Below are 57,052 nucleotides of genomic sequence, written 5' to 3' on the forward strand. Positions count from 1 at the left end.
GTTGACGATCGGCTCGCGGATGAAGTTCACCTGGCCGTCGGAGTAACGGTTGATGAAGCCGCAGAACGGGCTGCTCTCGTCGCTGTAGCAGATGTTGGCCACGGTCTGCGCATCGGCACGGTTGATCGTGTCGTTCAGGTACAGACGCCAGTAGTCCAGGCTGGCCGAGAAGCCCGGCAGCCATTCCGGGTCATAGACCACGCCCCAGTCGAACGACTTGCCCTGTTCCGGCTTCAGGTCGAAGCCCGCAGCGACCGAACCCGACCACACGCCGGTGGTCTGCGACATGCCGCTCGGGGTGATGCCGGTGGCGCCCGGAATGGCGGTCGCACCCGCGCCCGCGCCGCACGCCGCTTCGTGGTTGCGCGCGGTGCCGGTGCGGCCGTAGCCGAGGCAGGGGTCGGTGAAGTTCGGTGCATCGCCGCTGGCGCCGGCGTACAGGTTCTCGATCGTCGGAGCGCGGAACACCTCGGCGACCGTGCCGCGCAGCAGCAGGTTCTGGATCGGACGCCATTCCAGCTGGACCTTGCTGTTGGTGGTGTTGCCGAAGGTGTTGTAGTCCGAATAGCGCGAGCCCAGGGTCAGCGCCAGCAGGTGCGCGAACGGGACCTCGGACAGCAGCGGTACGTACAGTTCGGCGTACAGCTCCTTCACGTTGTACTTGCCGCTCAGCGGGGTGCCGCAGGCTTCCTGCGAGATGAAGCAGTTGCCGTTCGCATTGGCGATGGCGATGTAGTCGACCGCGTTCTTCTGGTACTCCTCGCGCCAGGACACGCCCACCGCCAGCTGCGAAGCGCCGGCCGGCAGCGTGAACAGCTCGCCGTTGGCGTTGGCTTCGAAGCTGCGCATCTGGTAGGTGTTGGAGTAGGTCGGACGCGCCTCGTACTTGCCGAGGGTCGCGATCGTCTGCGGGTCGTTGATGTTGAAGATGTTCAACGGGGTGCAGCCGGCGATCACCGCACCGGCGCTGCCGCACTTGACCACGCCGTCGGTGTCGCGGAACGACGGACCCAGCGCGTCGCGCAGGCCGGCGTAGTACACGTAGCCGTAGCTGGTGTTCTCGCGGGTGTAGTGGCCGTAGTTCATGGCCGCGTCCCACTTCCAGGTGCTGTCACCGACGAAGCCTTCCAGGCCCGCCACGACCTGGTCGGTCACGGTGCTGTAGTAGGAGCGGCGTTGGCCCAGCGAGGTGAAGCGGGTCAGCAATTGGTTGTATGGCGGAGCGCCGTCGGTCGCGCCGAAGTTGGTGCCGAACGGGTTGTAGAAGTTGTTGGCGGAAATCACCACCTTGTCGCCACGGGCGTCGAACGGCAGCGGCGCGATCGCGAAGTTGGAGCTGGTCTTGTTGTGGTAGACCTGTGCGAAGGCGTTGATGCTGTCGGTGATCTGATAATTGGCCAGGAAGAACGCGTTGGTGCGCTCCTGCGGCGTCATGATCAGGTTGGTGGCCTGGTAGTTGAAGGAGTCGGTCGCGCCGGAGTAGCAGCGGTAATCGCCCTGCGAGGCGCCGGACGCGCCGGGCTTCAGGGTGACAGTGGAGCAGCCGCCGTACTGGGCCTGCAGCGCGGTCGGCACGGTGATGCGGCCGCGCGGATTGCGGCTGGAGCCGAGCACGGTGACCCCGCCGCTGTACAGGTAGGTCGCGTCCTTGGAGTACTTGCGGTTGGCGGAGGAGATGCCGTCGAACTTGTTGTAGTTCAGGCCGACCATGATGTTGCCGCGATCGCCGACCTGACCGAAGGTCAGCGAGCCGCCGCTGCGCGCGCCGTCGCTCAGGTGGGTCGCCTGACCATAGTCGACGCTGACCGCCAGGCCTTCGAAGTCCTTGCGCAGGATGAAGTTGACCACGCCGGCCACGGCGTCGGAGCCGTACACGGCCGAGGCGCCGCTGGTCAGCACTTCGATGCGCTCCACGGCGCTGGCCGGGATCGAGTTGACGTCGTTGTTGACGACGCGACGGCCGTTGACCAGCAGCAGGGTGCGCTCGTCGCCGAGGCCGCGCAGGTCGACCGAGGACTTGCCGTCGCCGCCGCCGTTGTTGACCGCCGGGGTGGACGGCGCGCCGGACATCGCCGGCAGTTCCTGCACCAGGTCGCCGAGGGTCAGCTTGCCGGTCTGCTCGATCGCGGCGCGATCGATCACGACCACCGGGCTGGCGGTTTCGGTTTCAACGCGGGCAACGCGCGAGCCGGTGACCTGGATGGTGTCCAGGGTCTTGGACGCATCGTTGGAGGAGCTGTCCTGGGCCGCGGCCGCGCCGGTGCTGAGCAGCGCGGTGGTGCCGGCAGCGAGTGCGAACGCGATCGCATCGCGCAAGCGGTGGGTCTTGCAATTCATTGGCTCTCTCTCCGAAAGGTGTATGTCAGCTGAAGTTCGCCTGCGGAGGCGCCGAAATGCGATGCCAAAAACCGCGGGGTGAGCCGATGTTAACTTTGTCTTCAGAGAAATTAAAGAGTCGTTAATGACGTTGCAATTTGCGTGATGTATATCACCATTTACTGGGCAACAAAAAAGCCTCCGCGAGGAGGCTTTTTCTTTCTGAAACAACACGTTGCTGCAGGTCGCTAGAGGTCCTGCTCGTACCGCACGTAGGGGATGGTCCCCTCTTCGGTGCTGATGTTGTTCGGCGAGAACGGGTTCTTGCCGCGGGTGATGACGTTCTCGGCACCCACGGTCAGCTGGCCGCTCCACGGCGTGCGCCAGGTCAGGCCCACGCCCAGGCCGGTCCACTTGCCGGGCTGACCGGGGGCGTCGACGACGCGGCCGATGACGTTGGCGCTGAACGAGCCGTAGCCGCCGCCGATGCTCAGGCTCTTGCTGTCCCAACGGTCGAGCATGGCCGGGGTGGCGTCGGCGATCGGCACCAGGCGCGCCTTGGCGTAGGTGCCGCCGATCGAGACGAAACCCTCGCGGCCGATGTTCTGCTGCGCGAAGACGGTCAGGTCGTTCTGCTCCATCCGCATCGACGGCGTCTTGTTGGCGCCGGCCAGCCAGGCGGGGAGGTTCTCGCGGCCGGTGCCGGCCGACAGCGACAGGCGCCCGCCGGGGCGGTTGAAGGTGGTGGTGGCGGCGACGTGGTGGCCGGTGGTGCCGTCGTCGTCGCCCAGGCTGGCCAACATGCAGTGGCTGGCCAGCCCGCTGATGCTGCTGCCGCTGGCGCTGTTGCACAGCAGGCCCAGCGAGTCGCCGGAGGACAGGCCGAACGCGGCATCCAGCGAGTTGCGGCCGAAATGCCAGCGCGCGCCGACCGCCTGTTCGCCGGTGGGCTCCAGGTACAGCAGCGCCTCGACCTTGCCGCTGCCCTTGTTCCAGACCGGTAGCACGGTGCGGTCCTGGCCACTGGCCGGCTTGCTCTGCGCGTGCGCGCCCGTGCTCGCCGCAAGGGCGATCAACAGGGCGAGCGGTAGGCGCAGGAAGGGTCGCATCAGCAATCTGAGACTTGGGGCGGGCACGAAAGTTCCCGCCGGGCAGGGTGGTCGATGCTAGTGGGTTTATGTTTCTTTAACAAGTCGGACTCCCCGGTCGCGACGCGCATTTCAGCTAGTGCAAGCGCTCCGAGGATGTCGGTTCAGCCTGCGTTATGGCAAACAATACTCCGAATTCCGTCAAGGGGAAGTCATAGTGACGGCCGCAGAACTCGCAACGGATCTCAACTTGGCCGGTGGCCTCGGCGGCGGCCCGCGCTTCTTCCTCGCCCAGCGAGCGCAGCATCGCCGCCACCCGCTCGCGCGAGCACGAACAGCCGAAGCGCAGCGGGCGGTCGCCGAGCAGCTCCGGGGTCTCCTCGTGGAACAGCCGGTGCAGCAGGGTCTCGGCCGGCGTGGCCAGCAATTCGGCCTCGCCCACGGTCTCGAACAGCGCGCCGGCACGGTTCCAGCCGTCCTCGTCGCCGGCGTCGCCCGGCAGCTTCTGCAGCAGCAGGCCGGCGGCGTGCGTACCGTCGGCGGCCAGGATCAGCCGCGTTGGCAACTGCTCGGACTGGCGGAAGTAGTCCTCGAAGGCCTCGTCCAGTTCGGCCGAGGACATCGCCACCAGGCTCTGGTAGCGCTGCGGTTCGCGCGGATCCAGACCGGGGTTCTCGATGGTGATCGCCAGCAGGGCGTCGTCGCCGAGCGCGCGCAGGTCGCGCGGCGCGTCCTGGCCTTCGCCCAACTGGACGATGCCGCGCAGCGTGCCGGCGGCGGTGCATTCGGCGAACAGGGTGCGCAGCGCGCCCTGGCTGCGCAACTGCACCGACAGGCGCCCGTCGACCTTGGTGTGGCCAGTGAACAGGGCCGCGGCGACGCAGGCCTCGCCCAGCAGTTCGGTGGCCGCAGCGGGGTAGCTGGCCGGCGCCAGGATCTCGCGCCAGGTGTCGTGCAGGCGCACGTGCACGCCGCGCACCCCGGCGCCGGGGAGCAGGAAGCGGGTCAGACGATCGTCGGAAGAATGCATTGCGGCCTCGTTGCGCATGGGAAGATGGCGACCGCACGAACGTGGATCGTCATGGTGGACCAGATCGAAGAAAGCATAGGAATGGGGGCGGGACGCCGCGATGCAAGTGGCGCCGCATCGCCGCGTCCAAGGACCAGGCGCTGGCGCCGCTGGCTGCTGCTGGCGCCGTTGCTGTTCGTGCTGACCAGCGTGTCGCAGGTGCTGCTGCTGCGCTTCGTCGATCCGCCGTTCTCGGCGATGATGCTGGAGCGCCAACTCGGTGCCTGGGCCGGCGGCGACTGGTCGTATCGCATCGCTTACGACTGGCGCGATTCTGCGCAGATCGCGCCGAGCCTGCCGATATCGCTAGTCGCCGCGGAAGACCAGCGCTTCCCCAGCCATCACGGCTTCGACCTGGATGCGATCGAGAAGGCGCGCGACCACAACGCCCGTGGCGGGCGCCTGCGCGGCGCCAGCACGATCAGCCAGCAGGTCGCCAAGAACCTGTTCCTGTGGCAGGGCCGCAGCTGGCTGCGCAAGGGACTGGAGGCCTGGTACACGGTGTTGATCGAGGCGCTGTGGTCGAAGCAGCGCATTCTCGAGGTGTACGCCAACGTCGCCGAGTTCGGCGACGGCGTGTACGGCGCCCAGGCGGCCGCGCGCAGCTTCTGGAACAAGGACGCGGCGCAGCTGACGCCGGCGCAGAGCGCGCTGCTGGCGGCGGTGCTGCCGGCGCCGCAGCGCTACAACGCCACGCGTCCCGGCCCTTACGTGCAGGGCCGCGCCAACTGGATCCAGCGCCAGACCCGGCAACTGGGCGGCCCGGCCTACCTGCAGGCGCCGTAGGCTTGAAGCCCCTCTCCCCCCGGGAGAGGGGTTGGGGTGAGGGTACGGCCGGCCCGTGAGCGTGGTGGGGTTCGGCGGCAGACGTACCCTCATCCGCCCCTTCGGGGCACCTTCTCCCAGTGGGAGAAGGAACTCAAAGCCCCTCTCCCGCCGGGAGAGGGGTTGGGGTGAGGGTACGGCGGCACGTGAGCGTGGTGGGTTCGGCGGCAGGCGCACCCTCATCCGCCCCTTCGGGGCACCTTCTCCCAGTGGGAGAAGGAACTCAAAGCCCCTCTCCCCCCGGGAGAGGGGTTGGGGTGAGGGTACGGCCGGCACGTGAGCGTGGTGGGGTTCGGCGGCAGACGTACCCTCATCCGCCCCTACGGGGCACCTTCTCCCAGTGGGAGAAGGGAGGAGCTCCGCTTTTGCCAGGCGATACGCCCGCCGCTGGTGAACGTGCAGGCCGCTCCGTACCATCCGCCGATGGAATCCGAACGTCTCACCGTCGTCGTCACTGCGTTCAACGAGGCGCAGACCCTGCCGCTGCTGCACCCGCGCATCCTTGCCGCGCTCGACGCCGTGCCTGGGCTGGAGGGCCGGGTGCTGTACGTGGACGACGGCAGCCGCGATGCCACCTGGGAGACGATCCAGGCGCTGGCCGCGTCGGATTCACGGGTCGGTGCGCTGCGCCTGTCGCGCAATTTCGGCAAGGAACTGGCGCTGACCGCTGGGCTGGACTGCGTCGATCGCGGCGCGGCGATGCTGCTGGACGCCGATGGACAGGATCCGCCGGAACTGATCGGACAGTTCGTCACGCACTGGCGCGCCGGCTACGACGACATCTACGGCACGCGCCTGGTGCGCGAAGGCGAGGGCTGGCTCAAGCGCGGCACCGCGGCGCTGTTCTACCGGGTGATCGGGCGCCTGTCAAAGACGCCGATCCCGGCCGACACCGGCGATTTCCGCCTGCTTTCGCCGCGCGCGCTGGCCGCGCTGCGGCAGTTGCGCGAGCGCCATCGCTTCATGAAGGGCTTGTTCGGCTGGATCGGTTTCCGGCGCCTGGCGGTGCCGTACAACCGCGCGCCGCGGCTGGCCGGGCGCAGCAAGTTCAGCCTGTGGCGGCTGTGGAACTTCGCCCTGGACGGCATCACCGGCTTCTCCACCGCGCCCTTGCGGGTGGCCACCTATCTCGGGCTGGCGACCGCGGTCGGCGCCTTCTTGTTCGCGATCTGGGTGGTGGTCAAGGCGGCGCTGTGGGGCGACCCGGTGGCGGGCTGGCCGACGATGATGGCGGTCATCCTGTTCCTGGGCGGCGTGCAACTGATCGCGCTGGGCCTGATCGGCGAATACCTGGGCCGGCTGTACGAGGAATCCAAGCAGCGACCGCTGTACCTGGTGGAGACCTGGCGTGCACCCGGCGAAGGAGTATGCTCGGCCGTGCGATCCAGCGAACCGGGAGGCAGCGATGCGCACGGTACGGCAGGTCTTGAATGAAAAGGGCAATGAGATCCACGCGGTCGCGCCGGACACGGCGGTGATCGAGGCGCTGCGGCTGATGGCCGCCAAGGGCATCGGCGCGGTGCTGGTGATGCAGGACGGACAGCTGTCCGGGATCCTGTCCGAGCGCGACTACGCACGCAAGGTGGTCCTGCAGGACCGCTCCTCGGCGACCACGCCGGTGCGGGACATCATGAGCAGCAAGGTGCACACCGTCGACGCGGCGCAGAGCGTGCAGCAGTGCATGGAACTGATGACCGGGCAGCGCATCCGCCACCTGCCGGTGGTGGACGCCGGCCGTGTGATCGGCGTGATCTCGATCGGCGACCTGGTCAAGGCGGTGATCGAAGAGCAGCGCGAGGAACTGGATCAATTGCAGGAGTACATCAGGAGCTGAGATTGGGGAGTCGGGATTGGGGATTCGTAAGAGCGGGGGGCACGGGTGCGCCGGTTGCGTCGCGCGAATCCCCTATCCGGATTTGGCGGTGATCCGGCCGCCTGCTTTTGCGAATCCCCAATCCCCAATCCCCAATCCCGCGGCTACTTGCCGCCGCACTGAATATCCTTGCCCGGCCCGGTCTCGATGGTCGCCAGCAGGGCGGCCGGCGGGGCGATGCTGCCGAGGGCGACGGCGATGGCGCCGCGCAGGCCCAGGGCCTTGAAGTCGGGGCGGAAGCTCGGGTCCTTGAAGGTGCCGCCGACGCGCAGCGGCGAGCGCAGGGCGAGGATGCTGTGGTCCTTGGGTTGCGCCTTCAGCAGCAGGTCCAGGCGTTCCTGGCTCAGGTTGATGGTGCCGCTGCCGACCAGCAGGGTGTCGGTGCTGTCGAAGGCCAGGCCGCGCGAGGTCATCACTCCGTGCTGCACGCCGAAGTCGCCGAACGCACAGCGCACCGGGATCTCGCGGTCCTTGGTCACCAGGTACTTCAGCGATTCGGCGATATCCAGGCCGGCCAGTTCCATCACCAGATTGCTGATGCGGCCCTTGCCCATGCCGATGGCGACGCTGCCGTCGGCGCTGCCGAGCATCTGCGCAATCGAGTTGCCGCTGCCGGCCAGCGCGATCTCGCCGCCGATCGCGCCCGCCGCTTCCTTGGCCAGTTTGCCGTCGGGGAACAGCTTGCCCAACTGCACGCCGCGGATCGACACCTGCGCGCGGGTGAACAGCGTGGGCTTGCGCGCGTCCATGCGGATGTCCGAGCGCAGGTCGCCGCCGGCCACGCCGAAGTTCAGCGGTTGCAGCAGCAGCACGCCGTCGTCGAGTTTCAGGTGCGCGTCCATGTCGTCCAGCGGCAGCGACGGCGCGTTGATGCGTTGCGCCTTCCAGCGCACGTCGGCGTCCATCGCGCGCAGCTTGCCGAGGTCGTAGGGTGTGGACGGCAGCACCTTGTCGGTGGCGGCCAGCTTGGCCGCCTGCGCCTTCTGCTCGGCGTTGGCGGTCTCGCCGGCGCCGGTACGCGGCGGCGCGCCGACGAAGCCGGCCAGGTCGTCGAAATCCAGTCGCTGCGAACGCAGGTCCGCGCGCAGGAACGGGCGTTGTCCGGCGGTATCGATCTGCACGGTGCCGGCGAGGTCGCTGTCGCCGGCGCGGCCGCGGAAGTCCTGGTAGCGCCAGCGCTCGCCGTCGCGTTGCAGGCGTCCATCCAGTTGGTAGGGCGGGGTGGAGGGAATGGCGATGCCCAGCAGCGGATACAGGTGCGCCATGTCGGTGCCGGCCAGTTGCAGTTGCAGGTCGAACACGCGCAACTGGAACGGGTTGGTCAGGGTGCCGCGCATGTGCGCGCGGGTGCTGCCGGCGCTGCCGCGCAGGTCGACGCGGAATGGGTGGTCGCTCTCGCTCAGTTCCAGCGGCGAGGCGGTATTGCCCTTGAGGGTGAAGGGATTGCCGCGCCAGCGGCCATCGCCGCTGACCGCGATCGGGGGTGCGGCATCGCCACGGCGGCGTTGCCCGACCTGGCTGTCGACGGCGATATCGATCTCGGTGCGCCCAACCGGATCCTGGAAACGCAGATGTCCCTGCTGCACAAGCAAGGCGCCCAGGACCACCGGCCTGCCGCCGTCGTCGGACTGGCCGAACGCCCAGTTGCCGGGTTGTCCGGCCGGGCCGGTCTCCAGCAGCAGGTCGGGCTTGGTCAGGCGGATCTCGGGGATGCGCACGCGGCCGCGCAGCAGCGGCCACAGCGCGATATCCAGTTCGGCGCGGTCGGCGCTGGCCATCTGCGGCTGCTTCGACCAGTCGGCGTTGGCGAAGCGCAGGCGATCGCCGCGCACGGTGACGATGCGGCCCAGGTCCACGTCCAGGTCGCCGTCGATATGGAAGGCGCGGCCGGTGCGCGCCTGCACCGCGCGTTCCACCGGCGCCTTGAACCAGTTCCAGTCGAAGATCAGGATGATGACGAGCAGGAGCAGCACCAGCGCGCCGAGTACGAACGGCCAACGCCGCAGGCGGCCGTCGTTGCGCCGCCAGGGCCAGGAACGGCGGCGTGCGCGGGATGCGGAAGCGGGGTCGGGAGCCATGCGGCCATCCTAGGCAGCCGCCGTGCACGGGGTGCGAAAGCGGATGGAGTGGCGGACCTGCGGGGGACATTGCCCGGTTTCATGCTGCGATGCATGACGATGGGGTTGCGATCATTGAGCAGGCGAAGCGACTGATTGGGTTCAGATCCGGAGTTGGCGGAATGCGGCGTCAAGACGCTTGAAGGGGCTAGCTGGACCAAGGCGGCTCGCCTCGTTGCCTGTTGCATTGAGGTTGATGGCAGGCGGCTCACTTCAACCAGTGGTCAGCGATGTGTCGAAGATGGGTTTACTTATGCGAGGGTCGGCGATGCGTTTCGGCAGGTTTCCATCCATGGTCGCCGCCTTTTGTCTCGTGTCTCCGGTGTGTGGTGCGTTTCAACGGGATGTGGATCCAGCGCAGGTGGTGCGCATCGATGTCGGGAACATCGAGCCGATTAAAGTGGGCGTCCTGACTCCCAGCGGAAAATTCCTTTTTCTGAGGGGTAGCGGTATGCAGTGCGAGGGCGTTTCGGTAACGGGCGGGCAGGTGGTTGTCACGCCTGCGATAGCTGCCGGGATGTACTGGGATTCGCAGGGCAAGGAACATGTGGTCGCCGCCTTTTCAGAGGTAGGAACCTTCACGATCTATGTCTCCGACAATCTCGAAACGGAACAGGATGGTGCGTTCGCGACGAAGCACCGCTATGTCAACCAGCATCCATCGCACATGGTCGTCTCTGCTGGAGCGTGTCAGAAGCGCAAGAGCTGATCGGCGTTGCTGCAGAGCGCACGCCCATGCGCTCGACATTCCAAGCGAGTGCGTGAATAGGCGTTGCGATCGCAGAGCGGTCCGTCACGCCGCCCTGGGAGGGGGGGTGTTCGGGACGCCGGCGAACGGCCGATGGTCTGCCTACAGCACCTGGCCGGTCACCGCCACGAAGTGGCAGACGCTGCCGGCGAGGACGAACAGATGCCAGATGGCGTGGAAGTAGCGGACGGTGTCGCGCTGGTAGAAATACGTGCCCAGGGTGTAGAACAGGCCGCCGGCCAGCAGCCAGCCCAGGGTCCAGGCGTCGATGGAGCGCAGCAGCGGTTCGATCGCCACCACGATCAGCCAGCCCATGGCGATGTACAGAATGGTCGACAACAGGCGGAAGCGGCCGGTGAAGAACAGCTTGAAGATCACGCCGGCCACGGCGATGGTCCAGATCGCCGCGAACAGGCCCCAGCCCCACGGGCCGCGCAGGCCTATGAGGGTGAACGGGGTGTAGGTGCCGGCGATCAGCAGGTAGATCGCGCAGTGGTCGAAGATCTGCAGGCGCGCCTTGGCGCCGGGATGCGGGATGGCGTGGTACAGCGTCGAGGCCACGTACAGCAGCAGCAAGGTGACGCTGAACACGATCGCGGTGGCGAGCCGCCAGCCGTCGCCGTAGATCGCGGCGAGGGTGATCAGCACCGAGCCGCCGGCCAGCGCGGCGATGGCGCCGAGGCCGTGGGTCAGGGCGCTGGCCAGTTCGTCGCGCCAGTCCGTGGAAGGCTGCGCGTCGGCGTTCGAGTAGGCGGGCGACCGTTCTGCATCCATGGGTCCGCACGGTAGCGCAATTGCGAGCGGTTCGCATCCGCTGCGGCGCAGCACTGCGACGCCGGTTGGGCGTGCGCTCAGCCGGCGCACGCCCGTGGTCACATGGCGGTCATTCCACCGCCACGCTGTGCGCGTGTTCGCGCGTGGCGGCGAAGCGCACGTCCGGCGCGCGTTCCTGCGCCAGTTGCAGGTTGACCCGGGTCGGCGCCAGGTAGACCAGTTCGCCGGCGGCGTCGATGCCCAGGTTCATCGCGTTCTTCTCGCGGAACTCTTCCAGCTTCTTGGGGTTGTCGCAGTGCACCCAGCGCGCGGTGACCACGCCCACCGGTTCGAAGCTGGCGTCCACGCCGTACTCGTCCTTCAGCCGGTAGGCGACCACGTCGAACTGCAGCGTGCCGACCGCACCGAGGATCAGGTCGTTGCTCATCAGCGGGCGGAAGAACTGGGTGGCGCCTTCCTCGGACAGCTGCGCCAGGCCCTTCTGCAACTGCTTGAGCTTGAGCGGGTCGCGCAGGCGTGCGCGGCGGAACAGTTCCGGGGCGAAATTGGGGATGCCGGTGAACGACAGCGATTCGCCCTCGGTGAAGGTGTCGCCGATGGAGATGGTGCCGTGGTTGTGGATGCCGATGACGTCGCCGGGGTAGGCCTCGGCGGCGATCTCGCGATCGCTGGCCATGAAGGTCAGGGCGTTGGCCAGCTTGACTTCCTTGCCGGTGCGCACGTGCAGGGTCTTCATGCCGGCGGCGAAGCGGCCGGAGCAGATGCGCATGAAGGCGACGCGGTCGCGGTGCTGCGGATCCATGTTGGCCTGGATCTTGAACACGAAGCCGGTGAGCTTGTCCTCGCCGGCCTGCACCTGGCGGCCGGTGGTGGCGCGCGGCTGCGGCGGCGGCGCGTGCTCGGCGAAGAAGTCCAGCAGCGGCTGCACGCCGAAGTTGTTGACGCCGGAGCCGAAGAACACCGGAGTCTGCTTGCCGGCGCGGTAGGCGTCCAGGTCGAAGGCGTGGCTGGCGCCCTGCACCAGCTCCAGTTCCTCGCGCAGTTCGGCCAGCATCTGTTCGCCGATCTTCTCGGCCAGACCAGGCGCGTCCAGCGACGGGAAGATGGTCGAGTCCTGGCGGGTGAAGTTGCGGCCGGGCTCGTACAGGTGCACTTCGCCGGTCACCAGGTGCACCACGCCCTTGAGGCGCTGGCCCATGCCGATCGGCCAGGTCACCGGCGCGCATTCGATGCCCAGCACCGTCTCCACCTCGTCGAGCAAGTCGATCGGATCCTTGCCCTCGCGGTCGAGCTTGTTGATGAAGGTCATGATCGGCGTGTCGCGCAGCCGGCACACCTCCATCAGCTTGATGGTGCGCTCTTCCACGCCCTTGGCCACGTCGATCACCATCAGCGCCGAGTCCACCGCGGTGAGCACGCGGTAGGTGTCCTCGCCGAAGTCGGCATGGCCGGGGGTGTCGAGCAGGTTGATGATCTTGCCTTCGTACGGGAACTGCATCACCGACGAGGTCACCGAGATGCCGCGTTCCTTTTCCAGCGCCATCCAGTCCGAGGTGGCGTGGCGCGCGGCCTTGCGGCCCTTCACCGAGCCGGCCATCTGGATCGCCCCGCCGAACAGCAGCAGCTTTTCGGTCAGCGTGGTCTTGCCGGCGTCGGGATGGGAAATGATGGCGAAGGTGCGGCGGCGCGCAGCTTCGGTGGCGACTTCGGACATGGGCGGCACGCCCGCAAAGGGCGTCATCGGCAACGGAGGAAGCCGCCGATTATAGCGGGCTTCCCGCAAGGCCCGTTCAGTTCAGCAGCCAGGGATGCGGGCGCCTGCTGGACTGGCGCGCCACCAGGTTGTAGACGATGACCATGCCGAGCAGCAGCAGGCTCCAGGCCGGTGCCAGCCAGTGCGGCGGCACTGCGCCGGGTGCGCCGGCCTGGCCGATGCTGATGGCGGCCAGGACCGTCAGAAGGAATTGTGCCATGCTCAGCACCAAGCCGCCGCGAGGCCAGCGCATGCACACCAGAAGCAGTGTGCTGGCGGTCAGGGTTGCGGTCAGGGTGATCGACACGACGAGCGGGTAGTAGGCCGACGGTGCGTGCTTCACCACCCCGAGCAGGCAGGACAGGCCCAGCCAGGGCAGCGCTGCGGCAAGCGCGCGTTTCAGGATCACCTGGTTGAACAGCTTGCCGGCCTGTCCGGGCGCGCCCAGGCCCGGCAATAGCGCGCTTTCCATCAGTCCCTGGTTGCCGTGTTTGCGCCATAGCCATAGCCGCTGCAGGAACTTCACGCTGGACATGTTGGCCATGACGTTAGCCAGGATCAGGGGCATCGCTGGCGATTGCGAATGCAGCAGCAGCGGCGTCCACAGCAGCAGGACCAGGGCCGGCATGGCCACCGTGGCCAATGCCGTGCCGACGGCGTTGCCGGGGGCGAAGCCGGGGCCGAGGGCATAGCGCATGGCGCGTTCCGGTTGATGGCGCAGATCGGTGGGAAAGGCGGGGCGGGCGATGCCCTGGACCCAGCCCAGGCGCCCGCCTTGCGATTCGACGGCCTGCTTGGTGCTGCCGTCGCCGGGCTGGCGTTGCTGCAGGCCGATCCACATCGGGCGCGACCATGCCGACAGCGCATCGGCCGGGCGACCACGCAAGTACCGGTACGACCACAGGCTGAGCAGAGCGCAGGCGAGCGCAGCGAGCAGCATGCTGGCGCGTGGATGCAGGGTCAGCGGCACGAAGCTGTCCTCGGGCAAAAAGCCGCCCAGCGTCCCCGGCAAGATGCCGATCAAGGGGGCACCCCAGGCCGGCAGGGTGGCGACCACCATGCCGAAGCTTGCGCCGAGTAGCAGGACAGAGAGCGAGAGGCCGGGATCTACACCGCGCACGGCGAACAGCAGCGTCGGCAGCAGCACCGTCAAGGCCAGTGCGGCACCGGACAGAGTGACGAAGCGCGCTGCCATGGACGGCAGACGGAGTTGGCGCCCTTGTTCGAGCAGACTCAGCAGACGAGCGCCGAGCAGCATCCAGACGAACATCGCCATGATCGCCGTGAACATCGGCGGCAGCAGGTTGGCGGCTTTTTCAGGCAGCCAGGTGCAGGCGAAGGCGACGGCGAGGGCTGGCGGATACAGCCATCCGGTCACGCCCGATGCGCGGCAGAGCAGGCGCAGATCTGCAGGAAGACGGTTCATCCGACCACCTCGATGAACAGGTCTTCCAGGCCCAGCCGGTCGATGCGGATGCCGGGAATGGTCAGTAGCGCGGACGGCAGTTCGGTGGCATGCAGCACCACCACGACACCGCCGTCGGCGGAGTGGCGGCGCGCCAGTTCGCCGCGCAACGGCGCGTCCAGCGGCGCGGCCGCCGCCGCCGGGATGCCGATGCGCAGGACCCGGTCCTTGAGCTCGTCCAGCGGCTGGTCCAGCAACAGCCGGCCCTGGTGCAGGAAGGCCACGCGCGAGGCCACGCGTTCCAGGTCGCTGACGATGTGGCTGGAGAACAGCACGGTGGTGCCGGCGTCGCAGGTTTCGGTGACGATCTCGCGCATCAGGTCGCGGCGCGCGACCGGATCCAGCGCCGAGGCCGGTTCGTCCAGCACCAGCAGCGCCGGCCGTGCGGCCAGCGCCCGGACCAGGGCCAGACGTTGGGCCTGGCCGGGCGAGAGCTTGCCGATGCTCTGGGTGCGGTCCAGTTCCCAGCGGCGCAGCAGCGCGTCCGCGCGCTGCGCGTCCCAGTGCGGATAGAGTTGCGCGGCAAAGGCGAGCAGTTCCGCCACGCGCATCCAGCCGAAGGCCTGCGGCTGCTGCGGCACGAAGCCCAACTGGGCCTTGCGTGCGTCGTCCAGATGCAGCGCCGGGCCGCCGAACACCCGCGCCTGGCCGCGCTGCGGCTGCAGCAGGCCGAGCAGGCAGGCCAGCAGGGTGCTCTTGCCGGCGCCATTGCGGCCGATCAGCCCGACCACCTCGCCGCGCGCCACCTGCAGGTCCACGCCCTGAAGCACCGTGCTGGTACCGAAGGCCAGGTGCAGGTCGTGCGCCGCCAGCGGCAGGTCCATGTCCAGGTCGGTCTGGATTGCCGTCTGCATTACCACGCTACTCATCGCCAGGTTCTCCAAACAACTGTTCAAGACGTTCGATCACGGGAGGCGACGGCAGGCCCAGTTCCCGGCAATGCCGGACCAGTTCCTGCAGGCGCGGTTCGATCAACTCCAGGCGCTGCCCTTGCCGTTGCGGCGCGGCGGCGGTCGCGGCGATGGCCATGCCGCGGCCGCGCAGGCGTTCCAGCACGCCCTCGGCCTCGAGCTGGCTGTAGGCGCGCGACACCGTCATCGGGTTGACCGCGTGGGTGGCGGCGACCTCGCGTACCGAGGGCAGGCCGTCGCCTGGGCGCAATTGCCCGGCGGCGACCAGGCGGCGGATCTGCTCGGCGATCTGCCGGTAGATCGGCTCCGGGGCGCTGGGTTGGACGTGGAGGTGGGTTGCATCCATGTGTATTAATACATCAATACACTTGGCGAATGTCAATGCGTTTGCCGACGAACGGCAGGCGCGCTCAGGGTGGAGTGGGATGGGCGAAGCGCAGTTCGCCCAGCGGGCCAGCCATGCGAAACGGCACCGATTCCAGGTGCAGGCCGTGGTTGAGCTGGACGGCGAAATGCAGGTGCGGGCCGCTGCTCAGGCCTGTATTCCCGGACAGGCCGAGCCGCTCGCCGCGCCGCACCGCCTGGCCGACCCGCACCTGCACGCCGCCGGCGGCCAGGTGCGCGTAGATCGCCATGCTGCCGTCGGCGTGCAGCACCCGCACCAGGTTGGCGGCCTGGCCCAGGCGTGGATCGGTGCCGGATTCGCGGAAGTCGTCGCGCACCTCCATCACCACGCCCTCGCGTGCGGCCAGCACCGGCGTGCCTTCGGGCAGGGCGAAGTCCAGCGCATAGGCATTGGCGGGATCGCGGTGGCTGAAGGCGCCGCCGAAGCCCTGGTCGATGCGCACCGGGCGATCGGCGAAGGGCAGGGCATACAGTACCGCGTCGGCATGGGCGCGCGGCGAACCGGGCACCGCTTCGATGCGCAGCCGGGCGCCGTCGCCGCCCGGCTCGGCGAGGTCACCGGGCGGATACAGGCGCGCGACCACGCGGCGCTCGCCGGCGGCCAATTCCACGGTCAGCGGCAGCGCGGGCACGGCAGTGAAGCCGGCGCGGTCGCCCAGCAGGCGGATCTGCACCGGGCCGCCGAGCGGATTGCCCAACGCGACCTCGCGCAGCCCGCTGTCGCGTGCGGTCACCTGCAGCCACGCCGGCGGTGGCTGTGGTTCGGGCCGCGGGGCATTCCATCGCAGCAGCGGCTGCGCGGGCGCGCCGGTCGCTGCCAGCGACAGGACCACGGCAAGCCAGCGGCGGGGGCGGCGTCGGCGCAAGGACGGAAGGCGCGATGGGGGAAGCGGAGTATCGCCGAGGCCGGGGATCGAAAAATCATATCGCTTCATCCGAATAAAGAGATTGACATTGCCGAAAATCGCTGGCATCGTGGCTCCACCATCGAGACCGGCGGAGGGACAGGCCCTTTGATGCCGGGGCAGCCAGCGGACGCGCAAGCGCCCGTGTAGGTGCCAAATCCTGCGGGGACCCACGCGTCCGCCGAAAGATGGTTCGATCCATGCCTTCTGCATGGCGAACGCGAGCTCCGCGAAGCTCGATGGCCGTTCCTCCCTGGATACCGCCATGCGCCTCGTGAACTCGCCTGATCGCCCCACCTCCGCCATTCCGTCCCACGACCGCGTTGCCGCGCCGGCCGACGGCGTGCACGCGATGCGTGGCGAGATCGCCGTCGCCTTGCCGCTGCGCCATGCCGGCGTGCAACTGCTGCGCCTGCGCTACGAACTGAGCGGCCCGGCTGCCGCCCCGGTGGTGTTCGTCGCCGGCGGCATCTCCGCGCACCGCCATCTCGCCGCCAACGCCAGCTTCCCCGAGAAGGGCTGGGCCGAAGGCCTGGTCGGGTCCGGGCGGGCGCTGGACCCTACGCAGCGGCGGCTGCTGGCGTTCGATTTCGTCGGCGCCGACGGCAGCCTGGATGCGCCGATCGACAGCGCCGACCAGGCCGATGCCATCGCCGCGCTGCTGGACGCGCTGGACATCGCGCAACTGCAGGGGTTCGTCGGCTACTCATACGGTGCGCTGGTCGGCCTGCAACTGGCGGTGCGGCATCCGCACCGCGTGCAGAAGTTGATCGCGGTCAGCGGCGCACACCGGGCGCATCCGTATGCCGCGGCCTGGCGCGCGCTGCAGCGTCGCGCCGTGGCGCTGGGCCAACTGCAGTGCGCGGAGAGTCACGGGCTGTCGCTGGCGCGGCAGTTCGCGATGCTCAGCTACCGCACGCCCGAGGAATTCGGCGAACGCTTCGACGCCGCGCCGGAAGTGATCAACGGCCGCGTCCGCGTCGCCGCCGAAGACTATCTGGACGCCGCCGGCGCGCAGTACGTGGCGCGCACCCAGGTCAACGCCTACCTGCGCCTGTCCGAATCCATCGACCTGCACCGCATCGATCCGGCCGCCGTCGCCGTGCCCACGGTGGTGGTGGCGGTCGAAGGCGACCGCCTGGTGCCGCTGTCGGACCTGGTCACCCTGGTCGAAGGCCTCGGCCCGCGCGGCAGCCTGCGCGTGCTGCGTTCGCCCTACGGCCACGACGCCTTCCTGAAAGAAACCGATCGCATCGACGCGATTCTCGCCACCGCCCTTCGCCCCACCGGAGTTGCCGCATGAGCACTGCCCACGACACCGATCTGCCCTGTAGTGCCGCCACCGCCGCGGTCCGCGCCGGCATCGACCGCGATACCGCCTACGGCGCGGTGACCCCGCCGATCGTGCTGTCGTCGAACTTCAGCTTCGACGGCTTCGGCAACAAGCGCCAGTACGACTACACCCGCAGCGGCAACCCCACCCGCGACCTGCTCGGCGAAGCGCTGGCGGAACTGGAAGGTGGCGCCGGCGGCGTGATCACCGCTACCGGCATGGGCGCGATCAACCTGGTGCTCAACGCGCTGCTGCAGCCCGGCGACAAGCTGGTGGTGCCGCACGACGCGTACGGCGGCAGCTGGCGGCTGTTCAACGCGCTGGCCAAGAAGGGCCATTTCGAACTGATCACCGCCGACCTGACCGATCCGCGCTCGCTGGCCGATGCGCTGGCGCAGGCGCCGAAACTGGTGCTGATCGAGACCCCGTCCAACCCGCTGCTGCGCATCACCGACCTGCGTTTCGTCATCGACGCCACGCACAAGGCCGGCGCGCTGGCGGTGGTCGACAACACCTTCCTGTCGCCGGCGCTGCAGACCCCGATCGCCTTCGGCGCCGACCTGGTGATCCACTCCACCACCAAGTACGTCAACGGCCACAGCGACGTGGTCGGCGGCGCGGTGATCGCCGCCGATCCCGAGCTGCACCAGCAACTGGTGTGGTGGGCCAATGCGCTGGGCCTGACCGGCTCGCCGTTCGATGCGTTCCTGACCCTGCGCGGCCTGCGCACGCTGGACGCGCGCCTGCGCGCGCACCAGGAAAACGCGCAGGCGGTGGTGGAACTGCTGACCACGCACGCCGCGGTGCGCCAGGTGTACTACCCCGGCCTGGCCTCGCATCCGGGCCACGCGGTGGCGGCGCGGCAGCAGCGCGGCTTCGGCGCGATGATCAGTTTCGAACTGGCCGGTGGCGAGGCCGAGGTGCGCGCCTTTGTCGACGGCCTGCGCTACTTCACCCTGGCCGAATCGTTGGGCGGCGTGGAGAGCCTGGTCGCGCATCCGGCGACCATGACCCATGCGGCGATGACCGCCGAGGCGCGTGCCAAGGCTGGGATTTCCGACGGCCTGCTGCGTCTGTCGGTGGGCATCGAATCCAGCGCGGACCTGGTCGCCGACCTGCAGGCGGGCCTGCAGCGCGCGCAGCGCGCCGGCGAGGCGCTGGCACGCAAACGGGTGGACGCGTGAGCAGCGGCCTGGCCGATGCGCCATCGGCGCCGCTGCGTGCGGCGCCCATCGCGACCACCGCGCGGCTGGGCCTGCTCGGCACCGGCACCGTCGGCCGCGCCTTCGTCGCGCGCTACCAGGCGCTGCAGCAGCGCCGCCCGGGCCTGCCGACCTTCGCCTGGCTGGCCAATTCGCGCACCGTTGCCGATTGCGCGGTGACGCCGGCGCAGGCGCTGGCCGCGGCCAATGCCGCCGCGCGCACAGCGCAGGCGGTGACGCTGCCGGAGGACCTGGGCCGGGGCGACATCGTGGTCGACGCCACCGCCAGCGAGGCGGTGGCGCAGCGCCATGCCGAATGGCTGCGGCGCGGCGTGCACGTGGTCACCGCCAACAAGCTCGGCCAGGGCGCCGCGCTGGCGCGGGCCGAACAGATCCAGGCCGCCCGCCATGCCGCCAGCACCCACTACGGCGACAGCGCCACGGTCGGTGCCGGGCTGCCGTTGCTGAGCAGCCTGCGCGCGCTGGTCGCCGGCGGCGACCATATCCACGCGGTGGAAGGCGTGCTGTCCGGGTCCCTGGCCTGGTTGCTGCATCGCTACGACGGCCGCCGTGCCTTCTCCGCGTGCGTGCGCGAGGCCGCGGCCGCCGGCTACACCGAGCCCGATCCGCGCGAGGACCTGTCCGGCGAGGACGTGCGGCGCAAGCTGCTGATCCTGGCCCGCGCCGCCGGCCTGCCGTTGCGCGCCGAGCAGGTGCAGGTGGAGTCGCTGGTGCCGGCCGCGCTGGCCACGGTGCCGCTGGCGCAACTGGATGCCGCACTCGAACAATTGGACGCACCGCTGGCGGCGCGCCTGGCGCAGGCACAGGCCGCCGGTGCCTGCCTGCGCTTCGTCGGTCGCTTCGATGCAAATGGCGCATCGGTGGGCCTGCGCGCGCTGCCGCTGACGCATCCGCTGGCCAGCGGCGCCGGCACCGACAACCGCGTCGCCATCCACAGCGACCGCTACCTGCAGCAGCCGCTGCTGATCCAGGGGCCGGGCGCGGGCGCCGACGTCACCGCGGCGGCCTTGCTCGACGACGTGCTGCGGATCGCGGTGCGCTGAGCGACGCAAGCGAGGCCCGCATCAGGTGCGGGCCTCGCGGTTCGGGCTCGGGTGAGACCGACGGGCAGCCAGCATAGGGGCGACGCGGCCCGCACGCCGATGCGTGCGGGTCATGCGGCTCGGCCGTCGCGCATGGCGCGACGGCCGGCGCCTCCCCTCATTGCAGGCCCTGGCCCATGGTCTTCAGTAACTCGCCCTGGTAGTCGCCGCTGAATTCCCAGAAGAACGCGCCGCCCAGGCCCTGGGTCTTGACGTAGTTCATCTTCTCGGTGACCAGCGCCGGGTTGTCGTAGCTCCAGAAGGTGCTGCCGTCGTACTTCCAGTGCGCGTGCGCCTGGGCGTCGACGTAGCTGGTGCCGGCGCGGCCGCGCAACACCTTGTAGTCCTCGATGCCGGCCTCGTAGGTGCCCGCCGCGGCGCTGCCGCTCTGGTACAGGCCATGGTTGACGTTGGGCACGTTGGTCCAGCCACGCCCGTAGAAGCCGATGCCGAGGTTGAGCTTGGCGGCCGGCACGCCACGGTCGAGGAAGGCCTGGATGGCGTCGTTGCTGTTGTAGTAGCGCTGGTCGCCGCTGGACGGATCGGCCGACGACTCGAACAGGGCGGAGTGGTGGTTGGTCTGCGGATCCCAGGCGCCGTGGAAGTCGTAGGTCATCACGTTGAGGTAGTCCAGGTATTGCGCGTACAGGTTCGGGTCGGTGACCCGGATCTTGTCGATGCCGGCGCCGACCGCCACGGTCAGCAGCAGCCCCGGCCGCACCTGGTCGAGCTGACGGCGGAATTCGGCCAGCAGCGCGGTGAAGTTCTGCCGGTCCTCGGCGCTGCCGCAGGCGATGCCGCAGGCCACCGGGTACTCCCAGTCGATGTCGATGCCGTCGAACACGCCGGCCGCGGCCGCGCTGCCGCCGGCGCCGTCGGTGACCGGCAGGTTGCCGCGGATGTAGGCGTCGATGCACGAGGCGACGAAGGCCTGGCGGTTCTCGGCGCGCGCGGCGCTGGAGAAGCCGCGCGACCAGGTCCAGCCGCCCAGCGAGATCAGCACCTTCAGCCCCGGATGCGCGGCCTTGAGCTTCTTCAACTGGTTCCAGTTGCCGCGCAGCGGCTGGTCCCAGGTATCACCCACACCGTCCACGCTCTGCGCGGCGGAGAACGCCTTGGTGTAGTCGGCGAAGGCGTCGCCGCCGGCGCCGGTGCTGCTGTCGGAGGGCTGGGTGACGCCGACTTCGCAACGGTTGTTGCGGACGTTGCCGAAGGCGTAGTTGATGTGGGTCAGGTAGCCGGCGGCGCCGCTGGTCTGGATGTCGCGGACCTGGTAGTTGCGGCCGTAGATGCCCCACTGGGTGAAGTAGCCGATCACGCGCTTGCCGCCGCCGGCGCTGGCGGGGAGGGTGCGCACGTTCAGCGTGGCGCTGCTGGCCGAGACGTTGCCGGCGTTGTCGCGGGCGCGGACCACGTAGGCGTACGCGGTGTCGGCGCTCAGCGCCGAATCGGTGTAAGCGGTGGTGGTGGACGTGCCCACGCGATTGCCGTCGCGAAGGATGTCGTAGCCGGCCAAGCCGCTGCCGCCGGCGTTGTCGGAGGCAGCGTTCCAGCTCAGGGTGATGGCGTTGCTGGCGCGCGTGGCCGCGGCCAGGCCGGTCGGCACGCTCGGCGCGGTGGTATCGGTCGACGCCGCCGCGATACTGATCGTAACGGCGGCCGAGGTGGTGCGGGCGCCGGCGTTGTCGGTGGCCACGGCGGTAAGGCTATAGTCGCCGGCCGCCGCGCCGCTCCAGGGCAGCGTGTACGGCGCGCCGCTGACGCTGCCGAGCGAGGTGCTGCCGCGGAAGAATTCGACCCGCGCCACGCTGCCGTCGGGATCGCTGGCCGACGCCTGTAAGCTGATGGTGGTGCCGACCACGAAGCGGGTGCCGCTCGTGGGCGCGGTCAGCGCCACGCTCGGCGGCTGATTGCTGGAACTGCCGTCGCAGGTGCCCAGGTCCTGGTACCAGCCGCAACTGGTGCAGTAGGTCGGTGCGGTGTTCCAGATCGGACCGTTGGCGCGGTACAGGTGGCCGGCGTAGGTCATGGTGTCGCCGGCGGCGTAGATGGTGGCCGGGTTCCAGGCGGCGACGCCGCTGCACGCGGCGGCCGAGGCCTGGCCGGGCACGAGGCCGGCGAGGACGAGACAACAGAACAGCAACCACGATCCAGCGGATTTCGTGTGCATGGTGACGCCTCCGATGCGGTAGGTAACGCGACTGAGGAGCGGCGGTTCGCCGCTGTCTGGTTCCTTGGATGCGATCACCCGGGAGCGTTCGGCGCCGACGTCGTGTGGCGTTCGTGCGCGGACCGGGCAGGCGCAGGTTTCTGGCCAGAAGACAACGTTGTCAACAGACAATTCGGGCGAATGCGAGATGCATCCAGAATCACTGCGATGACAACGTTTTCATGGACGGCCGATGCTGCAGCGCAATGGCTGCAGCGTCGGGTGCATCCGCGTTTGCGGCGGGGCTGGCACGGCGCATGGCGGCCAGGTTCGTGCAACGCCCAGGCGACGTGCTGTCGCTACCGGCACGCTGCCCCGATCACCCAGGCTGCGCGACAAGACGCGTTCGTGCCGCCGTGCAGGCACGACTGGTGTGGCGCCTGGGATCAGGGCGTCTTGTCCAGCGCCTCGAGCAGCGCGGCGTTGAAGCGCTGCGGCGCTTCCACCTGCGGTGAATGGCCGAGGTCGTCGAAGGCGACCAGATGCGCGCCGGGAATCGCCGCGGCCGCGCGCTTGCCCAGGGCCGGGTAGTCGCCCAGGGTCGCCGCCAGTGCCGGCGGCGCCAGGTCCTTGCCGATCGCGGTCCGGTCGCGCTGGCCGATGAACAGCGTGGTCGGCACGCGCAGTTGTGCGAAGCGCTGCACCACTGGCTGGTTGAACACCATGTCCGAGGTCAGCGCCTGGTTCCAGGCCACGCGCTCGCCGCCGGGGCCGGCGTACAGGCCGGCCTGCATGCTCACCCAGCGGTCGTACTCGGGCTTCCACTGTCCGCCGTAGTAGGCGTTCAACTGGTACTGCTTGATCGAGGCCGCATCGGTCTTGCGCTCCTTGGCGTACCAGTCGTCGACGCTGCGCCAGGGCACGCCGGCGGCCTTCCAGTCCTCCAGCCCGAGCGGGTTGACCAGCAGCAATTGGCTCACGTCCTGCGGGTACTGCAGCGCGTAGTGCGCGGCGAGCATGCCGCCCATCGAATGGCCGACGACCACGGCGCGGGTCACGCCGGCCTGTTGCAGCAAGGCGTGGGTGTTGGCCGCCAGTTGCGCGAAACTAAACTGGTAGGCCTGCGGCTTGCTCGACTTGCAGAAGCCGATCTGGTCCGGCGCCAGCACCCGGTAGCCCTGTGCCACCAGCGCGGCGATGGTCGATTCCCAGGTCGCGGCGCAGAAGTTCTTGCCGTGCAGCAGCACCACCGTGCGGCCGTTCGGCGTGCCGGTCGGGGCCACGTCCATGTAGGCCATCTGCAGCGGCTGGCGCTGCGAGTCGAAGCGGTACCAGTGCACCGGGTAGGGATAGGCGAAGCCTTCCAGTTGCACGCCATAGCGCGGCGGTGCGTCGGTGGCCGTGGCCGTGGCCGTGGCCGTGGCCGTGGCGGAGGCGAGCGGCGACAGGGCGAGGGCGGCGAGCAGCAGGCAGTGGCGCATGGGAGCGGGACGGCAGACGTGATGGACCACGACCTTAGCCCGGCGCGCGCTTGCCAGGCGTCAACGCGTCACGCGGGAGGCGGCAGGCTGCCGCCGTTGTGCACCAGGGTCAGGCAGGCGTGGCGCTGCATCTGCGCCAGCGGCTCCTGCAGCGCCGCCAGCACCTGTTCGGCCTGCGCGCCCAGTACCGGCCGGTACGCGGCCCAGCCGTTGCGGCCCTTGGCCTTGGCCTGGTACAGCGCGCGGTCGGCCAGCACCAGCAACTGCTCCCAGCCGAGCAGGCTGTCGGGGTCGTGCACGAACGGGAATTCCGCCAGCCCGATCGAGCAGGTGACCCGGCCTTGGCGCCCGTGGTCGAACACGAACGGGTGCGCAGCGACCGAGCGGCACAGCCGTTCGGCGGCCATGGTGAGGTTCTCGCGCGGCGCCGAGCGCAGCACCAGCAGGAATTCCTCGCCGCCCCAGCGCACCACGTAATCGCTCTCGCGGGTCAGCCGCACCAGCAACTGCGCCATCTGCTGCAGCACCGCGTCGCCGGTGTGGTGCCCGCCGCTGTCGTTGATCGACTTGAAATGGTCGATGTCGATCAGCGCGAACAGCATGCCCGAGGACAGCATGTCCTCGTCGTTGGCGGCCATGCGCCGGTACAGCGCGATGTCGCTGGGGATGTGCAGCGACAGGTAGCGGCGGTTGCGCAACTGGGTCAGCTCGTCGGTGAAGCTGGCCTCCTGCAGGCGCTGGTTGGCCGCCTGCAATGCCTGGGTGCGCTCGCGCACCTGGCGTTCGAGGATGTCGCGCTGGCGCCGGTTGTGCAGCCGCGCCAGGGCCACCGCGCACAGCAGCAGGGCGAACGCGCCCAGCGTCAGCAGCAGCTTGTAGTACGGCGTTTCCTGGAAGCGCAGTGCGATCCGCAGCGGCAACTGCGCCGGCGCTGCGGCCCACACGCCGGCGTTGTTGCTGCCGGTGACTTCGAAGACGTAGTCGCCGCCGGGCAGGTTGGTGTAGCTGACCGAGCGCTGGCGGATGTCGTCGAGGGTGCGCCAGCCGCGGTCGTAGCCGCGCAGGCGGTAGCGCAACTCGACGTTCTGCGGCGCCTGGAACGAGGCGGCGGTGAATTCGAAGTCGAGGTCGCGCGCGGCTTCCGGCAGCGGGGTGGGCAGTGCCTGCGGCGTCAGCCACAGGCCCAGCGCACGTACCCGCTCCACCACCGGCTGTGGTGCCACCGGATTCTTGACGATGCCGGCGGTATCCAGCGCGACCACCCCATCGCGGCTGGGCAGCCACAGCGTGCCGTGCTCGATGAAGCCCTTGCCGTTGCCGGCGCCGTTGCAGCACATGCCCTGCACGCCGCCGTGGCGCTGCGCGCGCTCGGTGAGCATCAGTTCGGCATTCAGCGGCGCCTGCGGCGACGCCGCGTGGCGCTGCAGGTCGGCCAGGCGCACGCGGTAGACCCCGCGCAGGCCGGCCACCCAGATCGCGCCGCGGCCGTCGTCGGCGATGAAGAACGCGGCGTTCACCGGCAGCCCATCCTGCTCGCCGAACGCGTACCAGTGCGTGCCGTCGAACAGCCACAGCTGCTCGTTGAGGGTGCCGACCAGCCATTGCCCGCCGGGCAGTTCGTGGATCGCGGTGATGTCGGCGCTGGCCAGCGCCGAGCCCGGCGGAGCCAGTGCGACCAGACGCTCGCCGCGCAGTTCGTACAGGCCCGACTGCGCGCCGATCAACAGGCGCCCGTCGCGGGTCTCGTGGATCAGCCGCACGCGCGGATCGCGCAGGCCCTCGGCCGTGCCGTAGCGGCGCAGCCGCGTGCCGTCGGCGCGGAACAGGCCGTCGGTGCTGGCGAACCACAGCCGCTGCGCGCGATCGCGGACGATCCCGCTGACCTGCAGGTCGCGCAGCGGCGCCATCCAGGCCGGCTGGCCGAGCCGGCCGTCGCGGTACAGGGCGGCGCCGTGGCGGGTGCCGATCCACAGTTGCCCGGGTTCGGCCAGCAAGGTGTAGGGCGCTTCGTTGTGCAATTGCGCCAGGGTCAGCACCGGCTGGTAGCGGCCATCGCGCAGCTGCGACAGACCGCTGTCGGTGCCGGCCCACAGCGATCCGTCCGGATCGCGCGCCAGGGTCCACACCAGCGCATCGTCCAGCCCCTCGTGCGTGCTGTAGCGACGCGTCCAGCCGTTCCACAGCCGCGTGGCGCCGTTCCAGCTGCTGCCCAGCCACAGGTTGCGCTCGCGATCCTCGAAGATCGCGTTGACGCCGACGTTCGGCTTGTTTTCCGGGGTGCGTTCGACGATGGCGCCATCGCGCACGCGCAGCAGCGCGCCGGGCTGTCCCACCCACAGGTTGCGGTCGCTGTCCTCGAACAGGGCCAGCACCGCGCGCCGGCTGGTCCCGGCGGGGTCGGGCAGCCATTGCCAGCGCCCGTCGCGGCGCAGCAGCAGGCCATCGCGGGTGCCGGCCCACAGCGTGCCTTGCGCCTCCAGCAGATGTTGCACCGGCACCGCGGCGGCCTCCTGCGGCAACGGCAGCGACACCGGCGCGTCCTGGCCGGCGACGAAGCGCAGCACTTCGCCGCGCGTGCCCACCCACAGCGCGTCGGCGCGCGGCAACAGCGCAGAGGCGCCGCCGGCGATGCGGTGGCGCAGTTGCAGGCGATCGCCCTGCACCGCGTACACGCCATCCTGCGCCGCGACCAGCACGGTGCCGTGCGCATCGGTCGCGATCGCCTCGATGTTGAGCAGTGGCGCCTGCGGATCCTGTGGCAGCAGCGTGGTGAAGCGCCCGTCGCGGTAGCGCGACAGGCCGCGGTAGGTGCCGATCCACAGCGTGCCGGCGGGGTCGACGTGCAGCGCCTTGATCAGGTTGCCGGGCAGGTGCGCCGGCGCGCCCTCGTTGAACGAGGTCATGCGCACGCCGTCGAAGCGGGTCAGCCCGCCCATCGTGCCGATCCACAGATAGCCCTGGCGGTCCTGCGCGAACGCCTGCACGCTCAGCTGCGGCAGGCCCTGGTCCAGGCCCCAGCCTTCGCGCTCGTAGTGGTTGAACTGCTTGTCCGGCTGCAATGCCTGCGCCTGCGGCACACACGCGCTCCACGCTGTCGAGAGCATGGCCAGCTGTAGCGCCAGCAGGCGCCAGGAGGCGTATGGGAACCGCAAGAGCATGCCAATGCCGGATCGGCCGACGTCTCTGTCGTTAGCGGCAACGCCGCGCGGATCTTGATGCGCGCGGCAGTCAGGACGCTGGTGATCGGGTGGGCCAGCGTCCATCGGGGTGGCTCAGCACTCGATGACGTTCACCGCCAGCCCGCCGCGGCTGGTTTCCTTGTACTTGTCCTGCATGTCGCGGCCGGTGTCGCGCATGGTGCGGATCACCTTGTCCAGCGACACCTTGTGCTTGCCGTCGCCGCGCATCGCCATGCGGCTGGCGTTGATCGCCTTGACCGCGCCCATCGCGTTGCGCTCGATGCACGGGATCTGCACCAGGCCGCCGATCGGGTCGCAGGTCAGGCCGAGGTTGTGCTCCATGCCGATCTCGGCGGCGTTCTCGATCTGCCCTGGCTTGCCGCCGAGCGCGGCGACCAGGCCGCCGGCCGCCATCGAGCAGGCCACGCCGACCTCGCCCTGGCAGCCGACCTCGGCGCCGGAGATGGAGGCGTTTTCCTTGTACAGGATGCCGATCGCCGCGGCGGTGAGCAGGAAGTCGAATACGCGCTGTTCGTCTGCGCCGGGGCAGAAGCGGTCGAAGTAGTGCAGCACCGCCGGAATGATGCCCGCCGCGCCGTTGGTGGGCGCGGTGACCACGCGGCCGCCGGCGGCGTTCTCTTCGTTGACCGCCAGCGCGTACAGGTTGACCCAGTCCAGCGTGGTCAGCGGATCGCGCATCGCCGCTTCCGGCTTGGACGACAGCTCGCGGTACAGCGCCGGTGCGCGCCGCGATACGTGCAGGCCGCCGGGCAGCGTGCCTTCCTCGCGGATGCCGCGCGTCACGCAGGCCTGCATCGCGCCCCAGATCTCGCGCAGGCCGGCGCGGATCTCGTCCTCGCTGCGCCAGCACTTCTCGTTCTCGAACATCAGCGCGGCGATGCTCAGGCCGCTGCGCGCGGCCTGCGCCAGCAGCTCGTCGCCGCTCTTGAACGGGTAGGGCAGCGGCGTCTCGTCGGCGACGATGCGGTCGTCGGCGGCGTCGTCCTGGTTGACCACGAACCCGCCGCCGACCGAGTAGTAGTCGCGCGTGGCGACGACTTCGTCGTTGGCCGCGTAGGCGGTGAAGCGCATGCCGTTGGTGTGGTACGGCAGCTTCTGCCGCTTGTTCATCGCCAGGTCGCGCTTCTCGTCGAAGGCGATCTCGTGCTGGCCGAGCAGGTTGATGCGCTTGCTGCCGCGGATGCGCTCCAGCGCGCCGGGGATGATGTCCGGATCGATCAGGTTCGGGCGCTGGCCTTCCAGGCCCAGCAGCACTGCCTTGTCGGTGCCGTGGCCGCGCCCGGTCAGGGCCAGCGAGCCGAACACTTCGGCACGCACCCGCACCACGTCCTGCAGGCGGCCCTGGTCGAACAGCCAGCGGTGCACGAAGCGTTCGGCGGCGCGCATCGGCCCCACGGTGTGCGAGGAACTCGGCCCGATGCCGATCTTGAACAGGTCGAAGGTACTGACAGCCATGCGCGTGCCGAGGGGGGTGGGCGAAAGACCGTCTATTCTATGCTTCCGGCGCGCGGCACAGGTCCGCAGCGCAGCATTGGACGCGAGCATGTCCCTCACTCTGTACCAGCGCGACGACTGCCATCTGTGCGACCAGGCATTGCAGGTGCTGGCGCAGGCGCGCGTGGCCGACCTGGAAAGCGTTTTCATCGACGACGACGCGGCGCTGGAGGCGCGCTATGGCGTGCGCGTGCCGGTGCTGCGCGCCGCCGACGGGCGCGAACTGGACTGGCCATTCGATGCGGATGGCGTGCGCGCCTGGTTGGCGGCCGCGGCCGAACGCGTGTAAGACGCGCATAAAAAAAGCGGCGGACCCGACGAGGAAATCCGCCGCTCAGCGGCCGCGCGCCCGCGGCCTGTGGCGAATCACTTCGCCTTGAACACCACCTTGGTGCTGATCGCGGTTTCGTTGGGAATGGTCTTGGTGTCGGCCCAGTCGCCGCCGCCCACGCCGAAGTCCAGGCGCTTGACCGTGGCCTTGCCGGCCAGCACCGGCTGCGCGCCCGGGGTCCAGGTGAAGGTCAGGGTCACCGGCTTGGACACGCCGCGCAGTTCCAGGGTGCCGTCGGCGGCGAACTGGTTGTTGCCCAGCGCGCGGAACTTGTCGGCGCGGTAATGCGCGGTGGCGAACTTGGCCACGTCGAAGAAATCCGCACCCTGCAGGGTGGAATCGCGGTCGTTGTTGCCGCTCTTGGCGCCGGCCAGCGGGATGGTGACGTCGAGCTTGGCGCCGGCCAGGTTGGCCGGGTCGAAGCTGAGCTTGGTGTCGAAGCCGGGGAACTGGCCGGTGAACACTTCGCCGTCATACTTGCTGGCGAACACCAGGGTGGAGCCGGGGGCCTGCACATAGTCGGCGGCCCGCACCGCGGGGGCGGCGGCGAGCAGGGCCACCAGGCTGGCGGCAACGGCGGCGGGGGACGCGAAACGGGTGGACATCGAAACAGCTCCTCAGGACTTGGGGGTGAGCCAGCCGCGCGGCAACATCCGCGCCAGGGTGGCATCGCGTTGGAACAGGTGGTGGTAGAAGGCGGCGCCGGCATGCGCCAGGACCACCGCGATCAGCAGCCAGAAGCCCCATTCGTGCACCGTGTGCGACAGGTCGCGCAGGTGCTCGTTCGGGGCGCTGAGCTTGGGCACCGCGACCAGGCCGAACCAGCGGAACGGGCGCAGGCCGCTGGCCGAGTCGTACAGCCAGCCGGACAGCGGGATGGCGAAGATCATCACGTACAGCAAGGCGTGGGTGGCGTCGGCGATGCGCTCCTGCCAGCCGGGCGTGCCCTGCACCGGCTTGGGCGCGCCGGCGTACAGGCGCCAGCCCAGCCGCACGATCACCAGCGCCAGCACGGTCAGGCCCAGCGACTTGTGCGCGGTGTAGACCCAGAAATACTTGGGCGTCTTCGGCAGCTCGCCCATGGTCAGGCCGACCACGCCGAGCAGCAGGATCAGCGCGGCGATCAGCCAGTGCAGGGTCTGGCTGACGCTGCCCCAGCGGTCGGGGGTGTTGCGGGCGCTCATGGCGTGCCGTCCTGCGCATTCGGCGCGGTGGTGGTGTCGGTGGGAGCGGCGGGCGGGGTGCCCGGTGCCGGATCCGGCTCGGCCTTGGCGCCGCCTTCGCGAGTGGCCTCGGCCTCGATGCGCAGTTCCACCGTGCCGCCGATCACCGACGGCCAGGCACTGATGCCGAAGTCGGCGCGCTGCAGCGTGGTGGTGGCGGAGAAGCCGGCGGTGCGGCGGAACGGCGGCAGCGGATGGCGCTTGACCGCGTTCAGGGTCACGTCCAGGGTCACCTCGCGGGTGACGCCGTGCAGAGTCAGTTGCCCGATCAACTTGGCGTGCTGCGCGTCGATCGGCTCCACGCGCGTGGAGACGAACTGCGCCTCGGGGTAGCGGTCGCCGTCGAGCAGGTTGTGCGCCAGCGCGGCGCGGTTCCACTTGGCATCGCCCAGATCCAGCCGCTGCAACGGCACCCGCGCCTGCAGCCGGGCGCTGCGCCAGTCGTCCGGGTCGAACACCAGGGTGCCGGTGCTGCCGGACACGGTGCCCAGCGCCTTGGAGAAGCCGGCGTGCTCGATCGCGAACAGCACCCGCGTGTGTACCGGGTCCAGCGCGTACTGCGCCGGCGCGGCCAGGGCGGTACCCGGCAAGGCCAGCAGGAGCGCCACAAGAGAGGGTTTGAGCATGAAGCGGGCCGCGCTGGGAGGGTCGCCGGATTCTAGTCACAGTCCGGCCCGGCTGCGTACCTGCGCCACGTAACGGTTCGTTGCACGCCGCGACAGGTGTGATTTTTCCGCGGCCGCGCGGTATAAGAACGCTGCCGCGGCGAGCGGCATACGGAGCGGCCGCCCCGCGCGTCCGGCCCCGGCAGTGCGCCGGTGTTCATCCGCTGACGTCCTTTGCCGGAGCCGATGTCCATGCCCATCCCGCATCCCCCACGCCGGTGGCGCTGCTGGGGGCTGGCCTGCCTGTTGGCGTTGGCCGGCGTCAGCGCCGACGCCTGGGCCGGGGTGCCGCAACTGCCGCGCTTCCGGGTGTTCTCCAGCGAGCAGGGGCTGCCGTCCAGCGACATCTCCGGGCTGCAGCTGGACCGCGACGGGTATCTGTGGATCGCCAGCGGCGACGGCCTGGCCCGCTACGACGGGCGCGAGTTCCGGGTGTGGCGCCACGACCCGGCCGATCCCGCCTCGCTGCGCTGCAACTACGTGCAGGACCTGCACATCGACGCGCGCGACCGCATCTGGGTGGCCTGCGAGGGCGGCGGCCTCAGCATGCTCGGCGCGGACCGGCGCGGCTTCCGCCACTTCAACATGGCCAACCAGCCGGCGATGCGCAGCGACGAGGTGTTCGCCATCGCCAGCCGCGGCGATGCGGTGTTCTTCGGCACCTACCGCGGCGGTCTGTACCGGCTGGGCGACGATGGCCGGGTGCAGCGCATCCGTGCCGGCGACCCGAAGGTGGACGCGCTGCTAGACAGCGCGGTGCTGACCCTGGCCTTCGACGACGCCGGGGTGTTGTGGGTGGGCACCTTCAAGGGCCTAGTGCGCTACGACGGCCGCCACGCCAGCGCCTACCGCATCGACGACGGCATGCCGCAGGAGGAGCAGGTGATCATGTCGATCACCCGGCTCAACGATGGCCTGTGGTTCAGCGGCAACACCGGCCTGTTCCGGCGCGACCGTGCCGGGCGCTGGTTGCGTGTGGACTGGATCGGCGCGCTGCACCGCGCCGCCAACGCGATCGCCGAGGACGGTGCCGGCGGCTACTGGCTCGGCAACGGCGAAGGCCTGTGGCACAAGCCGGCCGACGGGCCGGCGCGGCGGGTGGACACCGGCGGCGCGGCGGTGTCCGGCGCCAGCGTGGTGGAGACCCTGCTGCGCGATCGCGAGGGCGGCCTGTGGGTGCCGCTGCCGACCCGCGGCCTGGGCTACCTGCGTCCGGACTGGCGCCGGCTGGCGGTGCTGGGCACCGCGCAGGGGCTGCCCGCCGACCAGTACGTCGGCCTGGCGCCGGCGCGTGCGGGCGGGGTGTGGCTGCTTGGCGCCGGCGCCAGCGTGTTCCGCCTCGATACCACCAGCGGTGCGCTGAGCGCGCCGCACTGGTCCAACGGCGCGCCCAGCGGACGCACGCTGTCGGTGCTGGACGACCCGCGCGGCGCGTTGTGGATCGGCGGTAGCAGCGTGCTGTTGCGTGGCCCGCTGGACGGCGGCGCTCTGCAGCGCTGGACTCGCGCCGCCGGCGAGGCCGATGCGATCCCGGACGGCACGCTCGCCTGGCTGCAACTGGACGCGCGCCAGCGGCTGTGGATCGGTGCGCCGGGCTACGGCGTGCAGGTGCGCGATGGCGACGGCCGCGTGCTGCAGAACATTCCCGGCGGCCAGCACGGCCTGGCCGGCACCGACATCGCGGCGTTGGCGATGGCGCCGGACGGCACGCCCTGGGTGGCCGCCGAACAGTTCCAGCAGTGGGACGACGCGGCCGGCCAGTTCCGCACGCCGCCGGAACTGGCCGGCGAGAAAGTGCAGTCGTTCGCCTTCGCCGACGCGCGCACGCTGTGGGTGCACCGGCTGTCCGGGCTGGAACTGTGGCGGCGCACCGGCAGCAGGTGGCAACGCAGCCAGCGCTACGCGGTGGCCGACGGGCTGCCGGCCACCGAGTCCAGCGCACTGGTCGCCGATCCGCAGGGGCGCGCGTGGCTGGGCATGCGCCGCGGCCTGTTCCGGGTCGATCCGCGGCGCACCCCGGCGGTGCGCGCGTTCGGTACCCGCGATGGGCTCGGCAGCCAGGAACTGGTCCGGCGCGGCCTGCTGATGACCGCCGACGGGGTGCTGGTGGCCGCGGCCGCCGACGGCAGCGTGGCGCTGCTGGACACCCAGCAGGCGGATCCGGTGCCGGTGCCGCTGGCGCTGAGCATGGAGAGCGTGCAGGTGCGGCGCGGCCCGCGCCTGCTGAGCTTGCCGACGCGCGGCGACTTCACCTTGCGCTCGGACGATCGCGACCTGCGCGTGGCGGTGCGGTTGCTGTCGTACATCGATCCCGAACACATCGTCTACCGGTTCCGCCTGCCGGGCTACGACCGCGACTGGGTCAGCACCGGCGCCAGCGGCGAACGCACCCTGCCGCAACTGCCCGACGGCGCGCAGGTGCTGGAGATCCAGGCGCGCACCCGCAATGGCGCGTGGTCGCCGACGCTGCGCCTGCCGTTCCAGGTGCAGCCGCCGTGGTGGCGCAGCGTCTGGGGCATCGTCGGGCTGCTCGCCGCGGCCGGCCTGCTGCTGCTGGTGTCGCTGCGCGCCTACCGGCGCCGCCTCGGCCGCCAGCACGCCTGGGAACTGGCCCTGCACAAGCAGGAACTGGCCGAACAGGCCTCGCTGGCCAAGACCCGCTTCCTGGCCACGCTCGGCCACGAGGTGCGCACGCCGCTGACCGGGGTGCTGGGCATGAGCGAACTGCTGCTGGCCACGCCGCTGGACCCCAAGCAGCGCGGCTATACCGAGTCGATCCGCCGCGCCGGCACGCACCTGCTGCACCTGGTCAACGACGCGCTGGACCTGGCGCGGATCGAGGCCGGACGCCTGCGCCTGGAGTCGCAGCCGTTCGCATTGCAGGCGCTGATCGCCGAAGTGGTCAACCTGATGGCGCCGCTGGCGCAGGCGCGCGGGCTGCGCTTCGATCTGCACGACGCCATGCCCGGCCCGACCACGGTGGAGGGCGATGCGCTGCGGGTGCGGCAGATCCTGCTGAACCTGCTCGGCAATGCGATCAAGTTCACCAACAGCGGCTCGGTGGCGCTGACGGTCGCGCCGACGCAGGACGGCCAAGGGTTGTGCATCGAGGTCGCCGACACCGGCCCGGGCATCGGCGTCGAACAACAGGCGCGGCTGTTCCAGCGCTTCGAGCAGGGCGATGGCCCGCGCACCGCGGTGCGCCAGGGCGGCAGCGGCCTGGGCCTGGCGATCAGCCAGGAACTGGCGATGGCGATGGGCGGGCGCATCCAGGTCGAGAGCAGGCTCGGGCATGGCGCGCGTTTCCGCGTGGGCCTGCCGCTGCGCTGGCGCCTGGCGCAGGAGCCGGCGGCGCCGGCGGTGGCGCCGCGCGCGCGCACTGCGCTGCGCATCCTGCTGGTCGAGGACGAACCGACCGTGGCGCAGGTGATGATCGAGTTGCTGCGGGGCCGCGGCCACCAGGTGGCCTGGGCCGCGCACGGCCTGGAAGCACTCACCGAAGCCAGCCAGGGCAGCTTCGACATCGGCCTGCTCGACCTGGACCTGCCGGCGCTCGACGGCCTGGCGCTGGCGCGGCAATTGCGTGCGCTGGGCCATGGCTTCCCGCTGGTGGCGGTGACCGCGCGCTCCGACGGTGAGGCCGAGGCCGCCGCGCGCGCTGCCGGATTCGCCGGATTCGTGCGCAAGCCGGTCACCGGGCAGATGCTGGAAGCGGCCATCGACGCGGTGCTGGACGGCGCGCCACCGCCGTTCTGAGCCGATGCAGGCCGCGGTTGCCAGCGCTGGCGTTTATCGCCGACGATGGCGCCGGTGACGCGGGACGGATGCCCGTCGGGGGGAGACAGAGGCGATGCGGTCGAGACGGATCTTGGGATGGCTGCTGCTGGCGTGGTCCGCGGTCGCCGGCGCGGCAGTGCCGCCGACGCCGCAGCCGCGCCAGCTGACCGTGGCCGACGGCCTGCCGTCCAACAGCATCAATGGCTTCGCCGAGGACAAGCTCGGCTACCTGTGGCTGGCCAGCGGTGACGGTCTGGCGCGCTTCGACGGACGCGGCTACCGCATCTGGCGGATCGAGGACGGCCTGCACGCCAACAAGATCTGGTCGGTGTACGTGGATGCGCAGAACCGGGTCTGGTTCGGCACCGACGGTGCCGGCCTGGGCATGCTCTCCGCCGATCGCCGCCAGTTCCGCTACTACGATCGCAGCACCTATCCGCAGATCGGCTCCACCACCGTGTGGGCCATCGCGTCCACGCCGGACGGCAGCGTCTGGTTCGGGACCGCCGCTGGCGGCCTGCACCAGTTGCAGCCGGACGGCCGCCTGCGCCGCTTCATGCCGATCCCCGGCGACGCGCGCAGCCTGCCTTCGGCCAGCGTCACCCATCTGGCGACCACGCCGGACGGCACCCTGTGGGTGGGCACCCGCGGTGGCCTGGCGCGCTGGACCGGGCACGATTTCCAGCGACTCGATGCTGCCGCGCTGCCGCGGCCGGAGGTGCAGGGGCTGACCCCCGAACGCGATGGCACGGTGTGGGTCGCCACCACCGGCGGGGCGCGCCTGGTGCGCGCCGACGCCAGCGTGGTGGAGCCGTACTGGCGCAACATGCCCAGCGACAGCGTGCTGGGCATGCTGGTCCACGACCGCCACGGCACGCGCTGGTTCGACACCATGGACGGGCTGGGCCGCGAAAGCGAGTCCGGGGTGATCCGCAACGTACCGCTGTACAGCAACTCCGCGCACGGACTGGTCAAGCCGAACTGGTCGCTGGCCTTCGAGGACCGCGAGGGCGGCCTGTGGTTCGCCAGCGGCAATGCCGGCCTGTGGCACCTGCCGGCCAACTGGCAGCAGTTCTCGGTGCTGTCCTACCGGGTGGACGACCCGGAGTCGATGGGCAATCCCTACGTGCTGGCCACCGCCGCTTCCCGCGACGGCGGCGTGTGGCTGGCGGGCACGCGCGGGGTGCTGGACAAGCTCGACCCGGCCACCGGCGCGGTGCATCGGCACATGCGCGCGCTGTTCGGTCTGGACTGGACGCGGGCGATCGCCGAGGACCCGCAGGGCCGGCTGTGGGCGGCGGCCGCCGGAGGCGTGTTGCGCTACGACCCGGCCAGCGGCGAGGTCCGGCGCTGGGACAAGGACGCCGGCGCCGATGCGCCGATGATGGAGCAGGTGGATCGGATCGTCTTCAGCAGCGACCGCCACCTCTGGATCTTCAGCGACATCAGCGGCGTGCAGGTGCGCGACCTCGATGGCCACGTGCTGCGCACCATGGCGCCGGGAAGCGCCGGCCTGCCTGCGGATCTGACCGTGCAGGAGGCCAGCCTGGGGCCGCAGGGCCAGCCCTGGTTGCTGGGGCAGCACGGGCTGCTCGCCTGGAGCCCCGAGCGCGCGCGATTCGAAGCGGTGCCCGGCGCACCGCAGCGCCCGCTGAGCGCGCTGGCGATCAGCGACGGCAACGTGGTCTGGCTGGCCAGCGTCGGCTGCCTGGAGCGTTATCTGTGGGATGGCAGCCGGCTGAGCCTGCTCGACCGCATCGATGCCGAGCAGGAGTTCCCGGCGCTGGCGCCGAACGGCCTGGTGGTCGATGCCAGCGGCGTGGCCTGGCTGAGCAGCATGCGCGGCCTGATCCGGGTCGATCCGGCGAGCAAGGCGATCCGCTCCTATGGCGTGCACGACGGCCTGCCCAACCAGGAGTTCCAGACCCGCAGCCTGGTGCAGGCGCGCAGCGGGCAGATCCTCGGCGGCACCCCGGACGGGGTGGTGCTGTTCGAGCCGTCGCAGGTGGTGCCGTCGCAGCGGCAGCCGCCGCTGGTGATCGAGCACATCGGCGTGCGCCGCGGCGAGCGTGGGCTGGATCTGCTGCACGCCGACCACATCGTGCTGCAGGAAGGCGACCGCGATCTGCATGTGGTCGCGCGCCTGCTGTCGTTCTCCGACACCGACGCCAACACCTACCGCTTCCGCCTCAGCGGCTACGACCCGGACTGGGTCGACGTGGGCGCCAGCGGCGAGCGCCTGTTCTCGCGGCTGCCGTCGGGCCACTACACCCTGGAGATGCAGGCGCGTACTGCCGACAAGGTGTGGTCGAAGGTGGTCACGCTGCGCTTTCGCGTGCTGCCGCCGTGGTGGCGCAGCCCCTGGGGCGTGGCCGGACTGGTGGCGCTGGCCGCCCTGGCGCTGTGGCTGCTCGCCTACCTGTACCGGCGGCGCCTGCGCCGGCGCGCCGCCTGGCAACTGGCCGTGCACAAGCAGGAGGTGGCCGAGCAGGCTTCGCTGGCCAAGACCCGCTTCCTGGCCACGCTCGGCCACGAGGTGCGCACGCCGATGACCGGCGTGTTGGGCATGAGCGAACTGCTGCTGGCCACGTCGCTGGATGCCAAGCAGCGCCGCTACACCGAGTCGATCCACGACGCCGGCTCGCACCTGCTGCGCTTGGTCAACGATGCGCTGGACCTGGCGCGGATCGAGGCCGGGCGCCTGGAACTGGAGCAGCAGCCGTTCGACCTGGGCCGGCTGATCGTCGAACTGGAGGCGATGATGGGGCCGATGGCGCGCAGCCGCGGGCTGCTCTTCGCCCTGGACAACGCCATGCCGCCGCAGGTCACCGCGCGCGGCGACGCCACGCGGGTGCGGCAGATCCTGCTGAACCTGCTCAACAACGCCATCAAGTTCACCGAGCACGGCAGCGTGCAGTTGCGGGTGGCGCCGTTGCAGCCGCAGCAGGGCGTGCGTTTCGAGGTCGCCGATACCGGGCCGGGCATCAATGCCGAACAGCAGGCGCGATTGTTCCAGCGCTTCGAGCAGGCCGACGGGCCGCGCACCGCCGCGCGCTACGGCGGCAGCGGCCTGGGCCTGGCGATCAGCCAGGAACTGGCGGTGGCGATGGGCGGACGCATCGACCTGAGCAGCCGGCTCGGTGCCGGCACGCGCTTCGTGGTCGACCTGCCGTTGCCGTGGGCGCCGGTGCCGCTGCCGCAGGCACCCCGCGACGCCAGCGCGTCCGCCGGCGCCGCAGCGCCGCGGCGGATCCTGCTGGTCGAGGACGACCCGACCGTGGCCGAGGTGGTCGGCGGCCTGCTGCGCGCGCGCGGCCACAACGTCACCCACGCCGCGCACGCGCTGGCCGCGCTGACCGAAGCGGCGGCCAGCCCCTTCGACATCGCCCTGCTGGACCTGGATCTGCCCGGCCTGGACGGCCTGGCGCTGGCGCGGCAGTTGCGCGCCTTCGGCTACGGCATGCCGCTGATCGCGGTCACCGCCCGTGCCGACGCCGACGCCGAACCGCAGGCGCGTGCCGCCGGTTTCAGCGGCTTCCTGCGCAAGCCGGTGACGGGCGAGATGTTGGCCAAGGCGGTGGAGGGTGAGCCGGGCCCGGAAGAAGCACCGCAACCGGGGCAGCACGGCAGCGACGATCGCCCTTAGCGCGTTCGCCGCGCCACCGTCACCGTCGTAGGAGCGGCTTCAACGGATCCGGCAGACTGCGATACCGCCGCCGTTACGAATCTCCAATCCCGACTCCCCAATCCCCGCTTTTCGGCTACTCCGCCACTTCCTCCACCTGCTTCGGCAGCGGCCGCGTATCCGGCAACTGCCAGAAGATCAGGGTCGAGGTCAGGGTGATCGCGCCGACGCAGACGAAGGTCGCATGCAGCGCCGCGGTGGCGCCGTGGGTGTCGCCCAGATGAGTGTTGAACGCGGCCAGCAGGCTGCCGGCGGCCGCGGCGCCGAAGCCGGTGGCCAGCATCATCACCATCGACAGCAGGCTGTTGCCCGCACTGGCCTGGTCGCGGTCCAGGTCGCGCAGGGTCACGGTGTTCATGACGGTGAACTGCAGCGAGTTGACCGCGCCGAACAGCGCCAGCTGCAGCAGCCGCCAGCCCAGCGGCTGGCCGGCGTCGAACAGCAGGAAGCTGGCCATCGCGGTGCCGACCAGTACGGTGTTGGTCATCAGTACGCGGCGGTAGCCGAAGCGCTCCACCAGTTTCACCGCCGCGCGCTTGGAGGCCATGCCGGCCAGCGCCACCGGGATCATCATCAGCCCGGCGTTCATCGGGCTCATGCCCAGGCCCACCTGCAGCAGCAGCGGGATCAGGAACGGCATGCTGCCGCTGCCCACGCGCGAGAACAGGTTGCCGAGGATGCCGATGCGAAAGCTGGTGACCTTGAACAGATGCAGCGGGAACAGCGGCGCCGCCGCGTTGGCCGCGTGCAGCCAGTAGCCGATCAGCGCCGCCAGCCCGGCGATCGCCAGTAGCATCACGAAGGCGTGGCGCAGGCCCAGCTCGGAGATGCCGTCCAGCGCCAGCGACAGCGCGACCATGCCGAAAGCAAGCATCGCGTAGCCGACCAGGTCGAAGCGGGTGCGCTGCTCGCCGTAGAAGTCCGGCATGATCTTCAGCGCGGCGGCGAAGCCGATCGCGCCGATCGGCAGGTTGATCAGGAACACCCAGTGCCAGGACGCCACCTGCACCAGCCAGCCGCCCAGGGTCGGCCCGACCAGCGGCCCGATCAGCGCGGGGATGGCGATGAAGCTCATCGCGCTGAGGAACTGCGCGCGCGACACCGAGCGCATCACCGCCAGCCGGCCCACCGGCAGCAGCATCGCGCCGCCGATGCCCTGCAGCACGCGCGCGGCCACCAGATACGGCAGCCGCGGCGCCGCCGCGCACAGCAGTGAGCCGAGGGTGAACAGCACGATCGCGGTCAGGAAGGTGCGGCGTGTGCCGTAGCGGTCGGCGATCCAGCCGGAGGCGGGAATGAACATCGCCACCGCCAGCGCGTAGCTGAAGACCACCGACTGCATCTGCAGCGGGCTCTCGCCCAGGCTGCGCGCCATCGCCGGCAACGCGGTGTTGACGATGGTGGCATCGAGCATCTGCATGAAGATGGCCAGCGAGACCAGCCACAGCAGCGGACGGAAACTGCGCGCGTTGGGAACGGCGATCGGATCGGAGGAGGGCGCGGACATCGGCACGCAGGGTGACGCGGGGGGAGCAATAGCATCGCGCAGATCGCGTCGCCGTGTCGTGCAGTCGTGTGCAGTGCGTGTGGGCGATGCAGCCCACGCTCAGCGAGAGGCGCCGTGCAGGCCTCCGCAGACGGCGGCATGCGCGTGTTTTTGTAGGAGCGGCTTCAGCCGCGACGGGCATTGCCGCAACATTCTGTCGCGGCTGAAGCCGCTCCTACGAAGCGCAAAAGATCGAGCGCACGGTCAGATCGCCGACCGTGCGCGAGACTGCAATCCCGAATCCCGAATCCCGAATCCCGAATCCCGGCGTTTAACCACGCCGGCTATGCCGCTGTACCGCCTCCACCAGCGCACCGACGTGTTCGGGCTGCATGTCCGGCGACAGGCCGTGACCCAGGTTGAACACATGACCGTCCAGCGAACCGCCGTTGCCGTCGGCGTAGCTGCGCAGCACGCGCTGCACTTCGCGGTCGATCGCCTGCGGCGCGCCGTACAGCATCGCCGGGTCCAGGTTGCCCTGCAGGGCGACGCGGCCGCCGGTGCGGCGCGCGGCGTCGGCCAGGTCGATGGTCCAGTCCACGCCCACGCCTTCGGCACCGGAGCCGGCCAGCTCCTCCAGGTAGGGCGCGTTGCCCTTGCCGAACAGGATCAGCGGGGTGCGTTCGGCGCCATCGCCGCGCGCCAGTTCGCGGGCGATGCGCTGCAGGTAGGGCAGGGAGAATTCGCGGTACATGGCCGGGCTCAGCACGCCGCCCCAGGTGTCGAACACCTGCAGCGCCTGCGCGCCGGCCGCGCGCTGCGCCGCCAGGTAGGCGATCACCGCGTCGGTGTTGACCGACAGCAGCGCGTGCAGCGCCGCGGGGTCGTTCAGCGCCAACGCCTTGATCCGCGCGTAGTTGTCGCTGCCACCGCCCTCGACCATGTAGCAGGCCAGGGTCCAGGGGCTGCCGGAGAAGCCGATCAGCGGCACGCTGCCGTCGAGTTCGCGGCGGATCACCCGCACCGCGTCCATCACGTAGCGCAGCTCGGTCTCCATGTCCGGCACGCCGAGCCTGGCGATCGCCGCAGCGTCGCGCACGGGGTGGCGGAACTTGGGGCCTTCGCCTTCGACGAAGTACAACTCCAGGCCCATCGCATCGGGAATGGTGAGGATGTCCGAGAACAGGATCGCCGCGTCCAGCGGGAACCGCGCCAGCGGCTGCAGGGTCACCTCGCAGGCCAGTTCCGGGGTCTTGGCCATGGCCAGGAAGCTGCCGGCGCGGGCGCGGGTGGCGCGGTACTCGGGCAGGTAGCGCCCGGCCTGACGCATCAGCCACACGGGGGTCTGGTCCACGGGCTGGCGGCGCAGCGCGCGCAGCAGGCGGTCGTTCTTGAGCATGGGGATTCCTTAGCGCGGCGCGTCGGCGCCACGGGTGAACATGACCTGGAAGCCGCGCTTGAGCTGGGCGTCGCGGGCTTTCTCGAAGGCGGCGTTGGCGTCTTCCTGCTGCAGGTAGAGCTCGCGCCGCAGCTGCGCACGGCCACCGATCTGGCCGCTCTCGCGCAACAGTTCCCAGCCGCCGAGCAGGTCCGGCTGCAGGGTCAGCTGCAGGTAGCGTGGCGGCTCGTTGCCGTCGGGGCGTTGCTGGAGGAAGACGCGCATGCGCCGATTGTAGCGGGTGCCGGTGCAGGCGACGTGGTCCGGTCGGCGGAACGCAGCGGCCGCTCAGCCGGCACGGAAGCCGCGGCGATACGCCGACGGCGGCAACCCCAGGTCGCGCATGAACTGCAGGCGCAGCGCGCCGGCGCTGCCGAAGCCGCAGTCGGCGGCGATGCGCTCCAGCGGCAGGTCGGTGCGCTCCAGCAACTGCTGGGCGCGCACCAGCCGCTGGTGCGCCAGCCACTGCACCACGGTGGTCCCGGTCACCTGGCGGAACTGCCGGGTGAAGCTGCGCCGGCTCATGCGCGCGTGCGCGGCCAGCGCATCCAGCCGTTGCGGCTGGTCCAGGCGCTGCAGCATCCAGTCCAGGGTCGGGCCCAGCTGGGCGTCGCGGCGGCTGGCCGGCAGCGGTTGTTCGATGTACTGCGCCTGCCCGCCCTGGCGGTGCGGCGCCACCACCAGGCGCCGGGCGATGCGGTTGGCGACGTCGGCGCCGTGGCGGCGCCGCACCAGGTGCAGGCAGCAATCGATGCCGGCCACGGTGCCGGCCGAGGTCAGCACGTCGCCGTCGTCCACGTACAGTACGTCCGGCTGCAGCCGCACCTGCGGATGGCGCTGCGCGAAGCGCGCCAGCGCCGCCCAGTGGGTGGTGGCGGGGCGGCCGTCGAGCAGGCCGGCATCGGCCAGCACGAAGGTGCCCAGGCACAGCCCGACCACCTGCGCGCCGGCGGCGTGGGCGCGGCGCAGCGCCTGGCACAGCGCCGCCGGCGCCGGCTCGGCAGCATCGCGCCAGGACGGCACGATCACCGTGTCGGCGCCCTCGAGCGCCTCCAGGCCGTGCTGCACGTGGATGGCGAAGCCGGCGTCGGTGCGCAGCGGACCCGGGTCGGCCGCACAGACCCGCAGGTCGAACACCGGCAGGTCGGTGTCCGGCCGCGCTTCGAAGACCTGGCAGGGCACCGCCAGGTGGAAGGGGCTGATGCGGTCGAAGGCGACCACGGCGATACGATGCGGCGGCATGGCCCGATTTTAGCGAAAACGGTGTTTCGGGCCACTCGTCGGCGCGTGTGCGGCCGCCGACACTGGCCGCTCCTTCGCCCCGGAGCCACCGCATGTCCTCTCCCCGCCGCGCCCTGCTGGTCATCGACGTCCAGAACGAGTATTTCGATGGCGCGCTGCCCATCGCCCATCCGCCGGTGGCGCAGTCGTTGCCCAACATCCTGCAGGCGATGGACGCGGCGCAGGCGCACGGCGTGCCGGTGCTGGTGGTGCAGCACACCGCGCCGGCGCAGTCACCGGTGTTCGCCGATGGCAGCGCCGGTTGGGCGCTGCACCCGCAGGTCGCCGCGCGGCCGCATGCGCGGCTGCTGCGCAAGAGCCGGCCGAGCGTGTTCGCCGATACCGAGCTGGCCGACTGGCTGCAGCAGCACGCGATCGACACGCTGACCGTGGCCGGCTACATGACCCACAACTGCAATGCCTCGACCGTGTACGAGACCTTCCACCGCGGGCTGGCGGTGGAAGTGCTGGGCGACGCCAGCGGCGCGCTGCCGTATGCCAACGCCGCCGGCCAGGCCAGCGCCGAGGAGATCCACCGGGTATTCGGGGTGGTGTTCCACAGCAACTTCGCCGCGGTCGCCGACACCGCGCAGTGGATCGCGGCGGTGCAGGCGGGGCTGCCGCTACCGCGCGACAACGTGCTGCAGTCCAACCGCCGCGCGCGGGGCCTGGCATGAGCGCCGCGCCGCGGGTGCTGCGGGCGCGCGACTTCACCGGCACCCGCGCCTGGGAGGCGCTGCCGGTGGCGTTGCTGGACGGGATCGGCGTGCGCATCCATTGGACCGACCAGCCCTATGTCTGGCACGTCAACGATGGCCAGGAGGTGTTCGTGGTGCTGGACGGGCAGGTGCAGATGCGCTGGCGCGCGCACGGCACCGAGCAGGCGGCGCTGCTGCAGGCCGGCGACGTGTTCCATGCGCCGGAGGGTACCGAACACGTGGCGCACCCGCAGGGCCCGGCGCGGGTGCTGGTGGTGGAGCGCGACGGCAGTCCGTGAGCGTTCTGGCGCACTCCTGGCTGGCGCGCTGCGGTCCTCGCCCACGCGGTGGCGGAAACGTGTGTCCGTCGATGACGTGTGCACAGCGCGGCGCACACCGCACCTAATCATGTGCGTTCTATCACGGAGCCATCACTGTCGATCTGGCGTCATTGGGACAGGCTATGCCGCTGCGTGCGCACAGAGATCCTGGTGTCACGGCATCGCCATTCACCATGAGTGCGGACGCGGCCGGCATGCGAAGCCAGAGCGATGGGCGGTTCCCTGGGCAGCACCCAAATGTCGGCGCGGGACGCGGTCACCCCGCGCGCCACCTTGCCATCCACGATGACAGTGCGGCGCCGCGCACAACACGCCGGCGTGCGCCGGGATATGCGACGGCATACGCTGCGCGCGGCCTGGGCCGGGTCGCACTGCTGGCCGGACTCGTCGCAGTCAGCCTGCTGATCCTCGGCGTGTGGATTTGGCGCGCACATCGCCAGCCACCCGCGCCGGCGCCCGAACCCTTGCGCGTGCAGACCATGACCGTCGCGCCGCACCGGGTGCCGGACATCATCGAGACCTCCGGCACGCTGCTGTCGCCGCAGACCGTGGAGGTGCGCGCGCAGGCCGACGGGGTGCTGCAGTCGGTGCTGATCCATGACGGCGAGCAGGTCCACGCCGGGCAACTGCTGTTCACCATCGACCCGCGCCCGCTGCGCGCGGCGTTGGCGCAGGCACGCGCCACCCTGGCCCGCGACCAGGCGCTGGCGGCGGATGCGGCCGATACCGAGGCGCGCTACGCCAAGCTGTCCAGGACCGGCGCGGTGGATCCCAAGACCTACACCACGGCGGCCGACACGCTGCGCTCGCTGCGCGGCACCGTCGCCGCCGACCAGGCGCAGGTCGAGCAGACGCAGCTGTCGCTGGCCTACACCCAGGTCCGCGCGCCCATCGACGGCCGCGCCGGCGCCATCGCGGTCAAGCCGGGCAACCTGGTGTCCAGCGGGTCCAGCACCGCGCTGGTGACGCTCAACGTCAGCACGCCGATCGAGGTGCGCTTCGCCCTGGCGCATGTGCAGGTCGACGCGGTGCGGGCGGCGCCGCTGGGGCGGCAGGGCCTGGGCTTGCCGGTGCTGGCGCTGGATGCGGTGAAGGGCACGCTGCTGGAGCGCGGCGAATTGGCGTTTCTCGACAATGCATTCGACACCAGCAGCGGCACCCTGGAACTGCGCGCGCGCTTCGCCAACGCCCGCGCCACGCTGTGGCCGGGGCAGTTCGTGACCGTGCGGGTGATCCTGGCGGAGGACCCGCAGGCGCTGTCGGTGCCCGAGAGCGCCTTGCAGCAGGGACAGCAGGGGCCTTACGTGTACTGCGTGGTCGAGGGCCATGCCGTGGCGCGGCCGCTGACCGTGGCGCGGATGATCGACGGTCAGGCGGTGATCGCCAAGGGCCTGCGTGCGGGCGACCGCGTCATCCTCACCGTGCCCAACGAACTGCGCGACGGCAGCGCGGTGCAATCCGGCAACCCGCACGCCATGCCGACCGCGGCGGCGACCGGGCGGCCTGCGTGAACCTCTCGGCGCTGTTCATCCGCCGCGCGGTGATGACCTCGGTGCTGATGATCGCGCTGGTGCTGGCCGGCGGCATGGCCTACTTCGCGCTGCCGGTGAGCGAGCTGCCCGACGTCAGCTTCCCGACCATCACCGTCAACATGTCGCTGCCCGGCGCCAATCCCGAGACCATGGCCGCGGCGGTGGCGACGCCGCTGGAGCGCCAGTTCAGCGGCCTGCCCGGGCTGGACACGATGAGCTCGACCAGCAGCGTCGGCAGCACCCGCATCGTGTTGCAGTTCGCGTTGAGCCGCAATGTCGATGCCGCCGCGCAGGACGTGCAGAACGCGGTCTCGCAGGCGGCCGGGCTGCTGCCGCGCGAGATCAACCCGGCGCAGATCCAGAAGGAGGACCCCAGCGCCGCGCCGATCATGCACCTGATCTTGCGCTCCAGGACCATCGCGCTGCCGCTGCTCAACCAGTTCGCCAAGGACCGCGTGGCGCTGCGCCTGGCCTCGGTGCCGGGCGCCGGCCAGATCGACGTCAACGGCGCACAGAAGTACGCGGTGCGCCTGTTCGTCAATCCGCACCTGCTCGCCGCCCGCCACCTGGGCTTCGACCAGGTGGTGTCGGCGGTGCAGGCGGGCAACAGCAACGCACCGGCCGGCACGCTGATGGGGCGCGCGCGGTCCTACACTGTGCGCGCCGACGGGCAGCTCAAGCGCGCGGCCGATTTCGACGCCATGGTGCTGAGCTATGCGGACGGTGCGCCGGTGCGCCTGCGCGACGTCGGCCATGCCGAGGACAGCGTCGAGAACCTGCAGACCGCGGCCTCGCTCAACGGCCAACGTGCGATCGAGATCAACATCCATCGCCAGCCGGGCGCCAACACGCTGTCGGTGACCCAGGGCATCCAGGCGGCGCTGCCGGGGATCCGCGCGCAGTTGCCCGGCGACGCCCAGCTCGACGTGCTCTACGACCGCGGCGACTACATCGGCGCCTCGGTGGAGGACGTGGAGTGGACCCTGGTCGGCTCGCTGGTGCTGGTGATCGTGGTGATCCTGCTGTTCCTGCGCAGCTGGATGGCGACCCTGATCGTGGCGCTGGTGCTGCCGACCTCGCTGATCGGCACCTTCGCGGTGATGCGCCTGCTGCACTTCAGCCTCGACAACATCTCGATGCTGGCGCTGACCCTGTCGGTGGGCTTCGTCGTCGACGATGCCATCGTGGTCATCGAGAACATCGTCCGCCACGCCGAGCGGGGCGCCAGCCGCATGGACGCGGCCATCGCCGCCTCGCGCGAGATCGGCTTCACCGTGCTGTCGATGACGGTGTCGCTGTCGGCGGTGTTCCTGCCGATCGTGTTCATGGGCGGGCTGGTGGGGCGGCTGTTCTCCGAGTTCGGCATGGTGATCGCGATCGCGGTGATCCTGTCCGGCATCGTCTCGCTGACGCTCACGCCGATGCTCGCCAGCCGCTGGCTCGACCCGAAGAAGAGCACGGGCTGGGTGTTCGAGCGCTTCGACCGGCTGGTCGACGCCAGCGAACGCAGCTACGCGCGCTCGCTGGCCTGGGCGACCGAGCGCATCGGCCTGATGTGCGTCATCGGCCTGGCCACCCTGGTCGGCACCGCCGGCGTCTATGCCGTGGTCGAGAAGGGCTTCATCCCGCAGGTGGATTCGGGAAAGATCGACGGCGACACCCGCGTGCCCGAGGGCACCGCCTTCGCCGACTTCGTCGCCAAGCAGGCGGCGGTGGTGAAGATCATCCAGCGCAATCCCAACGTGGCCAACGTCGAATCGGTGATCGGTTCGGACAATTCGCTCAGCAACAGCGGGCGCCTGCTGATCGGGCTCAAGCCGCTGTCCGAGCGCAGCGGCAGCGCCGAGGAGGTGATCCAGGACGTGCGCAAGCAGGTCGCCGCGATCCAGGGCATCACCCTCAACATGCGCAATCCGCCGGCGATCGACATGGGGCCGACCGCCTCGAACGGGTCGCTGCAGTACGTGCTGCAGTCCACCGACCAGAAGGCGCTGTACGCCCAGTCCGACACCATCCTGCAACGCATCCGGCAACTGCGCGACGTGCAGGATCCGCAGAGCGACCTGCAGCTCAAGAACCCGGAGATCGAGGTGGTGCTGCACCGCGAGCAGGCCGCCGCGCTGGGCGTCACCGCCGCCGGCCTGCAGGACACCCTGGCCAGCGCCTACGGCGGCCGCAAGATCAGCACCATCTACGGCGACACAGACCAGTACGAGGTGCTGCTGCAGGTCGATCCCGCGGCGCAGGCCGACCTCAACGGCCTGGATGCGTTGTCGTTCAACGGCAACCAGAACCCAGGCATCACCGCGATCGGCACGCAGACCTCCAACAGCAGTTCCGGCACCAGCGCCGTGTTGACCGCGGCCGGCGGCCCGATGGTGCCGCTGCGCGCGGTGGCCGACGTGCGCATGGGCGTGGGGCCGGTGGCGATCAACCACTACGCCGGCCTGCCGGCGGTGACGCTGTCGATGAACCTGGCGCCGGGCGTGTCGCTGGGCGATGCCGCCGCCGGCATCGGCAACCTGATGGCGCAGACCCTGGGCAAGGACGACGCCCGCGCGATCAGCGGCCAGTTCGCCGGCTCGGCGCAGGCCTTCGAGAATTCGCTGAAGACGCTGCCGATGCTGCTGCTGATCACCGTGCTGCTGATCTATGGCGTGCTGGCGATCCTGTACGAGAACGCGCTGCACCCGATCACCATCCTGACCTCGCTGCCGCTGGCCGGGTTCGGCGCCATCCTCATGCTGGTGCTGTTCCGCCAGGAGCTCAATCTCTTCAGCTTCGTCGGCCTGATCCTGCTGGTCGGGCTGGTCAAGAAGAACGGCATCATGATGGTGGACTACGCGCTGGACCTGGAGCGCTCGGGCGAGGAACGCTGGAAACAGCCGCGCGCGGCGATGCTGGAAGCGGCCACGGTGCGCTTCCGCCCGATCATGATGACCACCCTGGCGGCGGTGCTGGGATCGTTGCCGATCGCGCTGGGGTTCGGCGCCGGCGCCGAGGCGCGGCGCCCGCTCGGCATCGCGGTGGTCGGCGGCCTGCTGTTCTCGCAGGCGCTGACCCTGTACCTGACGCCGGCCTTCCACATCGCGATGGCCGAGTGGCTGGCGCGCCGCCGCGCACGTCGCAACGGCGCCGCGCCGCCGTCGGCGCCGACGCTGCCGGAGCCGGCCTGATGCGCGCGCTCGCGCTCGGCGCCGCGTGCCTGCTGTCGGCGTGCAGCCTGACGCCGGCCTACGTGCGTCCCGCCGCACCGATCCCGCCGTCGTGGCCGGTGGGCGATGCCTACCTGGCGCAGCACGAGGCCACGCTGCCGTCGCTGAGCTACCGGCAGGTGTTCGCCGACCCGCGGCTGCAGGCGCTCGTCGCGCAGGCATTGGACAACAACCGCGACCTGCGGATCGCCCTCGCCGACATCGCCCAGGCGCGCGCGCAGTACCGGATCCAGCGCGCCGCGTTGCTGCCGGAGGTCGGCACCAGCGCGAGCTATGCGCGTTCCTACCGAGGCAAGGGCGCGGCCCCGGCCAACGACGCCACGCAGGGCGGCAACGCAGCGGCCGCGCCGGCTGCCGGTTATGCCAGCAACTACGACCTGGGCTTGGGCGTTACCGCCTTCGAAGTCGACCTGTTCGGCCGGATCCACGCGCTGACAGCGGCCGCGCAGCAGCGCTACCTGGAACAGGAAGCCGCGGCCCGGGCCACGCGCCTGACCCTGGTCGGCGACATCGCCACGACCTGGCTGACCTACGCCAGCGATCGCAGCCTGCTCACGCTCGCGCAGGACACCGTGCGCAGCGCCGGCGCCAGCGTGGCGCTGACCGCGCAGCGGGTGGATGGCGGCATCGTGCCGCGTTCGGACCTGGACCAGGCCAACCAGGTGCTGCATGCCGCGCAGGCCGACCTTGCCGCGCAGACCACGGCGCTGGCGCAGGACGCCAATGCCTTGCAACTGCTGGTGGGCGCTCCGGTCGATCCGGCGCTGTTGCCGGGTTCGATCGAGGAGGTCGCGGCCAGCATCGGCGATCCGCCGGCCGGCCTGGACACCAGCGTACTGCTGCGTCGGCCCGACGTGGTGCAGGCCGAGTACGAACTGCGCGCGGTCAACGCCCAGATCGGTGCGGCGCGCGCCGCGTTGTTTCCCAGCATCAGCCTGAGCGGCCTGCTGGGCCTGACCAGTACCGCGCTGTCGCAGCTGTTCACCCACGACGCGCGCACCGCATCGGTGGGCGCCGGCGTCGCCTACACCGTGTTCGATGGCGGCGCAGCGCGCGCCAATGTGCGCTACACCGAGGCGCAGCGCGATGCCGCGGTGGCCGGCTACGAAAAGACCATGCAGACCGCCTTCAGTGAAGTGGCCGATGCCCTGGCCCGGCGCGGCACCATCGATGCGCAGGTGCAGGCGCAGCGCGCGCTCCTCGCCGATGCCGCCAACACCTACGACGCCAGCGCGCAGCGCTACCGCGAGGGCGTGGAAAGCGCGCTGTCCAACCTGGATGCGCAGCGCAGCTACTACGCTGCGCAGCGCAGTCTGGTGGCGGTGGAACTGACCGCGGCCACCAATCGGGTGACGCTGTATCGCACCCTGGGCGGGGATGCCTCGCTGGAGCGCGCCCAGCCCTGAGTGCGTTGGGTGCGAGTGGGCGGCACGCTGCAGCCGGGAGCGCTGCAGGGCGTGCCGCCCAACGTGCGCTTACTTCAAGTGCTCGCGCAGTCCGTCGCCCGCCTGCTGGATCGCGGTCCGCACCGCAGGCACGTCGCGCAGGGCATTGAGCAGGCCGAAGTCATGGATCAGCCCGTTGTAGCGGGTCACCGTGACCGTCACGCCGGCCTGGTCCAGCTTGCGGCCGAAGGCTTCGCCCTCGTCGCGCAGCACGTCCAGTTCGGCGGTCTGGATCAGCGTCGGCGGCAGGCCGGCCAGCTGCGCCGGGGTGGCGCGCAGCGGCGAGGCGGTGATCTCGGCGCGGGCCTTGGGGTCGGTGGTGTAGTTGTCCCAGAACCAGGTCATCATGTTGCGGGTGAGGAAGTAGCCGCTCTGGAACTGCTGGTACGAGCCATCGTCGAAGCGGGCGTCGGTCACCGGCCACAGCATCAGGTCGTAGCGCAGCGCCGGCGTCCCCGCGGCCTTGGCCTGCAGCGCCACGGCCGCGACCATGTTGCCGCCGACGCTGTTGCCGGCCAGCGCCAGACGCTTGCCGTCCACGCCGATCTGCGCGCCGTGCTCGGCGACCCAGCGGGTGGCGGCGTAGGCCTGGTGGATGGCGATCGGATACTGCGCTTCCGGCGACGGCGTGTAGTCCACATAGACGGCCACCGCGCCTGACGCGTTGACCAGGTCGCGGATCAGGCGTTCGTGGGTCGCGAAGTCGCCCAGCACCCAGCCGCCGCCGTGGAAGAACATGAAGGCCGGCAACACCTCGCCATCCGTGTGCGGTGGCCGCACGATCACCAGGTTCAGCGGCTTGCCGTCGGCCTGGATGGTGGTGCGGCTGACCTCGGCCGGCGGCAGCGGCGTATTGGCCTGGGCATCGCGCAGCACCTGCCGTGCCTGCGCCGGGGTGAGCTGCTCGATCGGCTTGCCGCCGCTGCCGTTGAGCGCAGCGAGGAACGTCGCGACCGGGCGCAGCGGCGCGGGCTGGTCGGCCGGCGTCGCGGCGGTGGCGGTGCCGATCGCACCGGCCAGCAGCGAGGTGGCGAGCAAGGGAAGCAGGGTCTTCATGGCGGTCTCCTGGGGCATGCCGGGCGATGTGCCGGCGACAGGAGTGACTTTGCGCGCCAAGGCGATACGATAGGTGGCGAATCGTCCAGAAAACTTTGCCCGGAGTCCACAATGGCCGACCGCCTGGCCGCCTTGCTGACCCACTTCTCGGTCAGCGCCGAGGTCTTCCACGCCGGCACGCTGTGCGGGCTGCACCGGCTCGACGACGGCGACCGCGGGCAACTGCACCTGCTGCGCCAGGGCAGCGTGGTCGTCCATAACGGCGACGGGCACGTGCTGCGGATAGACCGGCCGAGCCTGCTGCTGTACCCGCAGGCCATGCCGCACCGCTTCGAGACCGACGCGCAACGTGGTGCGGATTTCGCCTGTGCGCATCTTCGCTTCAGCGGCGGTGCGGCCAATCCGCTGGTGCGCGCCTTGCCGGCCTGCATCTGCCTGCCGCTGGACGCGCTGCGCCAGGGTGAGACGCTGCTGCACCTGCTGTTCGAGGAAGCGTTCGCGCAGCATTGCGGGCGCCAGGCGGTGTTGAATCGCTTGTTCGAGGTGGTGCTGGTGCACGTGGTCCGCGAACTGATGGAGCAGGGGCTCACCGACGGCGGCATGCTCGCCGGCATGGCCGATGCGCGGCTGCGGCTGGCGCTGACCGGCATCCACGACGCCCCGGCGCAGCCGTGGACGCTGGAGAGCCTGGCGGCGCGGGCCGGCATGTCGCGCAGCGCGTTCGCGCGCAGTTTTCGCGAGACGCTCGGTTGCACGCCGGGCCAATACCTGCAGGACTGGCGCATCGCCCTGGTGCAGCGCGGCCTGCGCGAAGGGCGGCCGCTGAAGCAGCTCGCCGACGAGGTGGGCTACGGCAGCGAGGCCGCGGTGTCGCGCGTGTTCAAGGCGCAGGTGGGGCAGAGCCCGCGCGCGTGGCGGCAGGCACGCTGAGCGGGTGCACTCGCAGGTAGCCGGGCGCGCGCGGAGACGCGCTCGGCGGCCTGCTCGCTCAGCCGGCGGCCAGCACCGCCAGCACTTCGGCCTCGTCCACGTCGGGGACGATCTCGGCGTGGCCGATGCCGCGCCACAGCACCAGCCGCAGGCGTCCGGCCAGGTTCTTCTTGTCCAGGCGCATGCGCGCCAGCAACGCCTCCGGCGCCAGCCCGGCCGGCAGCGCGGTGGGCAGGCCGAAGTCCTGCAGCAGCGCGCGCAGTTTCTCCGTGTCCTGCGCGCTGGCCATGCCCAGCCGGGCCGACAGTTCCGCGGCCAGCACCATGCCCACCGCCACCGCTTCGCCGTGGTTGAGGTTGGCGTTGTCCGGAGCGCCGTAGCCCTGTTCGGTCTCGATGGCGTGGCCGAAGGTGTGGCCGAGGTTGAGCAGGGCGCGCTCGCCCTTTTCCAGCGGATCGCGGGCGACGATCTCGGCCTTGTGTTCGCAACTGCGCGCGATCGCCTGCGCCAGCGCGGCCGCCTCGCCGGCCAGCAGCGCGCGGCGTTCGGCGTGCAGCCATTCGAAGAACAGCGGGTCGCGGATGGCGCCGTACTTGATCACCTCGGCCAGCCCGGCGCGCAGTTCGCGCGGCGGCAGGCTGCGCAGCGTGGCGGTGTCGGCCAGTACCGCGCGCGGCGGATGGAACGCGCCGACCAGGTTCTTGCCCTGCGGGATGTCCACCGCGGTCTTGCCGCCGACCGAGGAGTCGACCATCGCCAGCAGCGTGGTCGGCAGTTGCACGCAATCCACGCCGCGCATCCAGCAGGCGGCGGCGAACCCGGCCAGGTCGCCGACCACGCCGCCGCCCAGCGCCAGCACGCAGGCGTCGCGGGTGGCGCCGAGCGCGGCCAGCGCGGCGATCGCCGCGGCGAAGTTGTCCAGGGTCTTGGAGGCCTCGCCGGCGGGAATCACGAACGCGCCGATCTGCAATTCCGGGCGTGTCGCCAGCAGCGCGCTGCGGACCTGCGCGGCGTACAGCGGCGCCACTTGGCTATCGCTGAGCAGCAACACGTGGCGGCCGCGCACCTGCGCGGCGAGGGCGGTGCCGTCGTCGAGCAGGCCGGGGCCGATGCGGATGGTGTAGGCCGGGTCGCCAGCGACCTCGACCGTGCGCGATGTTGCGGTCATGCAGTGGGTTCCGGAAGTTTCCACGACGCGGCCAGGCGCACGACCAGTTGCGCGGTGGCCTCGGCCGGGGTGAGGTGGTCGGTGTCCAGGATCAGGTCGGCGACCTCGCGGTACAGCGGTTCGCGCACCGCGTGCAGGTCGCGCAACACCTGCTCGCGGTCGCCACGCTGCAGCAGCGGGCGGCTGCGGTCGCGGTGCAGGCGCTGCAGTTGCGCGGCCACGCCCACCCGCAGGTACACCACGAAGCCGTGCTCGCGCATCTCGCGGCGGCTGTCGGCGTTGAGCACGGCGCCGCCGCCGGTGGAGATCAGGTGGCCGGGCGTGCTCAGAATGCTTTCCAGCACCGCGCGCTCGTGTTCGCGGAAGCCGGCCTCGCCGGCGTGCTCGAACAGCGAGGCGATGCTGGCGCCGGTGCGCTCGACGATGGTCTGGTCGCTGTCGACGAAGACCAGACCGAAGCGCTCGGCCAGGCGGCGACCGATGACGCTCTTGCCAGCGCCCATCGGGCCGACCAGCACCAGGTTGGGGGCGGGATTCATCCGCCGATGCTAGCAGACACCGATGCCGCCCCGCGCGCCGCGCCGGCGCGTGCGCGGGGCCTCGCGCGGCGAAGCGTGCGTCGCGCGGTGCATGGCGCGACAATGGCGCATCGTCCGCCGAGTGCCTGTCGCCATGCCCGATCTCTACGCCGAAGCCCTGTCCACGTTCGCCGATCTGTTCGCCGAGGCGCGCACCAGCGACGAGGCCGAATACAACGCCATGGTCGTGTCCTCGGCCACGCTGGAGGCGCGCCCGTCGTCGCGGGTGGTGCTGCTGAAGGCCTACGACGCGCGCGGTTTCGTGTTCTACACCCACCTGGACAGCCAGAAGGGCCGGGAGCTGCAGGCCAATCCGCAGGCCTCGCTGCTGTTCCTGTGGCGGCGCATGCGCGAGGACGGGGTGCAGGTACGCATCGATGGCGAGGTGCAACTGGTCGCCGCGGCCGAGGCCGACGCCTATTTCGCCTCGCGCCCGCGCATGAGCCAGATCGGCGCCTGGGCCTCGGCGCAGTCGCGCACGCTGGCCTCGCGCGAGGAATTCGAGGAACGCGTGGCCAAGGCCGAGGCCACCTTCGAGGGCCGCGAGGTGCCGCGCCCGGACGGCTGGGGCGGGTTCCGCGTGGTGCCGCGCAGTTTCGAGTTCTGGTATGGCGCCAAGTACCGCCTGCACGAGCGCTGGCGCTACGAAGCCGACGCCGCCGGCCACTGGAGCAAGCGGATGCTGTTCCCGTGAGGGGGGCCGGCCCGGCCTGCCGCGGCGCTGCCGCCGCGGTCGACCCGTGCCCGCACGAGGCGCGCTGAGCATGGGCCCGCAGCGCATCGTCTGCCTGACCGAAGAGCCGACCGAAACGCTGTACGCGCTTGGCGAGCAGCAGCGCATCGTCGGCATCAGCGGCTTCACCGTGCGCCCGCCGCAGGCGCGCCGCGACAAGCCCAAGGTCAGCGCCTTCACCAGCGCCAAGATCGGCGAGATCCTCAAGCTGCAGCCGGACCTGGCGATCGGCTTCTCCGACATCCAGGCCGATATCGCCGCCGAATTGGTGCGGCACGGCGTGGAGGTGTGGATCGCCAACCATCGCAGCGTCGACGGCATTCTCGACTACGTGCGCCGGCTCGGCGCGCTGGTCGGCGCCGGACCGCGCGCTGATGCCTACGCCGACGCGCTGCAGCGCGGCCTCGACGCCATCGCTGCGCAGGCCGCCACCTTGCCGCGGCGGCCGCGCGTGTACCTGGAGGAATGGGACGAGCCCATCATCACCGGCATCCGCTGGGTGGCCGAACTGGTCGGCATCGCCGGCGGCGAGGACGTGTTCCCGGAACTGTCGGTGCAGCCGCTGGCCAAGGCGCGGATCCTGGTCAATGGCGACGAGGTGGTGCGGCGCGCGCCGGACATCATCCTCGGCTCCTGGTGCGGCAAGCGCTTCCGCCCCGAGCGCGTCGCCGCGCGGCCGGGCTGGTCGGCGATTCCGGCGGTGCGCGACGGGCAACTGTTCGAGATCAAGTCGCCGCTGATCCTGCAGCCGGGGCCGGCCGCGCTCACCGACGGCGTGCGCGCCATCGCCGACATCATCCAGGCCTGGGCCGGGGGCGTGGGCGCGCGCTAGGGCGGGGCTGCCAGGCCACCATCCGAACGGGCGCAACGCGCATCCATGGCCGCGTCATCGTGCGGCCATGGACGGATCGCCGCTTCCGCGGTCCTCCTTGGTGCGCACGCCGCCACGCCGCGGCAGGCGCCGCACGCGGCGATTCCGTCAGCCAGGCGTGGGCTGGGTACGGCCGGCGATGCCCAGGCCGAGCAGGGCCATGAGCGCGGCGACGGCGAAGGTCGACAGATAGGCCGCCGCGGCCGAGTACGCCAGCAGTGTGGCGAACAGCGAACCGCCGACCGCCAGCGTGGTCGCCACCGCGATCGCCTCGCTCAACTGCAGCGCCGAACTGTTGCGGCCCTGCCGCGCCGGCGGCGACAGGGTCAGGGTCAGCACCGCCAGGGTCGGATAGATCAGTCCCATACCCAGGCCGGTGGCGGTCCAGCCGCCGATCGCCAGCGCGGCGGGCACCGCCGGCAGCAGTGCCAGCGTGGTGGTCGCGATGCCCAGCGCCATCAGCGTGCAGCCCAGGCGCAGCCGCCGCAGCCGGGTCGCGTCGCGGCCGTAGTGGCCCTGATACCAGGAGCCGGCGAACCAGCCCAACGCGCCGGCGCTCAGCGCCACGCCCGCCCACACCGGCGACAGCCCGCGTTCGCGCGACAGCAGCAGCGGCAGGAACGCCTCGCAGCCGAAGAATGCCGACCCGGCGATGCCACGCAGCGCGATCACGCTGGGCAGGCCGCGCGCGGCGCGTAGCGTGCCCGCAGGCAGCAGCCGCCAGGTGCACAGCACCAGCAGCGCCAATGCCGATGGCAACAGCAGTGCCGCCCACAGCCCGCGTTGCTGACCGCCCAGGTACAGCAGGCAGACGCCGGCCGCCGCGCCCAGCGACCACAGCCGCGCCGCGCCGCTGGCACCGTCCGTGCTGGCGGCGGGCGGCAGGCGCCGCAATGCCGGCCACAGCAGCGCCGCCGCCGGCAGCGCCAGCAGCGGCACCGCCAGGAACACCCAGCGCCAGCCGACGTGTTCGACGATCAGCCCGCTGATGCTGGGGCCGATCAGCGAGGGCACCACCCAGCCGGCGGAGAACGCGGCGAACATGCGCGGGCGGATCGCCTGCGGATACAGCCGCGCGACCAGCACGTACAGCACCACCGAGATCGCGCCGGCGCCCAGGCCCTGCACCAGCCGGCCGGCCAGCAGGACGTCCATCGACGGAGCGAAGCCGGCCAGCAACAGGCCGCACACGAAGCAGGCCAGGCCGGCCCACAGCGGCGCCGCCGGCCCGTGCAGGTCGCTCCAGCGCCCTGCCACGGTCATGCCGATCACGCTGGTGGCCAGGGTGCCGCCGAAGGCCAGCGCGTACAGCCGCAGGCCATCCAGTTCGCGCGCCACGGTCGGCATCGCCGCGGCCACCGCCAGCGCCTCGAAGGCGATCAGCGACACCAGCGCGACCATGCCGATGGTGGTGGCGCGATAGGCCGGCGCCAGCACGGAGCCGGCAGCGACAGGGGCGGGCGGAGCAGCGGCGGTGGTGGCGTGGTCTTGCATCGGGATACCTGGGAAAGCGGATGGACGGCTGCCGGTGGCGACTTGCGTGGCCGCCTGCAGGCCATGCAGCATGCAACCTCAACCGGACTCGAGGTCAAGCGATGCAGGAGGAACTGAGCGTGGGACAGGTGGCCGCCCGCAGCGGCGTGGCCGTGTCGGCGCTGCATTTCTACGAGAGCAAGGGCCTGATCCGCAGTATGCGCACCGCCGGCAACCAGCGCCGCTACACGCGCGACGTGCTGCGTCGGCTGGCAGTGATTCGCGTGGCGCAACGCGTCGGCGTGCCGCTGGACAGCGTCAAGGCCGCCTTCGCGCAGTTGCCCGACGCGCGCACCCCGACCCGCGCCGAGTGGGCACGGATGTCGGCGGTGTGGCGCGAGGAACTGGACGCACGCATCCTGCAGCTGACCCGCCTGCGCCACCAGCTCACCGACTGCATCGGCTGCGGCTGCCTGTCGCTGCGCCGCTGCCGGCTGAGCAACCCGGCCGACACCCTGGCCGCGCACGGCGACGGCCCGCAGCGCTGGGCGGAGGAGTGAGCGGCACGGCTGCACGCAGTCACCGCGTGTGGTGTTGGTTAGGTGGCCTGGTCTGGCCTCCGTAGGAGCGGCTTCAGCCGCGACGGGCATTACCGGTTACGCCCCGTCGCGGCTGATCCCAAACAGGGGACAAGAGCCGCCCCTACGACACGCGACTTGAACCCAGACGCTGTGGGAGGGACTTCAGTCCCGACGCGATGCCGGTGGATGTCGCGGCATTGCCGCTTGTGTGCGTTCGGATGATGGGAGGGTGATCGCCTTGAGCATGGCGCGAATGTGGGTCACGGGTACCGAACTTGTCGAGAATACTGGAGCCGTGCCGCTTCACCGTGCCCTTCAGCGGCGACGAGCGAAG

44 protein-coding genes, 1 pseudogene and 1 riboswitch (1 of these 46 running past the window's edge) are annotated in these 57,052 nt (G+C 70.6%); of the genes and pseudogenes, 19 read left to right on the plus strand and 26 right to left on the minus strand.

Annotation, left to right across the window (positions count from 1 at the left end; translation table 11 throughout):
* The 3 genes from AC1PK7_RS06725 to hslO all read right to left on the minus strand — a co-directional run.
* A protein-coding gene (locus AC1PK7_RS06725) for a TonB-dependent receptor plug domain-containing protein (protein ID WP_481100272.1) crosses the window boundary here: on the minus strand, window positions 1-2,337 show its 5' portion. The gene continues 573 nt to the left of window position 1, outside the view; only the first 2,337 of its 2,910 coding nucleotides appear in the window; its start codon is at window positions 2,335-2,337; its stop codon lies off the left edge, out of view.
* Window positions 2,338-2,564: 227 nt separating this feature from the next.
* On the minus strand, window positions 2,565-3,425 hold the full coding sequence (locus AC1PK7_RS06730) for an XOO1806 family protein (RefSeq protein WP_371182839.1): 861 nt from the start codon (window positions 3,423-3,425) through the stop codon (window positions 2,565-2,567).
* Between the two features lie 115 nt (window positions 3,426-3,540).
* Complete coding sequence (gene hslO, locus AC1PK7_RS06735; RefSeq protein WP_481100273.1) at window positions 3,541-4,434, minus strand: Hsp33 family molecular chaperone HslO; 894 nt, start codon at window positions 4,432-4,434, stop codon at window positions 3,541-3,543.
* 81 nt (window positions 4,435-4,515) lie between these two features.
* Between hslO and mtgA the strand changes: the two genes are divergently transcribed.
* The 3 genes from mtgA (at window position 4,516) to AC1PK7_RS06750 (ending at window position 7,132) form a co-directional block, all read left to right on the plus strand.
* Window positions 4,516-5,259 (plus strand): monofunctional biosynthetic peptidoglycan transglycosylase, encoded by a 744-nt coding sequence (gene mtgA, locus AC1PK7_RS06740; RefSeq protein WP_481100274.1) that lies wholly within the window; start codon window positions 4,516-4,518, stop codon window positions 5,257-5,259.
* 462 nt (window positions 5,260-5,721) lie between these two features.
* A complete protein-coding gene (locus tag AC1PK7_RS06745; protein WP_481100275.1) occupies window positions 5,722-6,732 on the plus strand; it encodes a glycosyltransferase family 2 protein in 1,011 nt (336 codons plus the stop codon).
* Complete coding sequence (locus tag AC1PK7_RS06750; protein ID WP_481100276.1) at window positions 6,704-7,132, plus strand: CBS domain-containing protein; 429 nt, start codon at window positions 6,704-6,706, stop codon at window positions 7,130-7,132. Before AC1PK7_RS06745 ends, AC1PK7_RS06750 begins: the two co-directional genes overlap by 29 nt.
* Before the next feature lie 143 nt (window positions 7,133-7,275).
* Here AC1PK7_RS06750 and AC1PK7_RS06755 read toward each other — a convergent pair whose 3' ends face one another.
* Window positions 7,276-9,249: an AsmA family protein gene (locus AC1PK7_RS06755; RefSeq protein WP_481100277.1), complete on the minus strand. Its 1,974-nt coding sequence runs from the start codon at window positions 9,247-9,249 to the stop codon at window positions 7,276-7,278.
* A gap of 331 nt (window positions 9,250-9,580) precedes the next feature.
* Here AC1PK7_RS06755 and AC1PK7_RS06760 point away from each other — a divergent pair, with 331 nt between their 5' ends.
* A complete protein-coding gene (locus AC1PK7_RS06760) occupies window positions 9,581-9,997 on the plus strand; it encodes a hypothetical protein (protein WP_481100278.1) in 417 nt (138 codons plus the stop codon).
* Between the two features lie 141 nt (window positions 9,998-10,138).
* On the opposite strand, the gene trhA is transcribed toward AC1PK7_RS06760, so the two are convergent.
* The 6 genes from trhA to AC1PK7_RS06790 all read right to left on the minus strand — a co-directional run bounded on the left by trhA (window position 10,139) and on the right by AC1PK7_RS06790 (window position 16,177).
* Window positions 10,139-10,810 carry a PAQR family membrane homeostasis protein TrhA gene (trhA, locus tag AC1PK7_RS06765; RefSeq protein ID WP_481100279.1) on the minus strand — a complete coding sequence of 224 codons (672 nt, stop codon included), beginning with the start codon at window positions 10,808-10,810 and terminating at the stop codon, window positions 10,139-10,141.
* 109 nt (window positions 10,811-10,919) lie between these two features.
* The gene (locus tag AC1PK7_RS06770) at window positions 10,920-12,524 is read right to left on the minus strand and encodes a peptide chain release factor 3 (protein ID WP_017910485.1); all 1,605 of its coding nucleotides are present in this window, start codon (window positions 12,522-12,524) and stop codon (window positions 10,920-10,922) included.
* A 76-nt stretch (window positions 12,525-12,600) separates the two neighbouring features.
* Entirely contained in the window at window positions 12,601-13,989 is a 1,389-nt protein-coding gene (locus AC1PK7_RS06775) for a hypothetical protein (protein ID WP_481100280.1), read from the minus strand.
* A complete protein-coding gene (locus AC1PK7_RS06780; RefSeq protein ID WP_481100281.1) occupies window positions 13,986-14,897 on the minus strand; it encodes an ABC transporter ATP-binding protein in 912 nt (303 codons plus the stop codon). Before AC1PK7_RS06780 ends, AC1PK7_RS06775 begins: the two co-directional genes overlap by 4 nt.
* Window positions 14,890-15,285, minus strand: a complete 396-nt coding sequence (locus tag AC1PK7_RS06785; protein ID WP_010344176.1) for a GntR family transcriptional regulator — start codon at window positions 15,283-15,285, stop codon at window positions 14,890-14,892. Before AC1PK7_RS06785 ends, AC1PK7_RS06780 begins: the two co-directional genes overlap by 8 nt.
* Window positions 15,286-15,349: 64 nt before the next feature.
* Window positions 15,350-16,177 (minus strand): M23 family metallopeptidase, encoded by an 828-nt coding sequence (locus AC1PK7_RS06790; RefSeq protein ID WP_481100282.1) that lies wholly within the window; start codon window positions 16,175-16,177, stop codon window positions 15,350-15,352.
* A gap of 148 nt (window positions 16,178-16,325) precedes the next feature.
* A riboswitch (SAM riboswitch) is annotated at window positions 16,326-16,444 on the plus strand.
* Window positions 16,445-16,514: 70 nt separating this feature from the next.
* Between AC1PK7_RS06790 and metX the strand changes: the two genes are divergently transcribed.
* From metX to AC1PK7_RS06805, 3 genes are read left to right on the plus strand one after another with little or no spacing between them, the layout of a single operon-like run.
* Complete coding sequence (gene metX, locus AC1PK7_RS06795; protein WP_481100283.1) at window positions 16,515-17,552, plus strand: homoserine O-succinyltransferase MetX; 1,038 nt, start codon at window positions 16,515-16,517, stop codon at window positions 17,550-17,552.
* Complete coding sequence (locus AC1PK7_RS06800; protein WP_371181467.1) at window positions 17,549-18,766, plus strand: O-succinylhomoserine (thiol)-lyase; 1,218 nt, start codon at window positions 17,549-17,551, stop codon at window positions 18,764-18,766. The genes metX and AC1PK7_RS06800 overlap by 4 nt, the downstream gene beginning before the upstream one ends.
* Before the next feature lie 32 nt (window positions 18,767-18,798).
* On the plus strand, window positions 18,799-19,848 hold the full coding sequence (locus tag AC1PK7_RS06805; protein ID WP_481100853.1) for a homoserine dehydrogenase family protein: 1,050 nt from the start codon (window positions 18,799-18,801) through the stop codon (window positions 19,846-19,848).
* A gap of 157 nt (window positions 19,849-20,005) precedes the next feature.
* Here the strand turns inward: AC1PK7_RS06805 and AC1PK7_RS06810 are convergent, their stop codons facing one another.
* The 5 genes and pseudogenes from AC1PK7_RS06810 to AC1PK7_RS06830 all read right to left on the minus strand — a co-directional run bounded on the left by AC1PK7_RS06810 (window position 20,006) and on the right by AC1PK7_RS06830 (window position 28,172).
* Window positions 20,006-21,250: a glycoside hydrolase family 18 protein gene (locus tag AC1PK7_RS06810; protein ID WP_371182843.1), complete on the minus strand. Its 1,245-nt coding sequence runs from the start codon at window positions 21,248-21,250 to the stop codon at window positions 20,006-20,008.
* Between the two features lie 393 nt (window positions 21,251-21,643).
* A pseudogene (locus AC1PK7_RS06815) lies at window positions 21,644-22,057 on the minus strand (Ig-like domain-containing protein); the annotation flags it as partial.
* Window positions 22,058-22,482: 425 nt separating this feature from the next.
* Entirely contained in the window at window positions 22,483-23,517 is a 1,035-nt protein-coding gene (locus tag AC1PK7_RS06820) for an alpha/beta fold hydrolase (RefSeq protein WP_481100284.1), read from the minus strand.
* Window positions 23,518-23,585: 68 nt separating this feature from the next.
* A complete protein-coding gene (locus AC1PK7_RS06825; protein WP_481100285.1) occupies window positions 23,586-26,675 on the minus strand; it encodes a two-component regulator propeller domain-containing protein in 3,090 nt (1,029 codons plus the stop codon).
* A 114-nt stretch (window positions 26,676-26,789) separates the two neighbouring features.
* Entirely contained in the window at window positions 26,790-28,172 is a 1,383-nt protein-coding gene (locus AC1PK7_RS06830) for an L-serine ammonia-lyase (protein WP_010344168.1), read from the minus strand.
* 88 nt (window positions 28,173-28,260) lie between these two features.
* Here AC1PK7_RS06830 and AC1PK7_RS06835 point away from each other — a divergent pair, with 88 nt between their 5' ends.
* Window positions 28,261-28,500 carry a glutaredoxin family protein gene (locus AC1PK7_RS06835; protein WP_481100286.1) on the plus strand — a complete coding sequence of 80 codons (240 nt, stop codon included), beginning with the start codon at window positions 28,261-28,263 and terminating at the stop codon, window positions 28,498-28,500.
* Between the two features lie 77 nt (window positions 28,501-28,577).
* Here the strand turns inward: AC1PK7_RS06835 and AC1PK7_RS06840 are convergent, their stop codons facing one another.
* The 3 genes from AC1PK7_RS06840 to AC1PK7_RS06850 are packed head-to-tail and all read right to left on the minus strand — an operon-like array spanning window position 28,578 to window position 30,391.
* Window positions 28,578-29,147, minus strand: coding sequence for a YceI family protein (locus tag AC1PK7_RS06840; RefSeq protein ID WP_017915126.1), 570 nt, complete (start codon window positions 29,145-29,147; stop codon window positions 28,578-28,580).
* A 12-nt stretch (window positions 29,148-29,159) separates the two neighbouring features.
* Entirely contained in the window at window positions 29,160-29,726 is a 567-nt protein-coding gene (locus tag AC1PK7_RS06845) for a cytochrome b (protein ID WP_481100287.1), read from the minus strand.
* Window positions 29,723-30,391, minus strand: coding sequence for a YceI family protein (locus AC1PK7_RS06850; protein WP_481100288.1), 669 nt, complete (start codon window positions 30,389-30,391; stop codon window positions 29,723-29,725). The genes AC1PK7_RS06845 and AC1PK7_RS06850 overlap by 4 nt, the downstream gene beginning before the upstream one ends.
* 231 nt (window positions 30,392-30,622) lie before the next feature.
* Here AC1PK7_RS06850 and AC1PK7_RS06855 point away from each other — a divergent pair, with 231 nt between their 5' ends.
* Both AC1PK7_RS06855 and AC1PK7_RS06860 read left to right on the plus strand, forming a co-directional pair.
* On the plus strand, window positions 30,623-34,186 hold the full coding sequence (locus AC1PK7_RS06855; RefSeq protein WP_481100289.1) for a hybrid sensor histidine kinase/response regulator: 3,564 nt from the start codon (window positions 30,623-30,625) through the stop codon (window positions 34,184-34,186).
* Window positions 34,187-34,298: 112 nt separating this feature from the next.
* The gene (locus AC1PK7_RS06860) at window positions 34,299-37,853 is read left to right on the plus strand and encodes a hybrid sensor histidine kinase/response regulator (protein WP_481100290.1); all 3,555 of its coding nucleotides are present in this window, start codon (window positions 34,299-34,301) and stop codon (window positions 37,851-37,853) included.
* Window positions 37,854-37,968: 115 nt separating this feature from the next.
* On the opposite strand, the gene mdtD is transcribed toward AC1PK7_RS06860, so the two are convergent.
* The 4 genes from mdtD to AC1PK7_RS06880 all read right to left on the minus strand — a co-directional run bounded on the left by mdtD (window position 37,969) and on the right by AC1PK7_RS06880 (window position 42,058).
* Window positions 37,969-39,399: a multidrug transporter subunit MdtD gene (gene mdtD / locus AC1PK7_RS06865; protein ID WP_209244203.1), complete on the minus strand. Its 1,431-nt coding sequence runs from the start codon at window positions 39,397-39,399 to the stop codon at window positions 37,969-37,971.
* Between the two features lie 310 nt (window positions 39,400-39,709).
* Window positions 39,710-40,777 carry a uroporphyrinogen decarboxylase gene (hemE, locus tag AC1PK7_RS06870; RefSeq protein ID WP_481100291.1) on the minus strand — a complete coding sequence of 356 codons (1,068 nt, stop codon included), beginning with the start codon at window positions 40,775-40,777 and terminating at the stop codon, window positions 39,710-39,712.
* Window positions 40,778-40,786: 9 nt separating this feature from the next.
* A complete protein-coding gene (locus AC1PK7_RS06875; protein WP_010344159.1) occupies window positions 40,787-41,041 on the minus strand; it encodes a WGR domain-containing protein in 255 nt (84 codons plus the stop codon).
* 63 nt (window positions 41,042-41,104) lie between these two features.
* On the minus strand, window positions 41,105-42,058 hold the full coding sequence (locus AC1PK7_RS06880) for a GlxA family transcriptional regulator (protein WP_481100292.1): 954 nt from the start codon (window positions 42,056-42,058) through the stop codon (window positions 41,105-41,107).
* Window positions 42,059-42,150: 92 nt separating this feature from the next.
* Between AC1PK7_RS06880 and AC1PK7_RS06885 the strand changes: the two genes are divergently transcribed.
* The 5 genes from AC1PK7_RS06885 (at window position 42,151) to AC1PK7_RS06905 (ending at window position 49,289) form a co-directional block, all read left to right on the plus strand.
* Complete coding sequence (locus AC1PK7_RS06885) at window positions 42,151-42,774, plus strand: cysteine hydrolase family protein (RefSeq protein ID WP_481100293.1); 624 nt, start codon at window positions 42,151-42,153, stop codon at window positions 42,772-42,774.
* The gene (locus AC1PK7_RS06890) at window positions 42,771-43,094 is read left to right on the plus strand and encodes a cupin domain-containing protein (RefSeq protein ID WP_420009359.1); all 324 of its coding nucleotides are present in this window, start codon (window positions 42,771-42,773) and stop codon (window positions 43,092-43,094) included. Before AC1PK7_RS06885 ends, AC1PK7_RS06890 begins: the two co-directional genes overlap by 4 nt.
* Window positions 43,095-43,615: 521 nt before the next feature.
* Window positions 43,616-44,647 (plus strand): efflux RND transporter periplasmic adaptor subunit, encoded by a 1,032-nt coding sequence (locus tag AC1PK7_RS06895; RefSeq protein ID WP_481100854.1) that lies wholly within the window; start codon window positions 43,616-43,618, stop codon window positions 44,645-44,647.
* Complete coding sequence (locus tag AC1PK7_RS06900; protein WP_481100294.1) at window positions 44,644-47,844, plus strand: efflux RND transporter permease subunit; 3,201 nt, start codon at window positions 44,644-44,646, stop codon at window positions 47,842-47,844. Before AC1PK7_RS06895 ends, AC1PK7_RS06900 begins: the two co-directional genes overlap by 4 nt.
* Window positions 47,844-49,289 carry an efflux transporter outer membrane subunit gene (locus AC1PK7_RS06905; protein ID WP_481100295.1) on the plus strand — a complete coding sequence of 482 codons (1,446 nt, stop codon included), beginning with the start codon at window positions 47,844-47,846 and terminating at the stop codon, window positions 49,287-49,289. Before AC1PK7_RS06900 ends, AC1PK7_RS06905 begins: the two co-directional genes overlap by 1 nt.
* Window positions 49,290-49,358: 69 nt before the next feature.
* Here AC1PK7_RS06905 and AC1PK7_RS06910 read toward each other — a convergent pair whose 3' ends face one another.
* Window positions 49,359-50,384 carry an alpha/beta hydrolase gene (locus AC1PK7_RS06910; RefSeq protein ID WP_481100296.1) on the minus strand — a complete coding sequence of 342 codons (1,026 nt, stop codon included), beginning with the start codon at window positions 50,382-50,384 and terminating at the stop codon, window positions 49,359-49,361.
* A gap of 111 nt (window positions 50,385-50,495) precedes the next feature.
* Here AC1PK7_RS06910 and AC1PK7_RS06915 point away from each other — a divergent pair, with 111 nt between their 5' ends.
* Complete coding sequence (locus AC1PK7_RS06915) at window positions 50,496-51,314, plus strand: AraC family transcriptional regulator (RefSeq protein WP_481100297.1); 819 nt, start codon at window positions 50,496-50,498, stop codon at window positions 51,312-51,314.
* A 58-nt stretch (window positions 51,315-51,372) separates the two neighbouring features.
* Here the strand turns inward: AC1PK7_RS06915 and aroB are convergent, their stop codons facing one another.
* Both aroB and AC1PK7_RS06925 read right to left on the minus strand, forming a co-directional pair.
* Window positions 51,373-52,482: a 3-dehydroquinate synthase gene (aroB, locus tag AC1PK7_RS06920; RefSeq protein ID WP_481100298.1), complete on the minus strand. Its 1,110-nt coding sequence runs from the start codon at window positions 52,480-52,482 to the stop codon at window positions 51,373-51,375.
* Complete coding sequence (locus AC1PK7_RS06925; protein WP_010344147.1) at window positions 52,479-53,021, minus strand: shikimate kinase; 543 nt, start codon at window positions 53,019-53,021, stop codon at window positions 52,479-52,481. Before AC1PK7_RS06925 ends, aroB begins: the two co-directional genes overlap by 4 nt.
* A gap of 133 nt (window positions 53,022-53,154) precedes the next feature.
* On the opposite strand from AC1PK7_RS06925, the gene pdxH reads away from it, so the two are divergent.
* Both pdxH and AC1PK7_RS06935 read left to right on the plus strand, forming a co-directional pair.
* Window positions 53,155-53,754, plus strand: a complete 600-nt coding sequence (pdxH, locus tag AC1PK7_RS06930; protein ID WP_017910874.1) for a pyridoxamine 5'-phosphate oxidase — start codon at window positions 53,155-53,157, stop codon at window positions 53,752-53,754.
* A gap of 70 nt (window positions 53,755-53,824) precedes the next feature.
* Window positions 53,825-54,625, plus strand: a complete 801-nt coding sequence (locus AC1PK7_RS06935) for a cobalamin-binding protein (protein WP_481100855.1) — start codon at window positions 53,825-53,827, stop codon at window positions 54,623-54,625.
* 147 nt (window positions 54,626-54,772) lie between these two features.
* On the opposite strand, the gene AC1PK7_RS06940 is transcribed toward AC1PK7_RS06935, so the two are convergent.
* On the minus strand, window positions 54,773-56,158 hold the full coding sequence (locus AC1PK7_RS06940) for an MFS transporter (RefSeq protein ID WP_481100299.1): 1,386 nt from the start codon (window positions 56,156-56,158) through the stop codon (window positions 54,773-54,775).
* Window positions 56,159-56,259: 101 nt separating this feature from the next.
* On the opposite strand from AC1PK7_RS06940, the gene soxR reads away from it, so the two are divergent.
* Window positions 56,260-56,697: a redox-sensitive transcriptional activator SoxR gene (gene soxR, locus AC1PK7_RS06945; protein WP_010344143.1), complete on the plus strand. Its 438-nt coding sequence runs from the start codon at window positions 56,260-56,262 to the stop codon at window positions 56,695-56,697.
* The last annotated feature ends 355 nt before the right edge of the window (window positions 56,698-57,052 follow it).

This window comes from Xanthomonas sp. NCPPB 3174 (genome assembly GCF_056725205.1).

Bases quoted from the DNA above. Each gene is read 5' to 3' on its own strand.
- AC1PK7_RS06895 (WP_481100854.1), top strand. From the start codon at position 43,616: ATGACCGTCGCGCCGCACCGGGTGCCGGACATCATCGAGACCTCCGGC.
- AC1PK7_RS06730 (WP_371182839.1), bottom strand. From the start codon at position 3,425: ATGCGACCCTTCCTGCGCCTACCGCTCGCCCTGTTGATCGCCCTTGCG.
- metX (WP_481100283.1), top strand. From the start codon at position 16,515: ATGCGCCTCGTGAACTCGCCTGATCGCCCCACCTCCGCCATTCCGTCC.
- AC1PK7_RS06885 (WP_481100293.1), top strand. From the start codon at position 42,151: ATGTCCTCTCCCCGCCGCGCCCTGCTGGTCATCGACGTCCAGAACGAG.
- trhA (WP_481100279.1), bottom strand. From the start codon at position 10,810: ATGGATGCAGAACGGTCGCCCGCCTACTCGAACGCCGACGCGCAGCCT.
- AC1PK7_RS06760 (WP_481100278.1), top strand. From the start codon at position 9,581: ATGGTCGCCGCCTTTTGTCTCGTGTCTCCGGTGTGTGGTGCGTTTCAA.
- AC1PK7_RS06785 (WP_010344176.1), bottom strand. From the start codon at position 15,285: ATGGATGCAACCCACCTCCACGTCCAACCCAGCGCCCCGGAGCCGATC.
- AC1PK7_RS06875 (WP_010344159.1), bottom strand. From the start codon at position 41,041: ATGCGCGTCTTCCTCCAGCAACGCCCCGACGGCAACGAGCCGCCACGC.
- AC1PK7_RS06800 (WP_371181467.1), top strand. From the start codon at position 17,549: ATGAGCACTGCCCACGACACCGATCTGCCCTGTAGTGCCGCCACCGCC.
- AC1PK7_RS06775 (WP_481100280.1), bottom strand. From the start codon at position 13,989: ATGAACCGTCTTCCTGCAGATCTGCGCCTGCTCTGCCGCGCATCGGGC.
- AC1PK7_RS06770 (WP_017910485.1), bottom strand. From the start codon at position 12,524: ATGTCCGAAGTCGCCACCGAAGCTGCGCGCCGCCGCACCTTCGCCATC.
- AC1PK7_RS06755 (WP_481100277.1), bottom strand. From the start codon at position 9,249: ATGGCTCCCGACCCCGCTTCCGCATCCCGCGCACGCCGCCGTTCCTGG.
- AC1PK7_RS06750 (WP_481100276.1), top strand. From the start codon at position 6,704: ATGCGCACGGTACGGCAGGTCTTGAATGAAAAGGGCAATGAGATCCAC.
- AC1PK7_RS06855 (WP_481100289.1), top strand. From the start codon at position 30,623: ATGCCCATCCCGCATCCCCCACGCCGGTGGCGCTGCTGGGGGCTGGCC.
- AC1PK7_RS06915 (WP_481100297.1), top strand. From the start codon at position 50,496: ATGGCCGACCGCCTGGCCGCCTTGCTGACCCACTTCTCGGTCAGCGCC.
- AC1PK7_RS06890 (WP_420009359.1), top strand. From the start codon at position 42,771: ATGAGCGCCGCGCCGCGGGTGCTGCGGGCGCGCGACTTCACCGGCACC.
- aroB (WP_481100298.1), bottom strand. From the start codon at position 52,482: ATGACCGCAACATCGCGCACGGTCGAGGTCGCTGGCGACCCGGCCTAC.
- AC1PK7_RS06880 (WP_481100292.1), bottom strand. From the start codon at position 42,058: ATGCCGCCGCATCGTATCGCCGTGGTCGCCTTCGACCGCATCAGCCCC.
- AC1PK7_RS06830 (WP_010344168.1), bottom strand. From the start codon at position 28,172: ATGGCTGTCAGTACCTTCGACCTGTTCAAGATCGGCATCGGGCCGAGT.
- AC1PK7_RS06745 (WP_481100275.1), top strand. From the start codon at position 5,722: ATGGAATCCGAACGTCTCACCGTCGTCGTCACTGCGTTCAACGAGGCG.
- AC1PK7_RS06820 (WP_481100284.1), bottom strand. From the start codon at position 23,517: ATGCGCCACTGCCTGCTGCTCGCCGCCCTCGCCCTGTCGCCGCTCGCC.
- AC1PK7_RS06845 (WP_481100287.1), bottom strand. From the start codon at position 29,726: ATGAGCGCCCGCAACACCCCCGACCGCTGGGGCAGCGTCAGCCAGACC.
- AC1PK7_RS06780 (WP_481100281.1), bottom strand. From the start codon at position 14,897: ATGAGTAGCGTGGTAATGCAGACGGCAATCCAGACCGACCTGGACATG.
- AC1PK7_RS06840 (WP_017915126.1), bottom strand. From the start codon at position 29,147: ATGTCCACCCGTTTCGCGTCCCCCGCCGCCGTTGCCGCCAGCCTGGTG.
- soxR (WP_010344143.1), top strand. From the start codon at position 56,260: ATGCAGGAGGAACTGAGCGTGGGACAGGTGGCCGCCCGCAGCGGCGTG.
- AC1PK7_RS06910 (WP_481100296.1), bottom strand. From the start codon at position 50,384: ATGAAGACCCTGCTTCCCTTGCTCGCCACCTCGCTGCTGGCCGGTGCG.
- AC1PK7_RS06905 (WP_481100295.1), top strand. From the start codon at position 47,844: ATGCGCGCGCTCGCGCTCGGCGCCGCGTGCCTGCTGTCGGCGTGCAGC.
- AC1PK7_RS06935 (WP_481100855.1), top strand. From the start codon at position 53,825: ATGGGCCCGCAGCGCATCGTCTGCCTGACCGAAGAGCCGACCGAAACG.
- mdtD (WP_209244203.1), bottom strand. From the start codon at position 39,399: ATGTCCGCGCCCTCCTCCGATCCGATCGCCGTTCCCAACGCGCGCAGT.
- mtgA (WP_481100274.1), top strand. From the start codon at position 4,516: ATGGGGGCGGGACGCCGCGATGCAAGTGGCGCCGCATCGCCGCGTCCA.
- hemE (WP_481100291.1), bottom strand. From the start codon at position 40,777: ATGCTCAAGAACGACCGCCTGCTGCGCGCGCTGCGCCGCCAGCCCGTG.
- AC1PK7_RS06835 (WP_481100286.1), top strand. From the start codon at position 28,261: ATGTCCCTCACTCTGTACCAGCGCGACGACTGCCATCTGTGCGACCAG.
- hslO (WP_481100273.1), bottom strand. From the start codon at position 4,434: ATGCATTCTTCCGACGATCGTCTGACCCGCTTCCTGCTCCCCGGCGCC.
- AC1PK7_RS06940 (WP_481100299.1), bottom strand. From the start codon at position 56,158: ATGCAAGACCACGCCACCACCGCCGCTGCTCCGCCCGCCCCTGTCGCT.
- AC1PK7_RS06850 (WP_481100288.1), bottom strand. From the start codon at position 30,391: ATGCTCAAACCCTCTCTTGTGGCGCTCCTGCTGGCCTTGCCGGGTACC.
- pdxH (WP_017910874.1), top strand. From the start codon at position 53,155: ATGCCCGATCTCTACGCCGAAGCCCTGTCCACGTTCGCCGATCTGTTC.
- AC1PK7_RS06825 (WP_481100285.1), bottom strand. From the start codon at position 26,675: ATGCTCTTGCGGTTCCCATACGCCTCCTGGCGCCTGCTGGCGCTACAG.
- AC1PK7_RS06925 (WP_010344147.1), bottom strand. From the start codon at position 53,021: ATGAATCCCGCCCCCAACCTGGTGCTGGTCGGCCCGATGGGCGCTGGC.